The 55,046-nt window shown below is 72.9% G+C and carries 58 protein-coding genes (2 of these 58 only partly in view); 25 read left to right on the forward strand and 33 right to left on the reverse strand.

Features of this window, described 5'->3' with window-relative positions; genetic code table 11:
• Positions 1–1,232, forward strand: partial view of a type VII secretion-associated serine protease mycosin gene (mycP, locus tag TPA0908_RS28830; RefSeq protein ID WP_281943323.1) — the 3' portion only. 7 nt of this gene lie to the left of the window's left edge; the window shows 1,232 of its 1,239 coding nt (coding positions 8–1,239); its start codon lies beyond the left edge, outside the window; the stop codon is at positions 1,230–1,232.
• A 123-nt stretch (positions 1,233–1,355) separates the two neighbouring features.
• Here the strand turns inward: mycP and TPA0908_RS28835 are convergent, their stop codons facing one another.
• The 7 genes from TPA0908_RS28835 to eccCa form a co-directional block, all read right to left on the reverse strand.
• Positions 1,356–1,637, reverse strand: coding sequence for a WXG100 family type VII secretion target (locus tag TPA0908_RS28835; RefSeq protein ID WP_091062555.1), 282 nt, complete (start codon positions 1,635–1,637; stop codon positions 1,356–1,358).
• Positions 1,638–1,665: 28 nt separating this feature from the next.
• Entirely contained in the window at positions 1,666–1,974 is a 309-nt protein-coding gene (locus tag TPA0908_RS28840; RefSeq protein WP_107154813.1) for a WXG100 family type VII secretion target, read from the reverse strand.
• A 175-nt stretch (positions 1,975–2,149) separates the two neighbouring features.
• Complete coding sequence (locus TPA0908_RS28845) at positions 2,150–2,437, reverse strand: hypothetical protein (RefSeq protein WP_281943327.1); 288 nt, start codon at positions 2,435–2,437, stop codon at positions 2,150–2,152.
• Positions 2,434–3,162, reverse strand: a complete 729-nt coding sequence (locus tag TPA0908_RS28850; RefSeq protein WP_281943330.1) for a hypothetical protein — start codon at positions 3,160–3,162, stop codon at positions 2,434–2,436. The genes TPA0908_RS28845 and TPA0908_RS28850 overlap by 4 nt, the downstream gene beginning before the upstream one ends.
• Before the next feature lie 31 nt (positions 3,163–3,193).
• Entirely contained in the window at positions 3,194–3,487 is a 294-nt protein-coding gene (locus tag TPA0908_RS28855) for a hypothetical protein (RefSeq protein WP_281943332.1), read from the reverse strand.
• Positions 3,488–3,500: 13 nt separating this feature from the next.
• Positions 3,501–3,911 carry a YbaB/EbfC family nucleoid-associated protein gene (locus TPA0908_RS28860; protein WP_281943334.1) on the reverse strand — a complete coding sequence of 137 codons (411 nt, stop codon included), beginning with the start codon at positions 3,909–3,911 and terminating at the stop codon, positions 3,501–3,503.
• A gap of 69 nt (positions 3,912–3,980) precedes the next feature.
• Complete coding sequence (gene eccCa / locus TPA0908_RS28865; protein WP_281943336.1) at positions 3,981–7,946, reverse strand: type VII secretion protein EccCa; 3,966 nt, start codon at positions 7,944–7,946, stop codon at positions 3,981–3,983.
• A gap of 155 nt (positions 7,947–8,101) precedes the next feature.
• Here eccCa and eccD point away from each other — a divergent pair, with 155 nt between their 5' ends.
• Complete coding sequence (gene eccD, locus TPA0908_RS28870) at positions 8,102–9,499, forward strand: type VII secretion integral membrane protein EccD (RefSeq protein ID WP_281943338.1); 1,398 nt, start codon at positions 8,102–8,104, stop codon at positions 9,497–9,499.
• Here eccD and TPA0908_RS28875 read toward each other — a convergent pair.
• Positions 9,483–10,652, reverse strand: coding sequence for a type VII secretion protein EccE (locus TPA0908_RS28875; protein ID WP_281943340.1), 1,170 nt, complete (start codon positions 10,650–10,652; stop codon positions 9,483–9,485). The genes eccD and TPA0908_RS28875 overlap by 17 nt on opposite strands.
• Before the next feature lie 160 nt (positions 10,653–10,812).
• Between TPA0908_RS28875 and eccB the strand changes: the two genes are divergently transcribed.
• The 3 genes from eccB (at position 10,813) to TPA0908_RS28890 (ending at position 14,019) form a co-directional block, all read left to right on the forward strand.
• Positions 10,813–12,291 carry a type VII secretion protein EccB gene (gene eccB / locus TPA0908_RS28880; RefSeq protein ID WP_281943342.1) on the forward strand — a complete coding sequence of 493 codons (1,479 nt, stop codon included), beginning with the start codon at positions 10,813–10,815 and terminating at the stop codon, positions 12,289–12,291.
• Between the two features lie 104 nt (positions 12,292–12,395).
• On the forward strand, positions 12,396–12,767 hold the full coding sequence (locus TPA0908_RS28885; protein ID WP_281943344.1) for a hypothetical protein: 372 nt from the start codon (positions 12,396–12,398) through the stop codon (positions 12,765–12,767).
• Positions 12,760–14,019, forward strand: a complete 1,260-nt coding sequence (locus TPA0908_RS28890) for a WXG100 family type VII secretion target (RefSeq protein ID WP_281943346.1) — start codon at positions 12,760–12,762, stop codon at positions 14,017–14,019. Before TPA0908_RS28885 ends, TPA0908_RS28890 begins: the two co-directional genes overlap by 8 nt.
• Positions 14,020–14,107: 88 nt before the next feature.
• Here TPA0908_RS28890 and TPA0908_RS28895 read toward each other — a convergent pair whose 3' ends face one another.
• Positions 14,108–14,710: a lipocalin family protein gene (locus TPA0908_RS28895; RefSeq protein WP_281943348.1), complete on the reverse strand. Its 603-nt coding sequence runs from the start codon at positions 14,708–14,710 to the stop codon at positions 14,108–14,110.
• A gap of 208 nt (positions 14,711–14,918) precedes the next feature.
• Between TPA0908_RS28895 and TPA0908_RS28900 the strand changes: the two genes are divergently transcribed.
• The 3 genes from TPA0908_RS28900 to TPA0908_RS28910 all read left to right on the forward strand — a co-directional run bounded on the left by TPA0908_RS28900 (position 14,919) and on the right by TPA0908_RS28910 (position 16,672).
• The gene (locus TPA0908_RS28900; protein WP_281943349.1) at positions 14,919–15,311 is read left to right on the forward strand and encodes a hypothetical protein; all 393 of its coding nucleotides are present in this window, start codon (positions 14,919–14,921) and stop codon (positions 15,309–15,311) included.
• 144 nt (positions 15,312–15,455) lie between these two features.
• On the forward strand, positions 15,456–16,292 hold the full coding sequence (locus TPA0908_RS28905; RefSeq protein WP_281943350.1) for a hypothetical protein: 837 nt from the start codon (positions 15,456–15,458) through the stop codon (positions 16,290–16,292).
• A 44-nt stretch (positions 16,293–16,336) separates the two neighbouring features.
• Complete coding sequence (locus TPA0908_RS28910; RefSeq protein WP_281943351.1) at positions 16,337–16,672, forward strand: YkvA family protein; 336 nt, start codon at positions 16,337–16,339, stop codon at positions 16,670–16,672.
• A 56-nt stretch (positions 16,673–16,728) separates the two neighbouring features.
• Here the strand turns inward: TPA0908_RS28910 and TPA0908_RS28915 are convergent, their stop codons facing one another.
• Entirely contained in the window at positions 16,729–18,516 is a 1,788-nt protein-coding gene (locus TPA0908_RS28915; protein WP_281943352.1) for a trypsin-like serine protease, read from the reverse strand.
• Between the two features lie 215 nt (positions 18,517–18,731).
• Between TPA0908_RS28915 and TPA0908_RS28920 the strand changes: the two genes are divergently transcribed.
• Positions 18,732–19,145 carry a pyridoxamine 5'-phosphate oxidase family protein gene (locus tag TPA0908_RS28920; RefSeq protein ID WP_281943353.1) on the forward strand — a complete coding sequence of 138 codons (414 nt, stop codon included), beginning with the start codon at positions 18,732–18,734 and terminating at the stop codon, positions 19,143–19,145.
• A 102-nt stretch (positions 19,146–19,247) separates the two neighbouring features.
• Here TPA0908_RS28920 and TPA0908_RS28925 read toward each other — a convergent pair whose 3' ends face one another.
• The gene (locus tag TPA0908_RS28925) at positions 19,248–19,430 is read right to left on the reverse strand and encodes an antitoxin (RefSeq protein ID WP_107154798.1); all 183 of its coding nucleotides are present in this window, start codon (positions 19,428–19,430) and stop codon (positions 19,248–19,250) included.
• 129 nt (positions 19,431–19,559) lie between these two features.
• Between TPA0908_RS28925 and TPA0908_RS28930 the strand changes: the two genes are divergently transcribed.
• A complete protein-coding gene (locus tag TPA0908_RS28930; RefSeq protein WP_281943355.1) occupies positions 19,560–20,783 on the forward strand; it encodes an AI-2E family transporter in 1,224 nt (407 codons plus the stop codon).
• 66 nt (positions 20,784–20,849) lie between these two features.
• Here TPA0908_RS28930 and TPA0908_RS28935 read toward each other — a convergent pair whose 3' ends face one another.
• Positions 20,850–21,527 (reverse strand): dienelactone hydrolase family protein, encoded by a 678-nt coding sequence (locus TPA0908_RS28935; RefSeq protein WP_374709269.1) that lies wholly within the window; start codon positions 21,525–21,527, stop codon positions 20,850–20,852.
• A 186-nt stretch (positions 21,528–21,713) separates the two neighbouring features.
• On the opposite strand from TPA0908_RS28935, the gene TPA0908_RS28940 reads away from it, so the two are divergent.
• The 3 genes from TPA0908_RS28940 (at position 21,714) to TPA0908_RS28950 (ending at position 22,665) form a co-directional block, all read left to right on the forward strand.
• On the forward strand, positions 21,714–22,106 hold the full coding sequence (locus tag TPA0908_RS28940) for a MerR family transcriptional regulator (protein ID WP_281943357.1): 393 nt from the start codon (positions 21,714–21,716) through the stop codon (positions 22,104–22,106).
• A complete protein-coding gene (trxA, locus tag TPA0908_RS28945) occupies positions 22,076–22,423 on the forward strand; it encodes a thioredoxin (protein WP_281943359.1) in 348 nt (115 codons plus the stop codon). The genes TPA0908_RS28940 and trxA overlap by 31 nt, the downstream gene beginning before the upstream one ends.
• Before the next feature lie 62 nt (positions 22,424–22,485).
• Positions 22,486–22,665 carry a hypothetical protein gene (locus tag TPA0908_RS28950; protein ID WP_281943361.1) on the forward strand — a complete coding sequence of 60 codons (180 nt, stop codon included), beginning with the start codon at positions 22,486–22,488 and terminating at the stop codon, positions 22,663–22,665.
• A 49-nt stretch (positions 22,666–22,714) separates the two neighbouring features.
• On the opposite strand, the gene TPA0908_RS28955 is transcribed toward TPA0908_RS28950, so the two are convergent.
• Together TPA0908_RS28955 and TPA0908_RS28960 are read right to left on the reverse strand one after the other, a co-directional pair.
• A complete protein-coding gene (locus TPA0908_RS28955) occupies positions 22,715–25,087 on the reverse strand; it encodes a glycoside hydrolase family 65 protein (protein WP_281943362.1) in 2,373 nt (790 codons plus the stop codon).
• Complete coding sequence (locus TPA0908_RS28960) at positions 25,084–25,836, reverse strand: HAD family hydrolase (protein ID WP_281943364.1); 753 nt, start codon at positions 25,834–25,836, stop codon at positions 25,084–25,086. Before TPA0908_RS28960 ends, TPA0908_RS28955 begins: the two co-directional genes overlap by 4 nt.
• A gap of 230 nt (positions 25,837–26,066) precedes the next feature.
• Between TPA0908_RS28960 and TPA0908_RS28965 the strand changes: the two genes are divergently transcribed.
• Both TPA0908_RS28965 and TPA0908_RS28970 read left to right on the forward strand, forming a co-directional pair.
• Entirely contained in the window at positions 26,067–26,450 is a 384-nt protein-coding gene (locus tag TPA0908_RS28965; RefSeq protein WP_281943366.1) for a hypothetical protein, read from the forward strand.
• Entirely contained in the window at positions 26,443–28,071 is a 1,629-nt protein-coding gene (locus tag TPA0908_RS28970) for a protein kinase domain-containing protein (RefSeq protein WP_281943368.1), read from the forward strand. Before TPA0908_RS28965 ends, TPA0908_RS28970 begins: the two co-directional genes overlap by 8 nt.
• A gap of 117 nt (positions 28,072–28,188) precedes the next feature.
• Here the strand turns inward: TPA0908_RS28970 and TPA0908_RS28975 are convergent, their stop codons facing one another.
• The 4 genes from TPA0908_RS28975 to TPA0908_RS28990 are packed head-to-tail and all read right to left on the reverse strand — an operon-like array spanning position 28,189 to position 31,080.
• Positions 28,189–28,656, reverse strand: coding sequence for a DUF4442 domain-containing protein (locus TPA0908_RS28975; protein WP_281943370.1), 468 nt, complete (start codon positions 28,654–28,656; stop codon positions 28,189–28,191).
• A gap of 53 nt (positions 28,657–28,709) precedes the next feature.
• Positions 28,710–29,774: an ABC transporter permease gene (locus TPA0908_RS28980; RefSeq protein ID WP_281943372.1), complete on the reverse strand. Its 1,065-nt coding sequence runs from the start codon at positions 29,772–29,774 to the stop codon at positions 28,710–28,712.
• Positions 29,771–30,679: an ABC transporter ATP-binding protein gene (locus TPA0908_RS28985; protein WP_281943373.1), complete on the reverse strand. Its 909-nt coding sequence runs from the start codon at positions 30,677–30,679 to the stop codon at positions 29,771–29,773. The genes TPA0908_RS28980 and TPA0908_RS28985 overlap by 4 nt, the downstream gene beginning before the upstream one ends.
• A complete protein-coding gene (locus TPA0908_RS28990; protein WP_281943375.1) occupies positions 30,676–31,080 on the reverse strand; it encodes a GntR family transcriptional regulator in 405 nt (134 codons plus the stop codon). The genes TPA0908_RS28985 and TPA0908_RS28990 overlap by 4 nt, the downstream gene beginning before the upstream one ends.
• A 109-nt stretch (positions 31,081–31,189) precedes the next feature.
• Between TPA0908_RS28990 and TPA0908_RS28995 the strand changes: the two genes are divergently transcribed.
• The 3 genes from TPA0908_RS28995 to TPA0908_RS29005 all read left to right on the forward strand — a co-directional run bounded on the left by TPA0908_RS28995 (position 31,190) and on the right by TPA0908_RS29005 (position 33,530).
• Positions 31,190–31,714 carry a hypothetical protein gene (locus TPA0908_RS28995; protein ID WP_281943376.1) on the forward strand — a complete coding sequence of 175 codons (525 nt, stop codon included), beginning with the start codon at positions 31,190–31,192 and terminating at the stop codon, positions 31,712–31,714.
• Positions 31,715–31,729: 15 nt separating this feature from the next.
• Entirely contained in the window at positions 31,730–32,269 is a 540-nt protein-coding gene (locus tag TPA0908_RS29000) for an AAA family ATPase (RefSeq protein WP_281943377.1), read from the forward strand.
• A gap of 91 nt (positions 32,270–32,360) precedes the next feature.
• Positions 32,361–33,530, forward strand: coding sequence for a Fic family protein (locus TPA0908_RS29005; protein ID WP_281943379.1), 1,170 nt, complete (start codon positions 32,361–32,363; stop codon positions 33,528–33,530).
• A gap of 86 nt (positions 33,531–33,616) precedes the next feature.
• On the opposite strand, the gene TPA0908_RS29010 is transcribed toward TPA0908_RS29005, so the two are convergent.
• Positions 33,617–33,805, reverse strand: coding sequence for a DUF397 domain-containing protein (locus TPA0908_RS29010; RefSeq protein ID WP_281943381.1), 189 nt, complete (start codon positions 33,803–33,805; stop codon positions 33,617–33,619).
• Positions 33,796–34,596 (reverse strand): helix-turn-helix domain-containing protein, encoded by an 801-nt coding sequence (locus TPA0908_RS29015; protein WP_281943383.1) that lies wholly within the window; start codon positions 34,594–34,596, stop codon positions 33,796–33,798. The genes TPA0908_RS29010 and TPA0908_RS29015 overlap by 10 nt, the downstream gene beginning before the upstream one ends.
• 155 nt (positions 34,597–34,751) lie before the next feature.
• Between TPA0908_RS29015 and TPA0908_RS29020 the strand changes: the two genes are divergently transcribed.
• Positions 34,752–35,024, forward strand: coding sequence for a hypothetical protein (locus TPA0908_RS29020; protein ID WP_281943384.1), 273 nt, complete (start codon positions 34,752–34,754; stop codon positions 35,022–35,024).
• Between the two features lie 41 nt (positions 35,025–35,065).
• Positions 35,066–35,536, forward strand: a complete 471-nt coding sequence (locus TPA0908_RS29025) for a MarR family winged helix-turn-helix transcriptional regulator (protein WP_281943386.1) — start codon at positions 35,066–35,068, stop codon at positions 35,534–35,536.
• Between the two features lie 74 nt (positions 35,537–35,610).
• Here TPA0908_RS29025 and TPA0908_RS29030 read toward each other — a convergent pair whose 3' ends face one another.
• The 5 genes from TPA0908_RS29030 to TPA0908_RS29050 form a co-directional block, all read right to left on the reverse strand.
• On the reverse strand, positions 35,611–36,921 hold the full coding sequence (locus tag TPA0908_RS29030; RefSeq protein ID WP_281943387.1) for an ABC transporter ATP-binding protein: 1,311 nt from the start codon (positions 36,919–36,921) through the stop codon (positions 35,611–35,613).
• Positions 36,922–37,025: 104 nt separating this feature from the next.
• Entirely contained in the window at positions 37,026–39,215 is a 2,190-nt protein-coding gene (locus tag TPA0908_RS29035) for a bifunctional glycosyltransferase/CDP-glycerol:glycerophosphate glycerophosphotransferase (protein ID WP_281943389.1), read from the reverse strand.
• Positions 39,216–39,231: 16 nt separating this feature from the next.
• Positions 39,232–41,196, reverse strand: a complete 1,965-nt coding sequence (locus TPA0908_RS29040; protein ID WP_374709270.1) for a DUF5941 domain-containing protein — start codon at positions 41,194–41,196, stop codon at positions 39,232–39,234.
• Positions 41,193–41,936, reverse strand: a complete 744-nt coding sequence (locus tag TPA0908_RS29045; RefSeq protein WP_281943391.1) for an ABC transporter ATP-binding protein — start codon at positions 41,934–41,936, stop codon at positions 41,193–41,195. Before TPA0908_RS29045 ends, TPA0908_RS29040 begins: the two co-directional genes overlap by 4 nt.
• Positions 41,937–42,764, reverse strand: coding sequence for an ABC transporter permease (locus TPA0908_RS29050; protein WP_281943393.1), 828 nt, complete (start codon positions 42,762–42,764; stop codon positions 41,937–41,939).
• Between the two features lie 126 nt (positions 42,765–42,890).
• Here TPA0908_RS29050 and TPA0908_RS29055 point away from each other — a divergent pair, with 126 nt between their 5' ends.
• Entirely contained in the window at positions 42,891–43,469 is a 579-nt protein-coding gene (locus TPA0908_RS29055; RefSeq protein WP_281943395.1) for an IS607 family transposase, read from the forward strand.
• Complete coding sequence (tnpB, locus tag TPA0908_RS29060; protein WP_281943397.1) at positions 43,466–44,845, forward strand: IS607 family element RNA-guided endonuclease TnpB; 1,380 nt, start codon at positions 43,466–43,468, stop codon at positions 44,843–44,845. The genes TPA0908_RS29055 and tnpB overlap by 4 nt, the downstream gene beginning before the upstream one ends.
• 10 nt (positions 44,846–44,855) lie before the next feature.
• On the opposite strand, the gene TPA0908_RS29065 is transcribed toward tnpB, so the two are convergent.
• Positions 44,856–46,226, reverse strand: a complete 1,371-nt coding sequence (locus TPA0908_RS29065; protein WP_281943399.1) for an L-serine ammonia-lyase — start codon at positions 46,224–46,226, stop codon at positions 44,856–44,858.
• Positions 46,227–46,626: 400 nt separating this feature from the next.
• On the opposite strand from TPA0908_RS29065, the gene TPA0908_RS29070 reads away from it, so the two are divergent.
• Positions 46,627–46,830: a PspC domain-containing protein gene (locus tag TPA0908_RS29070; protein ID WP_281943400.1), complete on the forward strand. Its 204-nt coding sequence runs from the start codon at positions 46,627–46,629 to the stop codon at positions 46,828–46,830.
• Between the two features lie 51 nt (positions 46,831–46,881).
• Here TPA0908_RS29070 and TPA0908_RS29075 read toward each other — a convergent pair whose 3' ends face one another.
• The 7 genes from TPA0908_RS29075 to pdxH all read right to left on the reverse strand — a co-directional run bounded on the left by TPA0908_RS29075 (position 46,882) and on the right by pdxH (position 52,736).
• The gene (locus tag TPA0908_RS29075; protein WP_281943401.1) at positions 46,882–47,646 is read right to left on the reverse strand and encodes a DUF4230 domain-containing protein; all 765 of its coding nucleotides are present in this window, start codon (positions 47,644–47,646) and stop codon (positions 46,882–46,884) included.
• Positions 47,647–47,745: 99 nt separating this feature from the next.
• Positions 47,746–48,906 carry an acyl-CoA dehydrogenase family protein gene (locus tag TPA0908_RS29080; RefSeq protein ID WP_281943403.1) on the reverse strand — a complete coding sequence of 387 codons (1,161 nt, stop codon included), beginning with the start codon at positions 48,904–48,906 and terminating at the stop codon, positions 47,746–47,748.
• A 4-nt stretch (positions 48,907–48,910) separates the two neighbouring features.
• Entirely contained in the window at positions 48,911–49,216 is a 306-nt protein-coding gene (locus TPA0908_RS29085; RefSeq protein ID WP_089154454.1) for a type II toxin-antitoxin system VapB family antitoxin, read from the reverse strand.
• A 54-nt stretch (positions 49,217–49,270) separates the two neighbouring features.
• Complete coding sequence (locus TPA0908_RS29090) at positions 49,271–49,873, reverse strand: nitroreductase family protein (RefSeq protein WP_281943405.1); 603 nt, start codon at positions 49,871–49,873, stop codon at positions 49,271–49,273.
• 2 nt (positions 49,874–49,875) lie between these two features.
• On the reverse strand, positions 49,876–50,802 hold the full coding sequence (locus TPA0908_RS29095) for an aldose 1-epimerase family protein (protein ID WP_281943407.1): 927 nt from the start codon (positions 50,800–50,802) through the stop codon (positions 49,876–49,878).
• Positions 50,803–50,817: 15 nt separating this feature from the next.
• Entirely contained in the window at positions 50,818–52,110 is a 1,293-nt protein-coding gene (locus TPA0908_RS29100; protein WP_281943409.1) for an MFS transporter, read from the reverse strand.
• Positions 52,107–52,736: a pyridoxamine 5'-phosphate oxidase gene (gene pdxH, locus TPA0908_RS29105; RefSeq protein ID WP_281943814.1), complete on the reverse strand. Its 630-nt coding sequence runs from the start codon at positions 52,734–52,736 to the stop codon at positions 52,107–52,109. The genes TPA0908_RS29100 and pdxH overlap by 4 nt, the downstream gene beginning before the upstream one ends.
• Before the next feature lie 274 nt (positions 52,737–53,010).
• Here pdxH and TPA0908_RS29110 point away from each other — a divergent pair, with 274 nt between their 5' ends.
• Both TPA0908_RS29110 and serC read left to right on the forward strand, forming a co-directional pair.
• A complete protein-coding gene (locus tag TPA0908_RS29110; protein ID WP_281943411.1) occupies positions 53,011–54,117 on the forward strand; it encodes a citrate synthase 2 in 1,107 nt (368 codons plus the stop codon).
• A 260-nt stretch (positions 54,118–54,377) separates the two neighbouring features.
• Positions 54,378–55,046 carry the 5' portion of a phosphoserine transaminase gene (gene serC, locus TPA0908_RS29115; RefSeq protein ID WP_281943413.1) on the forward strand. 459 nt of this gene lie beyond the right edge of the window, so the window shows 669 of its 1,128 coding nt (coding positions 1–669); the start codon lies at positions 54,378–54,380; its stop codon lies beyond the right edge, outside the window.

The following is a 55,046-nucleotide window of genomic DNA, read 5'->3' on the forward strand; positions in this document are numbered from 1 at the left end:
ACAGCTTGCGGCCGGGCCGGACGACGGGACGCGCCCGGGCCGGCCACCGGGTCAGGTCCGTCCTGTCCGGAGCGGCGGTGGCCGCCCTCGTCGCCGGCGCGGCGGCGGTGCCGGCCCCGGCGGTGGCGGCACCGAAGTGCGGGCCCCCCGGCGGTCCGGCCCCCACCGAGGCGCCCTGGGCGCTGAGCCGGCTCGACCCGGCCGCGGCCTGGCGGGTCGGCAAGGGGCGGGGCGTCACCGTCGCGGTCGTCGACTCCGGCGTCTCACCGACCCACCCGTTGCTGCGCGGCCGGGTGCTGCCCGGCGAGGACTTCAACCGGCTGGTCCACCTGCGCGGGCAGTGCGACCTGGTCGGGCACGGCACCATGGTGGCCGGCATCATCGCCGGCCGGGAGGGCAGCGGTTCGCCCTACACCGGCATCGCACCGGAGGCCAAAATCCTGCCGCTGCGGGTGCTGGCGGAGAACAAGGAGAACTTCGACCCGGACGTGCCGGGTGAGATCGGCCGGGCGATCCGCTGGGCGGTCGACCACGACGCCGACGTGATCAACCTGTCCCTGGTCACGCTGGACGACCCGGCGTTGAGGTCGGCGGTCGCCCACGCGCTCGACAAGGGCGTGGTGGTGGTCGCCTCCGCCGGCAACCGGCAGGAGAACCGGGAGGACCGGCCGGCCTACCCGGCGGCGTACCCGGGGGTCATCGCCGTGGCCGGCATCGACGAGCAGGGCGGGCACGTCGGCAGCTCGGTCAGCGCGGACTACGTGGACATCGCCGGCCCCGGCCTGAACATCGTCGGCCCCGCGCCGCAGGGTGCGGGCTACCGGGCCGAGCCGCAGGGCGGGACGAGTTTCGCCACCGCGTACGTCTCCGGGGCGGCCGCGTTGGTGCGCGCCGCGTACCCGGACATCAGCCCCGACGAGGTGGCCTACCGGCTGACCCGCACCGCGGACAACCCGCCCGACGGGCACAACCCGCAGGTCGGCTACGGGATGGTCAATCCTTACCGGGCGGTGACCAGCCTGCTGGGCACCCGGAGCGACCCGCCGCTGGGCGCGATGCCGCCGCCCGCCCCGCGCACCGACCCGCTGGCCCGGCAGCGCACCGCGGCGATCTGGGCCGCCGTGGTCGGCACGCTGCTGGCCGGCGTGCTGCTGACGGTGCGCCCGATCCTGGTACGCGGCCGGCGACGCGGATGGCGACCCGGCCGGCGCGACGTCCCCCGGGACGCCTGACGCACGACCGGCCGGCGACGCGGACGGCCCCCGAGCCGGGGCGGGCCCGGGCCGCCGGGCCCGGAACACGGCACGGCTCCGCCCGACGCGAGCCGGAGCGGAGCCGTGCCGGACCGGTCGAGGTCAGTTGCCCCAGACCTTGGAGTTGCTCATCTCCGTGGTCATGTAGTTCTCGCGTGCGATGCCCACCGCGCCGCCGATCTCGTTGAGGACCTTGTTGATGTCCCGCACGGCGGCGTCCCACTGGGCCTGGTGCTGCTGGTAGGCGACCCGGTCCTGGCCCTCCCACTCGAGCTTGGTCAGCATGGCCCGCAGCGTGTCCAGCTTCTCGTCGATGGTCCGCGAGATGGCCTGCATCTGCTGGTTGCTGCTCTCGAGGACGGCGTAGTCAACCTTGATGCTCATCGATTCCCCCTCTGCCTGTCTGCGCGGATCACGGGTTGAGCGCAGCGTGGAACTTGTCCAGCATCTGCTGCTGCTCCTCGTCGTTGACCTGGTGCGTCGTGCCGGACTTGTCGAGCAGGTCAGCGATGTTGTCCATCGCGGTGAGCAGCTTGTTCGTGTCCTCGGTCCAGCGGGTCATCAGGCCCTGGAAGCCCGTGGAAGCCTGCCCCTTCCAGGCCATGGCCAGGTCGTCGACCACGTTCCACAGCTTCTTGAGCTCACCGTCGACATCGCTGCGCGTGGACCGCACGTCACTCGCGGCGGTGTGCAGACTCGCTGCACTGACCTCGAACGCCATGCTTCACACCCTTCCGTCATCTTGTGGCGGCGGATCCGCCGCGCCTTCCCCCGCGGCAAGGCGAACCCACCCCACCGACGGCACATCAAGCGAACCGTAGCGGACGAGGTCCAAACCGCGCAGCCCTGCCGACCGATCCGAAGCGGACCGTCCGCAGTGGAGGCACAGGTCGTGGTCAGAGCCGGCCGCGGCGCGTCCTGACCAGCAGCGTCACGCCGAAGACCAGCACCGCGACCAGCAGCGCCGCCGCCAGCCACAGCAACGGCTTGTCGAAGGCGCCCTCGACCACCACCACCAGCAGCGCGGCACAGCCGCTGAGCACCACCACCTCGGCGGCCAGCCGGAGCCGGGGCGAGCGGGTCAGCCCGGCGATCAGGGCCAGCACCAGGAAGCCCGGGATGGTGAGCACGAAGTAGACGAACAACCAGGTGATCAGCGTGTCCACGTGGTCGGCTCCCGTCACTGGTAGAACTTGCTGTCCTTGACCCAGTCGATCTTGATGTCCTTGATCCCCGGGTCGGTGCCGGTGGGCGCCCAACCGGGCCGGGAGTCCGCCGCGAACATCACCCGGCTGTCGGTGTTGAACCCGGCCATCACGGCGTGCAGGAGCGCGCCAATGTCCCCGAAGACCATCACCAGGATGGCGGCGGTCGCCGTCAGGCCGGCGATGCCGATGGCCTGCGCCGACGCGGAGGTGGCCGGGAAGAACTGGAGCGCGATCGAGGCGATCACCGCCACCAGGACCGGCATCATCGCCTGGGCGAAACCGGAGACCGCGTCGTTGTAGGCGTCCCGGGCCGAGGTGAGCGTCTCCTTGTTGGTGTTGAACGCGTCGGCCAGCGAGTCGATCTCCGCGCCGAGCTTGCGGACGAAGAGGTCGAACGCGTCCCGGTCGTCGAAGTCCCACTCCTTCGCGTCCGGCGGGACCGCCGCCATCGCGGCGCCGAACTGATCCGGCCCGAGCAGGCGCGCGGCCTCCTCCCACTTCTTGATCGTCTCGTTGACCTGCTGGTTGTCGAACATCTCCAGGTAGAGGATGGCGCCGATCAGCCCCGCCGAGGCGGCGATCCACATCAGGTTGCCCCGGGCGATCGCCGCCGCCGACCGGACCGGCGCGGTCGTCTCGGCGACCGAGACCGTGCCGGTCACCGAGCCGGAGGCGTTGGCGATGAAGATCTCCGGTGGCATCAGGCGTCCTCCCCCTGGTCGGCCCGGCCGGTCACTTGACCACCCAGGGCTGATCCGACTTCTCCCAGTTCTTCGCGCTCTGTTCGAGCTGCTCCGCGGCCCGCTGCAGGTGCTCGATACCGGCCCGGACATTGTCGAGGTGCCCGTCCACCGAGGCGTTGTGCCGCTCGACCGCACCGTGGCCGAACATGCTCAACGCACCGCCCGGCAGCTTCACGTCCGCCAGCAGCGCCTGCACGTTGCGCAGGTACTGGATCGGACCGTCCGGCGCGTCGAGCATCCGGCCGGCCTTGCGGATCGCGTCGACGTCCACCGTGTTCGCCATCGTCGGCCCCCGCTCAGCGCCGCAGACCGCGGGTCGGGTCCGACAGGTCCACCCCGAACTGGCGGAACCAGTCCTCCGGGGTCAGCGTGCCGTCCTGCGCGCGGCGGACCAGGTCGGAGTCGCCGAGTGTCTCGGCCAGCATCTCCTGCTGCCGCTCCGCGAAGGCCGCGTACGCCGCGTCGACGGCCGCCTGGACCGACTCCGCCAGCGAGAAGCTGTCCAGCCGCATGGCCCGGGCGTTCAGCTCGACGTTCCCGACCTTCATCTCACCGTCGACAGTCACCCGGACCAGACCGTCCGGGCTCTCCCCGGCCACCCGCAGCTCCGCCCGCTGCTGCTGAAGCTCGACCAGCCGGCGCTGCTGCTCCTGGGCCTGCCGCAACAGGCTCTCCACGGCTCCACCGATACCCGACGGGCTGCTCACCACGGGCTCCCCTCCACACTCGCGACGTCGCGCCGACGCTACCCGACCGACGGTCCGCCGTCCGACCCGTCAGGCCGGCTCCGTCCAGGCGGTCTGGATCAACTGCTGGCCGTCGCGGCGGCGGACCAGGGTGCCCCGGCCCGGCGGCTGCGGGCTGGGCCGCAGGTTGCCGAAGACCGCGCCCTCCTCCCGGCTGCCGGACATCAGCAGGCCCGGCGAGTCCAGCTCGCGCAGGCGTTGCAGCACCGGCTCGTAGAGAGCCCGGGCCACGCCGCCCACCCGCCGGGTGACGATCAGGTGCAGGCCGATGTCCCGCGCCTGCGGCAGCAGCTCGTGCAGCGCGCTGAGCGGGTTACTGCCGCCGGAGGCGACCAGGTCGTAGTCGTCCACCAGGATGTACAGCTCCGGTCCCTTCCACCAGCTCCGGTCGCGGAGCTGCGCGGTCGTCACGTCCGGGCCCGGCAGCCGGTTCTGCAGGGCGCTGCGGATCGAGCCGAGCCCCTGACTGAACACCTGGTTGGACGGCGCGTAGTCGAGCAGGTGGTCACCCTCGACCGCGCCCAGCAGGCCACGCCGGTAGTCGGCGATGACCAACCGCGCCTGCGCCGGCGTGTACCGCTCGGCGATCCCCCGGGCGATCAGCCGCAGCAGATTGGTCTTGCCGCACTCGGCGTCGCCGAAGACGGTCAGGTGCGGCTCGCCCGCCAGATCGAGGTGAACCGGGGCCAACGCCGACTCGTTCACCCCGATCGGGATGCCCGGGACGGCCCGGTCGACCACCGTGGCCAGCTCGCCGACCGTGAGCCTGCGGGGCAGCAGCCGGACCTTCGGCGCCGGCCGGCCCGGCCAGTTCGCCGCCACGTGCCCGGCCAACGCGACCGACGCCTCGGTCAGGTCCTCGATGTCGCGCCTGCCGTCGATCCGCGAGACCGCGGTCAGGAAGTGCAGCTTGTCGCGGGTCAGGCCGCGGCCCGGCGCACCGACCGGCACGTTCTGCGCGGCCCGCCGGTCGATCTCCGACTCGGCCGGATCCCCCAGCCGCAGCTCCAGCCTGGTGCCGAGCAGATCCCGCATGCTGATCCGGATCTCCGCCCACCGCACCGCCGTGACCACCACGTGTACGCCGAAGCCCAGCCCCCGGTTGGCCAGGTTGGTGATGGTCTGCTCCAGCTCCTCGTACTCCTGGCGCAGCGTGTTCCAGCCGTCCACGACGAGGAAGACGTCCCCGAACGGGTCGTCCGCGAACTCCCCGGCGGCCCGCCGTCGGCGGTAGCTCACCACCGAGTCGATGCCGTGCTGGGTGAACCGGTTCTCCCGCTCGTCGAGCACGGCCACCACCTCGGCCACCGTCCGGCGGACCGCCTCGACGTCGCGCCGGCCGGCCACGCCCGCGACGTGCGGCAGCGCGTCCAGGCTGCGCAGCGCGCCACCGCCGAAGTCGAGGCAGAAGAACTGCACCTCGCGCGGCGTGTGGGTGAGCGCCAGGGAGGCCAGCAGTGAGCGCAGCATGGTGCTCTTGCCACTGAGCGAGGCGCCGACGATCACCACGTTGCCGCCGGCCCCGGCAAGATCGACCATCATCGGGTCGCGGCGCTGCTCGTACGGCCGGTCCACGACGCCCACCGGCACGGCGAGCCGGCCACGGCCCGGCCACTCCGCGGTGGTCAGGCCGAAGGTCGGGTGCACGCTCAACGGCGGCAGCAGCTCGGCCAACCCGGACGGCTCGGCCAGCGGCGGCAGCCAGACCTGGTGCGCCGGCCGGCCCCGGCCCGCGAGCTGGCCGATCAGCACGTCCAGCGTGGACACGGTCTTGCCGTCGCCGGTCTGCTCGGGCTCCGGCGCGGTCTCCGCGGCGGTCGGCAGCGCCGGCACCGGCACGTGGTCGACGCCGTACGGCACGATCCGGCCCTGCACCTGCGCCCGGGTGGAGCGCTGCACCTGCCCCGGCGCCCGGTACGGGCCGGAGACGTAGGCGGCGCGGAACCTCAGCATGGTGGCCGTGTCGGTCTTGAGATAGCCGTGCCCGGGCGCGCTCGGCAGCTCGTACGCGTCCGGCACGCCCAGCACGATCCGGCTCTCCACCGCCGAGAACGTCCGCAGGCCGATCCGGTACGACAGGTGCGTGTCCAGCCCGCGCAGCTTCCCCTCCTCCAGCCGCTGCGAGGCGAGCAGCAGGTGCACGCCGAGCGACCGGCCGAGCCGGCCGATCATCACGAACAGGTCGATGAAGTCCGGCTTGGCGGCCAGCAGCTCGGAGAACTCGTCGCAGATGATGAGCAGGCTGGGCATCGGCTCCAGCGGCTCGCCGGCCGCCCGCGCCTTCTCGTAGTCGTAGCGGGACACGTAGTTGCCGGCCGCCCGCAGCACCTCCTGCCGCCGGTTCATCTCGCCGGCCAGCGCGTCGCGCATGCGGTCGACCAGCGGCAGCTCGTCCGACAGGTTGGTGATCACGGCGCTGGTGTGCGGCAACGCGTCGAGCGAGGCGAACGTCGCGCCGCCCTTGAAGTCGACCAGGACGAAGTTCAGCTCCGCCGAGGAGTGCGTCACCGCCAACGCGCCGACCACGGTCCGCAGCAGCTCGCTCTTGCCGGAACCGGTCGCGCCGATGACCAGGCCGTGCGGGCCCATGCCCTCGTGCGCGGACTCCTTGAAGTCCAGCTCGACGACGTTGCCGTCCGGCCCCAGGCCGAGCGGGATGCGCAGCCGGTCCCGGTGGTTGCGGGGCCGCCAGGTCTGTCGAACGTCCACCATGGCCGCGTCGCCGACGCCGAGCAGGTCGGGCAGCTCCATGCTGCGGGCCAGCGGCTCGTCGGTGCTGGCGCCCTGCTGCGGGGAGAGCCGGAACGGCGCGAGCTGCCGGGCCAACCCCTCGGCCGCCGGCCGGGTCAGCCGGTCCGGCCGGCCGAGCCGGGGCGCGTTGGCGGCACCGATCAGGCCGAGCCCGGTGCCGTCGCCGACATCCAGGCCGAGCAGCCAGCGGCCGGCGTCCCGGGGCACCGCCCCGGACAGGTCCACCACCGTGGTGCCGAGCAGCCCCGGCCCGGTCAGCGCGCAGGTCGCCGACACCTCGCCGCCGTCGAGCACCACCACCACGTGCGGCGCGGTGGTGAGCGGCTTCGCCTCGGGGGCGAACCGGGGCCGGCCACCCAGCTCGTGGGCGAGGGCCGACTCCGCCTCGGCCAGGCCGGCGAAGACCAGCCGGCGCGCGCCCGCCGCGTCCGTACGCCCCGGGTGCTGGGCGTGCGGCAGCCACTTGACCCAGTCCCAGACCGGCTGCCGGTCCGGCGCGGCCACCACGACCACCAGCAGGTCCTCCGGGGCGTGGAACGTCACCAACTGGCCCAGCACGGCCCGCGTCAGGTCGAGCACCGGCTCCCGGTCGCCGCGCAACGCGATCCGGCCGAACGCCCGCAGCGACAGCGCGGTGGGCAGCTCCGGCACGCTGGAGTGGGCGCGGACGAACCGGCGCAACGCGATCGCGCTCATCGGTTCCAGGTCCTCCACCGGCTTGGTCTCCGGCGGCACGATCTCCACCGCCAGCCGCTGCGGGCCGAGCGCGATGCGCACCTCGCCGAAGTCGTCCTCGGTGGGCCGCCGCTCCCACCGCCGGCGGGAGGCGGCGATCGACCAGAGCGCATCCGGCTCCGGGTGCCGCCAGGTCATCGCGGCGCGCTGCTGCTCGGCCGCCCGCCGGGTGCGCTTGCGCATCTGCGCCAGGTAACGCATGTAGTCGCGGCGCTGGGCGTTCAGCTCGGCCTTGTCGTTGCCGCCGGTGCCGAGCGTGCCGATCGCCATGCCCAACATGGACACCCCGAACAGGCCGCCGGCCACGTACGTCATCATGCCGCCGCCACGGCCGGCGTAGAGGAAGGCCATCGCGCCGACGCCGCAGAGCATCGGCAGGATCATCAGCACCTGCCCCATGCCCTTGGCCTGCGGCTCCGGCAGCTCGGGCGGGGACTCCAGCAGCACCTCACCGCGCGGCATGGCCGGCCCCGGTTGACGCGGTGGCCGGCGGAACACCACCGTACCCACGGCTCTCCCCTCCCCCGCAGGTCCGCCACCGCCGCGAGCGTCGGGTGGGCGACCTGTGCGACCGCCATCGTAGGTAATCTCCCGGAGACGTCGTGGACCCGTGGGGACGACGTCGACGGCCGGGGCGGATCGTAGGCGAGCACGAGGAGGCCACTGTGGCGACGAAGGCGGCGACCGGCGGGCTGAGCCGGATCACCATCGTGGCGCCGCGGACCCGGATGGACCTGGCCCTGCCCTCCGACGTTCCCCTGGCCGACCTGCTGCCGACGCTGCTGCGCTACGCCGGCGAGGAGCTCGCCGACGAGGGCGTGGGGCACGGCGGGTGGAGCCTGTCCCGACTCGGCGGGCAGCCGCTCGACGGCGGGCGTACCGCCGCGCAGCTCGACGTCCGCGACGGCGAGGTGCTCTACTTCAACCCGCGCGCCGCCACCGCGCCCGAGATCGTCTTCGACGACGTGGTGGACGCCGTCGCCACCTCCACCACCCAACGGGCCGGCGCCTGGCAGGTGGGCACCACCCGGGCGTACGCGGTGCTGCTCGCCTCCTCGGCGCTGGCCGCCGGCGCGGTCGCGGCGCTGCTCGCCGGGCCGCCGCAGCTACCCGGCGCGGTGGCCGCCCTGGTGGTCGCGGTGGCCCTGCTGGTCGGTGCCGCGGTGCTGTCCCGGGCGGCCGGCGACAGCCGCACCGGCGCGGTGCTGGCCCTGGTCGGGGTCGGCCATGCGGGCGTCGGCGGCCTGCTGGTGCTCGCCGGGGACCGGCCGCTGCCCGAGCTGGCCAGCCCGCACGTGCTGCTCGCCGGCACCGCCGTGGTGCTCTTCGGCGCGCTCGCCGCGCTCGCCGTCGGGGACCGGACGCCGTGGTTCCTCGGCACGGTGGGCGTGGGCGCGGCGGTCGGCTTCGGCGCGGTGCTCAGCCTGGCCTTCGACATCGACGCCGCCGCCTCGGCGGCGGTGGTGTCGGCCGTGGCGTTCGGCGCGCTGCCGGCGCTGCCGATGCTCGCCTACCGGCTCGCCCGGCTGCCGGTGCCGTCCATTCCGACCGGCCCGGAGGACCTGAAGACCGACACCGAGTCGGTGGACGGGCCGTCCGTGCTGCGCGACAGCGAGCGGGCCGACGGGTTCCTCACCGGTCTGCTGTGGACCGTCGCGCTGCTGGTGCTCGGCGGTGAGCTGGTGCTGGCCGCCGACGGTCGACTCCCGGCGGTCCTGCTCTGCCTGGTGCTCGCGCTGCTGTCGCTGCTGCGGGCCCGCCCGTTCCTCGGCCGCGACCAACGCACCCCGGTGCTGCTCGCCGGCACGGTCGGCCTCGGGCTGGTCGCCGCGGCGGTCTTCGACGCAGGCTCGCTGCCGGTGCGGCTCGGCCTGATCCTCGGCGGGCTGACCGTGGTGGCCGTGATCAGCCTGGTCTACGGGCTCACCGTGGCCGGCAAGCGGATCTCCCCGGTCTGGGGGCGGGTCCTGGACATCGTCGAGATCCTGCTGATCGTCGCGCTGGTGCCGCTGGCCGTCTGGGTCTGCGGCGCGTACGGCTGGATCGTCAACCTTCGACCGTGACGGTGCCCATCGCGGTGCCCACCGGCGCGGTGGCGTAGACGCCGGGACCGTGCTGGCCGTCCAGCGGGCGGGCCGGCACCCCGGCCCGTCGGGCCATCTCCCGGACGGCCTTCACCAGCGCCTCGGCGTGCCCGTCCATGGCCGCCACCCGCAGCAGCGGGGGGAGCCGCCGGCCACCGGGGAGCACCACCGCCGCGACCGTGTGCGAGGGCGCGGAGGTGGCGGTGACCGCGTCCACAAGCGCGCCCAGCGAGCCGTGGGGACGGACCCGCAGCGCCAGGCAGCGTTGCGTCCAGCCGCCCCCGCGCAGGCCGGTCCAGGTCTCGGCCGGGGAGTCCGGCGCCAGGTCCAGCCCGGCCCCGGAGACCACCGCCGCGTGCAGCTCGTCGCGACCCAGCACACGGTGCCCGAGCCCGGCGGCGTGCAACGCCTTGCCGAGCCGGCCCACGCCGGCCGCCACCGTCCGGTGCACGCCGCGCAGGCCACCGCCGCGGCTCACCGTCTCGGCCCGGGCGTCACCCACGGCCAGCCGCAGCGCCACCCACACGGTGCGGTGCGCGGCGGGGGCCGCCCCCGGCGCGGGGTACCAGACCAGGGTGTGCGAGACGACCTGGGTCTGGCTGACCGGGCCGGCGAAGTCGGCGAGCACCGCGAGGGCACGGTCCACGGTCGCCGCCTCGATCGACCCGGCGGGCGCACCGGGCCGACCGGTAAGCGCCACCGCCGCGAACCAGCCCCGGTCGTCCTGACCGATGCCGAGCCGGGTGCCGCGCTCGGTCAGCTCCACCACGGTCAGCTCGGGCGCGAGCGCGGCCAACCGGGGGTCACCGGCCGGCAGCGCGCCCCGGGCCCGGTCCCGACGACGGCGCAGCCGACGGCGGAGCATCAGGTCCTCGTACCACCATCGGCCGCCCCGCCGGGCGAACGCGGCCACCACGGACAGCAGCGCGAGCAGCGCCACGGTGGCGAGCAGCCAGGCCGGGCCGGCGGTGGCGAACCAGACGGCGAGCGCGGCGCACTCGGCCACCACGAGCTGACCGACGACGACCGGGCCCAGGCGGCCCCGGCGTCGCCTGTCCGCCGGCGTGACCGGCCGGTCCGCCGGGGCGGGGGCGGTCGCCGTACGACCGGGTGGCGCCTGGAGCTGCGTCATCGGTGAGCGTCCCTTCTGGACATGTGGGCACCTGCCGGCGGATGCGTTCACCGGGCGGCGGACGGGGTCCGGCGCGCGCCCGACGGCCCCTTATCGTAGGGAAGCCCGCGGCGCTGTTCGGCCCTGATCGTCGCGGGCCCACCCGGCCCGGAGGTTAGTCATGCGGACCCGCCGCGATCAGGTGCAGGCGTACCGCTTCGTCACCCGCCGCATCGTCTCGGCGCTGCTCTCCGGTGACCCGGAGACCAACGACCTGCCGATGCGCCGGCTCGGCATGGCGGTGTTCGGCAGTGTCATCGCCGCGGCGGTGGTCCTCGGCGGCGTGGGCGCGTACGGGCAACTGACCAGCAACTCCGCCCCGCTCGAACCGAACACCGTGGTGATCGAGCGGGAGACCGGCGCCACCTACTGGTTCGGTGACGACCGGGTGCTGCACCCGACGCTCAACTACGCCTCGGCCCGGCTCGTCGTCGACGACGCGTCGGCGACGGTGCGCACCGTGTCACAGGCGTCGATCCGGGACCGGCCGCGCGGCCGGATGGTGGGCATCGTCGGTGCGCCGGACGACCTGCCCGACCGTGGGTCGCTGGTCGGGCTCCCCTGGTCGGTCTGCGACGTGCCGGACCCGAACGACAGGCGCCGCTCGACCACCCGGCTGGTGATCGACCGGCCGTTGTCCGGCGGCACCCCGCTCACCGACCGGGCCGTCCTGGTCCGCACCGGCGACGCCCGCTGGCTGCTGACCGGCGGCGCCCGGCTGCGCGTGGTCGGCGACGAGCAGGCGCTGGTGGCGTTGCGGATGGCCGGCGCGGCCAACCTCACCGTCGGCCCGCAACTGCTCAACGCGGTGCCGGTGGGCCCGGCGCTGCGCAGGCCCACGATCGGCGGGGACGGCGGCCCGAGCGGGCTGACGGTGGCCGACCGGCCGGCCCGGGTCGGTCAGGTCTACCAGGCCGCCGGCCAGTTCTACGTCCTCACCCGGCAGGGCCTGGCGGCGGTCGGCGAGGTCACCGCCCGGCTGCTGCTCGGTGGCGGCGGCGGGATCACCGACATCACCCCGGACGAGGCCGGCCGGCTCTACACCGACCAGCGGCTGGAGGCGGACGGGCTGCCGGCCCGGATGCCCACGCTGCACGAGGTGCGCCCCGGCCGTACCGTGCTCTGCGCCACCTACCGGCCCGGTCCGGCCGGCCAGCCGCCGGCCACCACGCTGGAGGTCTTCGACGCCCCGCCGCCGGAGCTGACCGCGGCGACCGCGCTGCCGGCGCGGCAGGGTGCCCGGGACGCGGTCCGCACCGCCGAAAGCGTGCTGCTGCCCGGCGGCAAGGGCGCGTTGGTGCAGGCCACCGCCGGGGAGAGCGGCAAGCCGGCGGCCGGCGCCACGGTCTACCTGATCACCGCGCAGGGGATCCGCTACCCGCTCGGCACCGCCGCCGGGGACGCGCGGAGCGCCCTCGGCTACGGCGACGTGAGCCCGGTGGCGGTGCCCGCCTCGCTGCTGGCGCTGGTGCCGACCGGGCCGACCCTGGCCCGCGCGGACGCCATGGCGTACTTCGATGCGACGGCGCTGCCGGAGCGCGCCGCGACGCCCGTGCCGGCCCCGCCGGACGGTGCGGCGGCCCAGGTCGGAGGCGGCTGACCGACCGACGTGGAGCGGCGCGTCCGGGGGCCACCCGGGTGGACGCGGTTCGACTAATCTGAGCACGGCCACCGGCTCTCGACGAGGACAACGGGGATTCCGCCATGACCGGGCGCACCACAGTCGACGTTCTCTCCCTGGAGGATTTCCACAAGCGGCTCGAACGGCGTCTGCACGAGGCCGAGTCGGTGTTGCGCACGCTCAACACCGAGATGCAGTGCCGGCCCCCCGCGCTGGGCACGTTCGTCGACGCGACCGACAACTCACGCCGGTACGCCGAGACGCACCAGAGCTACGTCGACCACGTCGACCGGCTGCGCCGGGCGATCCTGGCCGCCCGCGAGGCCACCGCGACGATCATGAAGAACTACCGGACCGCCGAGGCCCGCAACGCCGCTGCCGCGGCCGACATCGCGGCCGCCCTCGCCGGCCTGAACGAGGCGATGACGCAACCGAAGGAGGATCCCCGTGTCTGAATACACCCGGCGTTACGAGCACGTCAGCCACGAGGAGCTCTACCAGGGCGTCAACGCCGGCGACCCGGCGCAGATCGACGCGCTGAGCGCCCGCTGGACCTCCCTCGAGGGCACGCTCGACGACCTGTCCCGTGACCTCACCGCCGACCTGGACGCGCTGGCGAAGACCTGGACCGGGGGCGCGAGTCGCGAGTTCCAGCGCCGGCTCACCATGGTCGCCGGCTACTCCGGCGACCTGGCCGAGGGCATGACCGGCATCCGGCAGGCGCTGGACATGATGGCCGGCGACCTGCGCGCCGCCCAGGCCGAGGCGGAGAGCCCGGAGAAGACCGACGACCACGACAAGCTGCTCTCCGGCGCCGGTAAGGGTTTCCTGCTCGGCGGCGGCCCGGGCGCGGTGATCGGTGGCATCATCGGCCACCAGCAGGACGAGGCCGAGCAGGAGAAGGCGCACCGACGGATGGTGCGGGTGGTGGCGAAGCTGGCCGAGGGTTACGACTTCTCGGCGTACGGCCGGGTCGTCGCGCCGGAGCCGCCCGGGAGCGAGCTGCCCGGCCACCACGCTCCGCAGGATCCGACGCTGCGCGACGGCCCGTCGGTCCGGACTCCGTCGTCCGGCCCGAGCCTGGGCAGCTTCGGCCCGGGGGCGCACGGCACCGCGACCACCTCGGGCGTGCACCACACGGCCCCGACCAGCGGCACGCCGGGCGACGGCACACCCGGCGGCCACCCGGGCGGCCACCCCGGCGCGGGCGCCCCGGGCTCGGTCCCGACCGGCGGCACGGTCGACCCGAGCGGCACGTCGCTGGCCGGCGCCGGCCCGTTGACCACCGTTCCCGGCGGCCCGGCGATCGGCGGCGGCCCGGGTTTCGGCCCCGGCGGCGCCCACCCGACCGTGCCGGCGGGCGGGGGCGGGCTCTTCGGCGGTCCCGGCGTGCTGAGCACCGGCTCGCTCGCCGGCAGCGCCAACGCGGCCGCCACGGGACGGTTCGGCGGCGTGCCCGGCGCGGAGAGCCGCTCGGCGGCCGGCACCGGCCGGCTCACCTCCGGCCGGAGCCTGGCCGTCGACACGGAGGGCAGATCGACCGGTCGCACCGGACGGCCCGCTACGGCCGGCCGCAACGGGGTGCTGGGCGCACGCGGCAACTCCGACGACGACGAGTCCGACGGCCGGCTGACCTGGCTCACCGAGGACGACATGGTCTGGGGGGACGGCAGGGCCGCCCCGCCGCCGGTCATCGACGGCCACTGACCTCGCACGGCTGAACGGCGCGGCACCCGGCGGGTGCCGCGCCGTTCGGCGTCGGGGCGGCGTGCGTCCCCCAAATTGGGCCGGGCCGTCAGCAGAACGCGCCGGCCCGGGCGCCGCCGTCCTGCCGGGTGGTGCGGAAGTCGCAGAGGTCGTAGCCGTTGTCGGTGAGCGTGGCCCGCACGTCGGCGAGCTGCGCCGCGTCCAGCGCGGGCTGGCGGGACAGCACGAAACCGCTGCTGCGGTCGGGGTCGCCGACGACCGCCCAGCGGTACTCCGGGTCCAGCCCGATCACCACGTAGTTGGGGCCACCCAGGTAGATCCACCGGTCGCCGAGCCGGAGGAAGGAGACGGTGAGCGCCGAGTCGGCGGGCGGGTTCTCGCTCCGGGCCCGGCCGGTGACCGTGCTCGTGGTGCCGAGGATCGTCCGGCAGGTGTTGCGGACGCCGACGGTCCCGTCGGGCTGAACGTCGTACCGGGCCTTGACGTTCTTGAAGCACTGGATCTCGAACCACTGCGGGATGGCGGCGACCTGGTACCAGTCGCCCGCGTACCGGTTGACGTCGACGGCGGCCACCGGTCGCAGCGGACCGGTGTCGACCGAGGTGGTCGCGGCGTGGGCCGGGGTGGCGCTCAGGAGGGTGGCGGCGGTCAGCGCGGCGACCAGCGCGGTGGTGGTGCGGCGTACACCCATGGTTTCTCCTCGCGGTGGGGGGTCGTCCGCGCCAGTGTGCCCCGCCCGACCGGCCGAAAACTGTCGACAATCTCATCGTCGTCGATGCATCCGTCGACCTGCTCCGAAGCGAAGAAGAAGGTCCGTCCACACCGATCCGTGGGCCGGCTCACGTAACCGGGAAGATCGTCGAGCTGCGTGGGCCGGCATCAACCGATAGGTTGAGGGGGTGCTGCCCGTAGCGTTCGCCTCGTCCGCCTGGACGGCGATGCTGCGCCGGATCGCCCGCACGGCCGTGACCACTCTGGCGCTGATCGCCGGCCTCCAGGGCATCGCCACGACCTCCGCCGACGCCGCCACGGTGACGCGTCCCGCCGTCGTCACGGTGACCGACACCCGCGTGTCGTCGACCGTCGACGCCGGTCGCGAGGCCACGTCGACCACGTCGGTCGCCGAGCCGGGCACCGCTGCGGCGTGGGCGGTCACCCACTCGGCCACCGGCCCGTCCGTCGCCGACCGGTTCGACGACGCGTCCGTCGCGCCGATCCCGGCCGTCGAGGTTCCGGTCACCGACGACGCGGGCCGGGCGACCATCGCCCGCCGCGGGCCGCCGCGCGCCTGACGGGCCACCTTTCCGGTCGCCCCGGCGCGGCCCACCCACCGCAGGTCGCCCCACCCGCGCACCCCGTCGCGCGCCGACGCGCACTCCGCCCGATGCCCGGGCCCCACCCGTTGATCGTGAACAGTTCCACCGCGAGGTGCTGGTATGCAGACCGTCTTCTCCACCGTCCTGCCGGACGTCCCCGCCGCCGCCGTGATCTGGCTGGCCCTGCTCGCCCTGGCGGCGGTCGTGGTCGCCGCGCTCGTCGTCCGCCCCACCCGGTTCCGTGCGGTGTTCGGCGAACGGATCAGCGACGCCGCCCGGCCGAGCAGCATCGACCGGGCCGAGCAGGACCGTGAGCGGGCCCGCGAACGGGCCCGGTACGCGGACGAGGTGTCGGTGGCCGCGTCCCGCGCGACGGTGACCGCCGAACGGCGTCGGGCCGAGTGGCTGGCCGCCCAGGACGAGGCCGAAGCGGCGTGGCTCGCCTGCCAGGCGGCGGAGGAGGACGTCCGCCGGCTGGCCGCCGCCGCGGCCCTGCCGCTGCCCCGGACCGCCCGCACCCCGGCCGAGTACGCGGACCGGGAGCGCTGGCTGCACCGGGCGGCGCTGGACGCCCAGTGGCGCAAGGAGATCAGCGTGCAGCAGCTCAGCGACATCCTCGGCGGGCGCGGCTGGGACCCGAGCCGGCACCCGGTGGAGCAGGAGCTGCTGCTGCGCCGGCTGGTACGGGACAATCTGCTCGCCCGGCAGCGTGCCGCCTCGGAGCGGGAACAGGCCGCCTGGCGGGCCGCCGAGACGGCCGCCGCGGCGGCGCGGAGCCTGCGCGAGGAGGCGTTCACGGCGCTGCACCCGGTCGTCGAGCCGCAGGCGGCACTCTCCATCGTGGGCTTCGCCGGCCCGGAGAGCACGCGGGAGTTGCCGACCGCGACGCAGGTCGCGGAGACCACCCGGGAGCTGACGCCGGTGGCCCGGGGCCGGGCGGCCGTGCCGGCGTACTGAGCATCCGGGCGGCGGCGGCGGCCCGGCTCCGCTAGCGTGGTGTCGTGTCCCGTGAAGCGTGGGTGCTCGTTGTCGTCGCCGCAGTCGTCGCGGCCGCGACGCTGGTCGGCGCGGTGCTGCTCGCGATCCGGGTGGTTCGCACCCGTCGCATGCTGGGCGCGCTCGGCGCCGGCGGCAAGGTCGCCTTCTACGGCGCGCTGATCTACACGATCCTGCCGGTGGACCTGCTCCCCGACCCGATCTACCTGGACGACATGGGCGTGCTGGCCGGCGCGCTGTTCTATCTGGGCCGGCTGGCGGCCAAGCACCGGGCGGCGCAACGCGCGACACGCGACGCCCCGGCCACCTCGTTGCCCGCCGCCCCGCCGCGCCGCCCCTGACCGGCGCCGCTCCACAAGAGCGGAGGGACGCCGGTCCGGGCCTCGTCCGGTCGGTCCTACTCGCCGTCCATCCGCATGCTCGGCCACCAGCCGTAGACGCCCGAGCCGACCCGCCAGGAGGCGAGCGGCACGTTGAACCCGCCGGTCGGCGTCGAGGTGAACGTGTGCAGGCCGAGCCCGTTGTCCGGGTACTTGTAGAGGACGGCCAGGTCGTCCCGCCGGTCGCCGTTGTAGTCGCCGCCGACCAGCTTGATGCTGGCGAACTGCCCGAAGATCGACGACGACCACGACTCGACCGGGTCGGTGAAGTTGCCGTCGGGCTTGCCGGTCCAGGTCAGCAGGCGCAGCTTGTTGTCCTTGGTCTGGAGGGCGGCCACGTCGGCCCGCCCGTCACCGGTGAAGTCGCCGTCGACGATCTTCAGGGTGGAGAGGGCACCGGGCGCCTTGTCCGCCGCGACGGACCACGAGGTGTAGCCGGCGCCGAACTTCCCGTCCGCCTGCCCCGGCCAGGTGATGGCCGCCATCGAGCCGTTGGCGTACGCGTAGAAGAGGCTGGCGTCGGCCCGCCCGTCGCCCGTCACGTCACCGGCGAAGACGCTGGTGCTGGCCCAGTTACCGAAGTTCGACGCCCGCCACGCCTCGATCGGCGCGTCGAACCCGCCGTCGGGCCGGGCGAGCCAGTTGATCCACGCCTCGTCGCCGCTGGCGTAGCCGTAGAAGGCGGTGAGGTCGGCGCGACCGTCGCCGTTGATGTCGCCCGACGCCATCTTCATGCTGGTCAGGTGCCCGAAGTTGGGCGAGGTCCAGGAGCGGACCGGTGCGCCGTGGGTGCCGTCCGGGCGGGTGACGAACGTGTCCAACGCGAACGCGTTGGCGGTGGTGGTGGACATGACCGCGAGGTCGTCGACGCCGTCACCGTCGAAGTCGTCGTTGAACACCTTGACCCGGTCCGTGGCGTACGCGCCGGCGCCGCCCCGCCAGACACCGAGCGGACTGCCGAACCCGCCGGTCGACGTGGCCGGGAACGTCTGCGGCGCGATGTCGCCGTTGGCGTAGACGTAGAGGAAGTTGATGTCGCCGTACTGGTCGGTGGCCGGCCCCTGCGGCATGGTGGCGGTGAGCCACGGGCCGAGGTCGTCGACCCGGGTGTCCACCGCGTCCCGGCGGGTCTCCGTCTCGGCGAGGCAGCCGCCCTGCCAGGAGGAGTGGTGCAGGCCGACCAGCCGGGGCGTGCCGCCGGTCGTGCGGACGGTCGGGCCGCCCAGGTCACCCCGGCAGATGCCGGCCGTGCCGGTGCCGAGAATGCCGGTCGTGCCGGCGCCGACGCTCTGCACCTCGAACGGCCCGGTGTGCAGTTGGTCCGGCACCCAGGTGCTGGCCGTGCGGCCGAAGCCGGCGGCGGTGAGCTGCTCGCCCACGACCGGCGCGGTGCCGAGCGCCACCGGCGCGACGTCCACCCGGCGGGTCAGCCGCACCAGCGCGACGTCGCGGTCGGGGTGCGGCACGACCCGGAAGGCCGCCGACGTGGCACCCGTCGAGGTGGTCAGGTCGGAGCGCCCCACGGTGACCGTGGTGGGCCGCGCCGGCTTGCCGTCGACGACGGGCTGGCCGTCGAAGCTGAAGCAGCTCTTGGCGGTGAGCACCCACCACGGGTCGACGAGCGCGCCGCTGCACGAGCGGTCGGCCGGACCGATCGAGATCTTGGCGGCGAAGGCGTAGGAGCCGTCGGTCACGGCGGCACCGCCGGTGACGGCCTGTACGGGTGTGGCGGCGGCCCCGGCCAGCAGGACCATGGCTAGCAGGCCGGCGCCGCGAACGGCGACACGGCGGTACGACAGTGACACGACGGTTCCCCCGATTCGAACGGCGCCCACCGCGACGGTGGGCACACGGGGGTCACCTTATGAAGCGTTCGGTACACCCACTGTCCACCTAGGCGTGAAGAAGAGCACACCTGGCAGCCTTGCTCCGGACATCGGGCATGGCGTATGTCTCGTCGTCCGGCGCGCCGCCGGTTCGGCATGTGATGATCGGGCTCGGGGACGAGTGAGGAGACGGCATGGCTGGGCGGCACGGGTTGGATCCGCACGACGGGCGGGTCGCGCGCTTCTTCGCCGACCGGCACCTCGCCACGTTGACCACGTTGCGCGCCGACGGCACGCCGCACGTCGTACCGGTCGGGGTGACCTTCGACCCGGACGCCGGCCTGGCCCGCGTGATCACCTCGGGCGGTTCGGCGAAGGCCCGGCACGTGGCGGGCGCGGGCCCGGCGGGCACGCCGGTCGCGGTGTGCCAGGTCGACGGCCGCTGGTGGTTGACCGTGGAGGGCCGGGCGGTGGTGCGTCGTGACCCGGCGTCGGTGGCCGAGGCCGAGCGCCGGTACGCCGAGCGCTACCGCACCCCGCGCCCGAACCCGGAACGGGTGGTGCTGGAGATCGCGGTGACCCGCCTGCTGGGCAGCCTGCCCGACTGAGCGGCCCGCCCGACTCCCGCCGCCGACGGGTCCCGCACGCACCGGACACACCGGATCCCGGGCACCCGTTTCGCGGTGGCCCGGGATCCGTCGTCCGGATGCTCAGCGTCCGGTGTCGCCCTCGCCGGTGCGCTGCTGCGCCATGTCGACGCCCTTGTCGATCTGCTGGTCGTACTTGCCGCCGGTGCGCTTGTCGGCCATGTCGCCGGCCTTCTCGATGCCCTGGTCGACCTGCTTGTCGTGCTTGTCGGCGAAGTCTCGGGCCTTGTCCATGAAGTCACTCATGTCGCATCTCCCTTCGGTACCTTGAAGGCCTTCCCTGGGGCCGGGGTGGCAAACGCCGGGCGGGCGATGACGGGCCGGGTGTCGGATTCCGCCGGGTCGGGTACCAACGGCCTCGATCGAGGAGGCGACGTGGACGACGACGCTGGTACGCCCGACCCGGCACGCCCCGCCGGGGCCCGGTTCGACCCGACCCGCTCCGGGCCGGCCCATCCCGACGCGGGTCGGGTCGAGCCGGCCCATGCCGAGCCGGCCCATGCCGAGCCGGCACGGGTCGGGCCCCGGCAGACGTGGGCGGGGCTGCCCTGGCCGGTGCGCACAGCGGTCACCTGGAGCCTCTGCCTCCTGGTGGTGGCCGCCGGGCTGTGGCTGCTCGGGCAGATCGCGGTGCTGCTGGCGCCGCTTGCCGTGGCGTTGGCCGGCACGCTGTTCCTCACCGCGCTGCTCGACCCGGTGCTGGTGCGGCTGCGCCGGCTCCGGGTGCCGGCCGCGCCGGCCGCGCTGCTCACCGTCCTGCTGCTGCTCGGGGTGCTGGCCGGTGCCGGCGTCCTGGTCTGGAACCTCACCGCCAGTCAGTTCGGGGAGCTGAGCCAGCAACTCGACGAGGGCCTGCAACGCAGCCGAGACTTCGTCACGTCCACGCTGCCGGTCAGCGACCAGCAGCTCGACAAGCTGGTCGAGCAGATCCGGCAGGGTGTCAGCGCCGGCGCCCCCGACCCGGTCGCCGGCGCGCAGAAGGTCGCCGAGGTGGCCGGCGCGCTGCTGCTCGGCCTGGTCCTCCTCTTCTTCCTGCTCAAGGACGGCCGGTCGATGTGGCACTGGGTGCTGCGCCGGCTGACCGGGCCGCGTCGCGACGTGACCGCCGAGGCCGGCCGGGCCGGCTGGCGGACGCTCGGCGCGTACAGCCGGGGCACGATGATCATCGCGGCGATCGACGCCATCGGCATCGGGCTGGCGCTGGTCGTGCTGCGCGTTCCGCTCGCGCTGCCGCTCGCCCTGATCACGTTCCTCGGCGGGTTCGTGCCGATCATCGGCGCCACCGTGGCCGGCGCGGTGGCCGTGCTCGTCGCGCTGGCCGCGAACGGCCCGACCACCGCCCTGCTGACGCTGGCGGCGGTGATCGCGGTGCAGCAGATCGAGGGCAACCTGCTGGAGCCGCTCGTGATGCGTCGGCAGGTGCAACTGCACCCGGCGGTCATCCTGGTGGTGGTCACCGCCGGCACGCTCGTCGCCGGCGTCGCCGGCGCGTTCGTCTCGGTGCCGATCGCCGCGGTGCTCTGGCGGGTGCTCGACACCGTGCAGCGGCACCGGTCCGGCGGGACCGCGCGAGCGGCCGGCGTGGACGTCACCGGCTGACCCGGCCGGCCCGGCCCACGCCACCGGCTGACCCGACGACGCCGGCAGCCCCGGGCGTCGCTCGGCTCAGGCCGGATGCGGCTGGCGCAGGTGGGCGACGAACCAGGCGCCGGCCTGGTCGGCCACCTGCTCCAACGTGCCGGGCTCCTCGAAGAGGTGGGTGGCGCCCGGCACGATCCGCAGCTCCGCCACCTCGCCCAGCTCGTCCCGCGCCTGCTCGTTGAGCGTGATCACCTGCTCGTCCAGGCCGCCGACGAGCAGCAGCGTGGGTGCGCGTACCGCGGTCAGTGAGCTGCCGGCCAGGTCCGGCCGGCCGCCCCGGGAGACCACCGCGCCCACCCGGTCCGGGCGGGCCGCGGCGGCGACCAGGGCGGCGGCCGCGCCGGTGCTGGCGCCGAACAGCCCGAACGGCAGGCGTCCCAGCTCCGGGTCGGCGCCCATCCAGTCGACGATGCCGGCCAGCCGTTCGGCGAGCATCCCGATGTCGAAGCGCAGCTCGGCGGTGACCTCGTCCCGGGCCTCCTCGTCGACCGTCAACAGGTCGACGAGCACGGTGGCCAGTCCGCGCGCGTTGAGCGCCCGGCCCACCGCCACGTTGCGCGGGCTGTGCCGGGAACTGCCGCTCCCGTGGGCGAACAGCACCACCCCGCCGGCCCCGGACGGGACGGAGACGTCCCCCGTGAGCCCACCCTCCACCACCGGCACCGAAACCTCACGCACACCCCTCACCCCCGTCCCCGGCATACCCCGCCTCCCGGCGATCATGAAGGTGGCGGCCGGGAGAGCGCTCCGCCACCCCGCCAACTTCATGATCGCCGAGAAGAGCGGGGGAACCGGGAGGGGAGGAGGAGCGGCGCGTGGGTTGCCTTGACGTCGGCGGCAAGGTTTAGCGTCGGCGGGGCGAGGGACGGACGGCGGGCGGGGGCACGGATGCGGATCGGGGAGCTGGCGGAACGGGCCGGTACGAGCGCCCGCACGCTGCGCTACTACGAGAGCCAGGGGCTGGTCCGGCCACGCCGGTCCGCCAACGGCTACCGGGTGTACGACGAGGCGGAGCTGCGTGTCGTGCACGAGATCCGGTCCCTGCTGGCGATCGGCTTCGGGTTGGACGACATCCGCCCGTTCGTCGCCTGCCTGCGCGCCGGGCACGACTCCGGCGACGTCTGCCCGGACTCGGTGGCGGTGCTGCGACGCAAGCTCGCCGAGGTGGACGACTACCTCGACCGGCTCGGCGCGGTCCGCCGCCGCCTGCACGACCAACTCGCCCACGCGATCGCCCACCGGGAGGAAACATGCCTCAGGACACGCAGACCGGCCGACTGACCGCGGTCACCGACGCCACGTTCGCGGCGACGGTGCTGGCCGCCGACCGACCGGTGGTGGTCGACTTCTGGGCCGAGTGGTGCCCGCCCTGCCGGGTGGTCTCGACGCACCTGGCCGAGTTGGCCGAGGAGTTCGGCGACGCGCTGCGCTTCGTCACCCTGAACATCGACGAGAACCCGGCCGCCGCGCGGGCCCACCGGGTGATGTCCGCGCCGACCATGCTGGTCTTCCGCGACGGCGTGGTGGTCGGCTCGATCGTCGGTTCCCGGCCGAAGAACCACCTCCGCCAGAGCTTCGCCCGCCACCTGGACGGTTGAGCCCCGCCCGGGCGGGAACGCGCGGCGTGACCACGGACCCCGACCGATCGCGAGGATCTCCGATGGCGAAACAGGACCGGGAGCGAGACCAGGAACTCACCGACCAGAAGCGTCGCGAACAGGAGCTGGAGGGCTCGCCGGAGTGGGCCGACCAGGCCGCGTCGGCGCGTACCCCCGAGGACCCGCGGGCGGTCGCGCCGCGCGACGCCGGCGGGCGTCCGTCGAACGGCCGCCAGTTCTGAGGTACGCGGACAGCGCGGTCCCGCCCTCCGGGGGCGGGACCGCGCGGCCTCAGCCGGCGTGCTCCGGCAGGTGCATCAGCGGCGCCCGACCCGGCGGCTGCTCCGGCTGCGGTCCGGCCGGGTGCGCCGCCGGCACCGGCACGGTGACCGGCCGGGCGGAGGTGACCCGCAGCGGCTCGCCGTGGTGCAGCAGGTCCAGCACCGTGTCCGGGCCGCCGTTGCGCAGCGAGTACGTGGTCTGGTGCGGCCGGACGTCGACCCGCAGCCGCATCGACCGCCACTGCAACGAGAACTCCAGGCGGCTCAGCCGGCTGGAGAGCCGGGGCGCGAAGGACAGCGTCCCGTCGTGGTCGCGCAGCCCGCCGAAGCCGGCGACCAGCGCGATCCAGGCGCCGGCCAGCGACGCCATGTGCACCCCGTCGCGGGTGTTCTCGTTCAGGTCGTGCAGGTCCATCAGCGCGGCCTCGCGCAGGTAGCGGTGGGCCAGCTCGGGGAAGCCCACCTCGGCCGCCAGCACCGCCTGCGTGCAGGCGCTGAGCGACGAGTCCCGGACCGTGCGGCGCTCGTAGTAGGTGAAGTTGCGCCGCTTCTCGGCGGCGCTGAACGCGTCGCCCCGCCAGTGCATGGCCAGCACCAGGTCGGCCTGCTTCACCACCTGCTTGCGGTACAGGTCGAAGTACGGATAGTGCAGCAGCAGCGGGTACTTCTCCGGCGGCGTGTGCTCGAAGTCCCACTCCTGCAGCCGGGTGAAGCCCTCCACCTGCTGGTGTACTGCGGTCTCCGCGTCGTACGGGACGTGCATGTCGTTCGCGGCGTCCCGCCAGGCGGCCGCCTCCTCCTCGGTGACGCCGAGGTCGAGCGCCTGGTCGCGGTGGCGCATCGCGCAGTCGGCGGCGGTGAGCAGGTTCCGCTGCGCCATCAGGTTGGTGTAGACGTTGTCGTTCTTCACCGCGGTGTACTCGTCCGGGCCGGTCACCCCGTCGATGTGGAACCGGCCGGCGCGGTCGTGGTGGCCGAGCGAGCGCCACAACCGGGCGGTCTCGACCAGCAGTTCCAGCCCGATCTCCCGCTCCAGCGCCTCGTCGCCGGTGACCAGCACGTAGCGGCGCAGCGCGTCGGCGACGTCGGCGGCGATGTGGAACGCGGCGGTCCCGGCCGGCCAGTACGCCGACGACTCCGGCCCCTCGATGGTGCGCCACGGGAACGCCGCGCCTTCGAGGTTCAACGTGCGGGCCCGCTCCTGCGCCTGGGCCATCGTGTCGTAGCGCCACTGCAACGCGTCCCGCACCGCGCCCGGCTGGGTGTAGGTGAGCACCGGCAGCACGAACATCTCGGTGTCCCAGAACGCGTGGCCGTCGTACCCGGGGCCGGTGAGGCCCTTGGCCGAGATGGGTCGCCGTTCCGCGCGGGCACCGGCCTGGAGCACGTGGAAGAGACCGAAGCGGACCGCCTGCTGGACCTCCGGGTCGCCCTCGACGCGCACGTCGGCGGCGTCCCAGAACGCGTCGAGGTATTCGCGTTGCGCGCGGCGCAGCCCGTCCCAGCCGTCGAGGCGGGCGGAGGACAGCGCGGCGCCGACCTGGTCGCGCAGCGCCGGCAGGGACCGGCGACTCGACCAGCCGTACGTGAGGTACTTGACCACCCGCAGCTTCTCGCCGGGCTTGAGCACGCAGCCGATGGTGGTGCGGACCCAGTCCTCGTACCCCTCGGACTCGATGGTGGTGCGTTCCGGGCCGTGCACGTCGTGGCCCATGGCGGCGGCGACCCGCAGGCCGCTGACCTTGGTGCGGTGGATGAGCAGGCCGCCGTCGTCGGTGGTCAGCTCCTCCTCCGCCTGCAACGGCGACTCCAGCACGGCGGCCACCCGGGGGTCGCGGCTCTGCGGCGGCAGTGACTCGTTCGCCACCAGTTCGGACTGGAGGATCAGCCGCAGCGGCCCGTCGACCGCCTCCACCTCATAGTTGATCATCGCGACCGAGCGGTGGGTGAACGACACCAGCCGGGTGCTGCGGACCTTGACCTCGCGACCGGCCGGGGACCGCCAGTGCACCTCCCGCTGGAGCGTGCCGGCGCGCAGGTCGAGCACCCGCTCGTGGTCGATCAGCTCGCCGTAGCGGACGTCGAGCGGTTCGTCGTCGACGAGCAGCCGGATCAGCTTGCCGTTGGTGACGTTGACGATGGTCTGCCCCGACTCGGGGAAGCCGAAGCCGGCCTCCGCGTACGGCAGCGGACGCAACTCGTAGAACGAGTTCAGGTACGTGCCGGGCAGGCCGTGCGGTTCGCCCTCGTCGAGGTTGCCGCGCAGCCCGATGTGGCCGTTGGAGAGCGCGAGCACGGACTCGGACTGGGCCAGCACGTCCATGTCGAGGCGGACCTCGCGGACGTGCCAGGGCTCGACCGGGTACGACCGTTCCCGGATCACCGGGCCGACTCCGTGGTCAGCAGCTCGGCGAGGTCGGTGACGACCACGTCGGCGCCGTGCGCGCGCAGCTCGTCGGCCTGGCCGACCCGGTCCACGCCGATCACGTACCCGAAGCCGCCGGCCCGTCCGGCGGCCACCCCGGCGAGCGCGTCCTCGAAGACGGCGGCCTGCGCCGGCTCGACGCCGAGCAGCCGCGCGCCTTCCAGGAACGTGTCCGGGTGCGGTTTGCCCTGCAACCCGCGCTGCCGGGCGACCACGCCGTCGACCCGTGCCTCCAGCCACCGGTCCAGCCCGGCGGCGTGCACCACGGCCTCGCAGTTGGCGCTGGCCGAGACGACCGCCCGGCGCAGCCCGGCCGCGGTGGCGGCCTCCAGGTAGCGCACCGAGCCGTCGTAGACCTCGACGCCGTCGTGCGCGATGCGCTGGAGCAGGACGACGTTCTTGCGGTTGCCGACGCCGTTGACGGTGTCCGCGTCCGGCGGGTCGTCGGGGGTGCCGTCGGGCAGCGTGATGCCACGGGAGGCCAGGAATGATCGCACCCCGTCGGCGCGCGGTTTTCCGTCCACGTACCGGTTGTAGTCCGGTCCGGGGTCGAACGGGCGGAACGGCTCGCCGGTCTCGGCGGACCGGCGTCGCAGGAGCGCGTCGAACGTCTCGGCCCAGGCGGCGTTGTGCACCTTGGCGGTCTGCGTCAGCACCCCGTCCAGATCGAAGAGACACGCGGTCACGTGCGCGGGTAGGCCCAGCATTGCCTGAATCTATCCAGGCGGCTCACCGGGCAAACCCGCTTCGCGTCTCAGCGGTTCGGGCGCAGGCCCGAGCGCTGCTCGTCGGCAACCCGTGCCGCGTGATCAACAGCCTCATGGACCCCCGCCCTTGAATATCTGTCGCGTTGGCGACATTCAAACGGTGAGCCAAGGGTCGTGAAGATTGACTTCTGACGCCAGCACCGAGTAGCACGGGAGCAGGGAGTGGCGGGATGAATCCACTCAGCCTAGTGGCTGCGATTGTCGGCATCGCCTCCGCCGCATTCGGCGTGTGGCAATACATCGAGCAGCGGCGGAAAGCGGCGAACGAGAAAGTCCGGATCGCCGCCCAACAAGAACGCCTGCGGATGGTGCTCGCCACGGCGGTCTCCGGCGTCGGCGCCGCCGACCTGATCGTCCAGCGCGCCAAGGAGGGGGACGTCAGCGTGGCCGAACTCCAGAGCGTTGCCCGGGTGTTACGGGGAAGCCTGCTGAATCTCGCTCGTCAGATCGAGTCCGAAGACCGTGCCCTGGCACGCTGGCAATACGGCGAATCCTTCCAGAGCGCTCCCAGTCGGTCCGTGGCGGCCGAGGCGGACGGCAGCGGTGATGACTGAACTGCCGCCGCCCGAGTCACCGGAGGAACGACCGGACCGGAACCCACGGGTAAGGCTGACCGGCCTCACTCCGGTGCGCGTCGTCGCCGGTGGGATGTCCTTGGTATATCTCTGCCGGAGCGAGTTCCACGCCGCCGGTGTCGTCGCTGTCAAACGGCTCCGCCCCGAACTCAGCAACACGGAGGAAGGCGCCAGCCACTTCCTCCGTGAGTGCTTCCTGTGGCTGCAACTGGGAAAGCATCCCAACATAGTGACTGCGATCTCGGCGCATCAGGCACAGCACGAGCCGCCCATGCTGGTGATGGAATACGTGCCCGGGTCGTTGCGCCAGACGTTGCGCACGAGCCGGCTCAGCGTCGAGCGGACGCTACGCCTGGCCTGGGACGTGACTCAGGCGCTGCACTATGCCCGGAACCAGCTACCCGCCTTCGTCCACGCGGACCTGAAACCGGAGAACATCCTGATCGACGCGGACTCCACGGCCAAGGTGACCGACCTCGGGCTGGCCCGGGCGATCCTTCGCGAAAGCGGTTCCGGCAGGCCCGCCGCCGACGAGGGCGCCGGTGCCGGCACCCCGCTCTACATGGCGCCGGAGCAGTTCACCGGGCCGGCCGTGCCCGCCAGCGACGTCTACGCCCTTGCCTGCGTCCTCTTCGAGGTGTTGGCCGGGGTGCCACCCTACGGTGTGCCGGACAGGCGCACGAGCTACCGGCTCCAGCATCTCCACGGCACGCCGCTTCCCCTCGCGACACTTCGTCCGGACGTTCCCCCTGCGCTGGTCGACATGATCCACGCCGGCCTGGCGAAGCGCCCGCAGGACCGCCCGGATCTCACCGACATCAGCGACACCATCCGATCTCAGGCCGCCTCGCTGTCGCTGTCGCTGCCCGAAGCCGAACCGGCCGAGCCGGATCTCGGCATCATCCTGGAGGCGATGCGCGGAATGGTCAACATAGGGCTCGCCGACGACGCCATCGCAGCGTACGAGCGAGCACTCGTGCGGCTGCCCGCGATCGAGAACCACGAGCTGGTCCGATACCTGCTGGTGCGGGCGCTGAACGATCTGAAACGCTCAGAAGAGGCGGAGCAGCACCTGGCGTGGCTGGCCGGGCAGGAGAAAGACGATGATGTGTGGAGAGCCTCGATCATCGGAGAAAAGGGGCGTGCCGCATACAATGCGGGTCGCCTGAAGGAGGCGCTGCGGCTATTCGCCGAAAGCGTGGGTATTCATCCGAGGGCAAGCGCGTCATGGGCCAACCTGGCAGCTGCAGCCAAGTCCGCAGGCAACCCGGAACTAGCCGTCCTCGCGTTGCAGAATGCGGTCCTACGATCGCTCAACCTGGCTTATCTGACCGACATCGTGTTTTTGCTGATCGAACTCGGCCGGCCGCGTGAAGCGCTGCGGTACGCGCACGTGGCGGCCAAGGTCCACTCGACTCATCTTGCCGCACGCGGCACTGTCTACCTGGCGGAACAGGCTGTGGCGGAGCAACCCGACGGTGACGTGCCGGCTGCTCCGGAGGATGACCTGCCGGATGACCTGCTGGACGACCTGTCCGGCTTCCGGGAGAACATGAGACAAGCCGTCGACTTCCTGCTGTCGGACAAGTTCAACGAGTGAGGGACGGCGTGCTCGAAGAACGGTTCAGATCGTAGAGACACGCGGACACGTGCGCGGGTAGGCCCAGCATTGCCTGAATCTATCCAGGCGGCTCCCCGGGCAAACCCGCTTCGCGGGTCAGCGGTTCGGGCGCAGCGTCCAGGTCACGGTGAGCGCCGAGGTGACGGTGCCGTCCTCGGTGCCGATCTCGACCTCGACGTCGAACTCGGGCCGCTGCCCGGCGGCCAGCTCGGCCAGCACGTCGGCGGGCGGGCGGGCGAGCCGCGCCGTCGCCAGCACCGGGCCCATCGCCACCTTGCGGTAGCCGATGGTGGCGGTCACGGCCAGCGGTACGGCCCGGTCGAGCACCTGCCCGAACGCGGCGAGCACCACCGCGCCGGAGGCGGTCTCGCCGAGCGTGAACATGGCGCCGGCGTGCGGGCCGCCCACGTGGTTGTGGTGCGCCGGGTCGTCGGGGAGCCGGACCACGGCGCGGACCCCGCCGTCGGCCTCGGGCGCCACCTCGACGATCTCGATGCCGAGCGTACGGGCGAACGGCACCGCTGCGAGGAGACCGGCCGCCACCTGGCGAGAGTCGATGGTCATGCCCGAACGCTACTCGCCGGTAACTTTCCGGGCAAGCAGCAACCCGGCCCGGTTCAGCCCGCGCTGAGATCGGTACGGCGCACGATCCACCAGACGGTCAGCAGCGCCGCCACGGCGAGCCCCAGGTAGCCGCCCGCGACGATCAGGTGGAAGTCGGGGATCCGGCTGCCCGGCTGGTAGAGCAGGTGCTGCTCCAGACCGTGCTCGGTGAAGCAGGTGAGCGTCCGGCCGCTGCCGTTGTCCGGCGGGCAGATGCGTTGCAGCTCGACGCCGGTCAGCTCGCGTCCGGAGGCCTCGTACGCGCCGGACGGCCCGTCGATCCCGTAGTCGATCATGCCGCCGTCGACGACCAGGGCGTTGCCGCGCAGCACGTCGAGGTTCGGCCCGCCGATGGGACGGTGCGCGGACAACGGCGTCATCAGCGTGGGATAGCGCCACTGGACGAGGTAGGTCAGGCCGACGAAGCCCACGATCGCGCCGAACACGGCGGGGAGCGTGCGCCTGAGCGCGGCGCCGAGCGCGACACCGAGCACGAACCAGCAGAGGCTGATCACGACCGGCATCATCGCGGTGTTCAGGAACGGCCCGTACTCGAACAGGCTCACCGGCGCGATCCGGGCCTGGGCCCGCTCCAGATGGTCACTGACGCCGCCGACGGCCGAGGTCACGGCGGCCACGAACAGGCCGAGCATCGCCAGCGTGCTCCACAGCCACCGCTGCGGAGAGACGTCCTGGCTCCAGGCCAGCAGCAGGGTGCGCTGCTCGTGCTCCCGGGTCAGCACCGGAACGCCGACGAACACGCCGATCAACAGCGGCATCCACTGCACCAGCCGGGACAGGGCCGCCATGGTCAGGACCAGGGGCGAGGACCCGGCGAGCCGCTGCCCCTGCGGGGAGCCCTCCGGGCAGAACGTCTCGTGGCACTGGTGCCACAGGCTCGTCAGCTCCACGGAGAGGTAGGTCATCCCACCCACCAGGGCCGCGGCCAGGACCAGCGCGCCGATCAGGGTCCACCGGTGCTGACGCCAGGTCAGCCAGAGCAGACCGCGTACGCCCCCGGCGTACCCGAGGTCGTCCCGGCGGTTCGGGTGGGCGGACACGTCGGTGACCAGGCTCATGCGGCTGCCTTCCGCTCGTGCGACGCCCTGGACGACGCCTTGAGATGGGTCAGGATCAACTCGTCGAGGGTGATGGGCTGGGCGGTCCAGCCGGGGGCTACGACGGCGTGCGCCGTCGGTGGCTCCGCCTGCCGGACGACGAAGGTGGACTGGCGTTCGGTGTGCTGGGCCTGGACGATCGCGCCCGGGCCGGGCGGCTGGTCCGCCCGGGGGCCGGTCAGCCGGACGTGGCTGTCGAGCAACTCCTCGACGTCGCCGGCGAGGACCGGCCGGCCTTCGTCGAGCAGCAGCAGGTGGTCACCGACGCCACTCAGTTCGGCGATGATGTGGGTCGACAGCACGACCGTCATGTCGGCGTCGGCGGCCTCCGCCATGAGTTCGCCTGTCACCTCCGTACGGGCCACCGGGTCCAGGTTGGCGAGCGGTTCGTCAAGCAGCAGCACGGCCGGGCGGGAGCCCAGCGCGACCGCCAGCGCGACCTGGGCCCGCTGCCCGCCGGAGAGCCTGCCGCAGCGACGGTCCAGCGGGATGTCGAAGCGCCGCAGCCAGGACAGCGCGCGCTGCTGGTCCCACACTCGGTTCGTCGACCGGCCGAAGCGGAGCATCTCCGACACCGTGAAGTCGCGGTAGAGCGGCTTGTCCTGGGCCAGGATCGCGACCCGGCTCCCGCCGTCGGTGGCACCGCCCCGGGTCACCGGCCGGCCGTGCACCAGCAGCGTGCCGCTGGTGGCCGCCAGCGTGCCGGCGATGATGCTCAGCAGCGTCGACTTGCCCGCGCCGTTCGCGCCGACCAGCGCGACGATGCGATTCGCCGGCAACTGGAAGGCGCACTCGCGCAGCGCCCACACGCTGCCGTAGCGCCGGCTCAGGCCATGTGCCTCGACGGCGACGGGTTGCCCGCTCACGCGGCACCCTCCCGCTTCTGGCGCGTGGAGTTCTCCACGATCACCGAGGCGAGCAGCGCCTGGACGTCCTCGTCCTCCAGGCCGGCCTCCCGGGCCTGGCCGAGCCACCGGGCGAGGCTGCTCCGCAGGCGGGCCATCACATGGGGGTCGGTGGAGCCGAGCGTCCCGCTGACGAAGGTGCCCGCCCCCTGCCGCGCCTCCACCAGACCGGACAGCTCCAGCTCCCGGTAGGCCTTGAGCACGGTGGTCGGGTTGACCGTGCACGCGGTCACCACGCTGCGCACGGTGGGGAGCTGGTCCCCGGGTTGCAGCGTCCCGATCCGCAGCCCTTCGCGGACCTGCCGCACCAGTTGGGCGTAGGCGGGGACGCTGCTGGACCGGTCGACATGAAAGTTGATCACCTGGTGAGCCCCTTCACGATTGTTATGGTTCAGTAGAACACCAGTCAATCAGCATGGCAAGACGCCTCCGGCGTTTCACCGGCTGCCGGCTCCGGGTAGCCAGTGGCGCATGAACCGCGATCTCGCCCGAGGGCTGACGGTGGCCTGGGGGCTGCCGGAGTTCCGCGACGGGCTGCGTCACCTCGTCGACCTCGACGAGGTGACAGTGCTGCTGGCCGCGCTGTCCGGCCCGGACCGGGACGGCGAGGTCGAGCGGAGCCTGCTGCGTCTGCTGCGGTCCGGCCTGGCGACGACCGAGGTCCGGGAGGCGGTGTTGCTGCTGCTGGAGCGCGACACGGTCCGCCGGCCACTGGTCGCCGCGGCGGTGCAACCGCTCGCGGACCGACCGGCCCGCGCCACCGCCATCACGTCGGCGACCGAGGACCCCGCGGTACGTCGCGAGGTGCGCACGATGCTGGACAGCGCCGACGTGCGGGAGCTGATCTGGCAGGCGATCGACCGCCAGGTGAGCGACGACCGGTTCGGCCTGATCCGCCGGGCGGCCGTGCTGTTCGTACGACATCCGAGCGCCCGGCGCCTCGCGTGGGCGCTCCGCCGGCACGGCGTGCTCCGCGAACTACGCCGCCAGGCGTGATCATTGAGTGTGGCGATGACGAGGCGACCGACGCTGTATCTGACCGTGGGGCTCCCCTGCACCGGCAAGACCACCGCCGCTCGGCGCATCGAACGGGAGCGGCAGGCGCTTCGTCTCACCAAGGACGAGTGGGTGAAGGCGCTCTACGGGCCCGAGAACCCGTCATCGGCCCAGGAGGTGATCGAGGGACGCCTCATCCAGATCGGCCTGCGCGCGCTCGAACTCGGCACCAACGTCGTGCTCGACTTCGGCCTCTGGAGTCGGGACGAGCGCTCCGCGCTGCGGCAGGCCGCGGCGGACCTCGGCGCGACGGTGGAGCTGCGCTACTTCGCACTCACTACTGCCGAGCAGCGCCGGCGACGCGATCAGCGGCAGGCCGAGGCGCCGCACACGACGTGGCCCATGACCGACGAGGAACTCGCCGGGTGGGCCGCCACCATCGAGATCCCCACACCCGGCGAACTCGACGGCAGCGAACCTGTCGACGCCCCACCGGCCGGATTCGCGAGCTGGGACGAGTGGCGCAACCACCGCTGGCCGCAGTCGATCTCCTGACACGACGCGACGGCTCATTGTCTCTTAATAAGAGACAATGAGCCCCCCTGGAGGTAGCCTTGTCTCTTATTAAGAGACAATGGGACATGAGATGATCTACGCCACGCCGGAACTCGACGACTACGACCGGGTCGTCCTGGCCGAAATCCACGACATGCGACACACGCTCGCGGACGTCCTACGCACCCCTCGCCGCTGGACCGGTGGGCTGCGGCGCACCATGCTGGCCCGGGCGATTCTGGGCTCCAACAGCATCGAAGGCTACGTCGTCGCCGAGGACGACGCCGCCGCCGCACTCGACGGCGAGGAGCCACTGAGCGCCGACGATCGCACCTTCGCAGAGATCCGAGGATATCGGCAGGCCTTGGGCTACGTGCTACAAACCGCCGGGGATCCGTACTTCCGCTTCGAGACGTCGACGATCCGCAGTATGCATTACATGATGCTCTCGCACGACCTGGCGAAGAGCCCCGGGCAATACCGCAAAGGGCCGATCTACGTCCACGACGAGCGAACCGACCGGCGGGTGTACGAAGGCGCGGACTTCGACGACGTACCGCACCTCATGGAGGAGCTGGCCGAGGATCTGCGGTCGGATGCCACCACCTCTCCGCTCGTCAAGGCGGCGATGGCACACCTGAACCTCGTGATGATCCATCCTTTCCGCGATGGCAACGGGCGGATGGCGCGCGCGCTCCAGACACTGGTGCTGTCGCGGCGGGCCATCGTGGAGCCTGCGTTCTCCAGCATTGAGGAGTGGTTGGGGAGCAACACCGAGGACTACTACCGGGTGCTGGCCGCCACCGGCCGGGGGCGCTGGAATCCCGAGGGGTCGGCACACCTCTGGGTGGCGTTCAACCTGCGTGCTCATCACATGCAGGCACAAACCGTGGCTCGCCGGTTTCGGGAGGCGTCCGGAATCTGGTCGGAGTTGGATTCGATCGTGGCCGAGCGACGGCTCCCCGAGCGAGTCACCGACCTGCTCTACGAGGCGGTTCTGGGATACCGCGTCCGCCGTTCCGGATACGTCAAGCTCGCCGACGTCGAGGAGCGGACGGCGACACGCGACCTGACCAGCCTTGCCGAACAGGGTCTGTTGGAAGCGCGCGGCGAACGGCGAGGAAGGCACTACGTCGCCGGTCCCCCGCTGGCGGAGGTGCGAGAGAGGGCCCGCGTCGGCCGCGCGCCGATCAGGGATCCTTACCCAGACATGCCGGTCGTGCTCGCGACCGAGACCGCCACACCGACTGAGCCTATGTAGCGCGAGCGGCCGGGCCGATGTCGGAGCCGGCGTCAACGGTCACGGCCCTCCCTCCGTCACAGGCAAGCGCCGGTGGCGGGGGCTGGTCAGGCGCGCTTGGCGTACGCCACGAACGTCGCCCAGCTCGCCGGCGTGAACGTCAGCGCCGGCCCCTGCCGGTCCTTGCTGTCGCGGACCCCGACCACGCCGGGCAGATTGTCCGCCACCTCGACGCAGTTGCCGCCGTTGCCGCTGCTGCGGGTGCTCGTGCGCCAGGTCGCGCCGGTCAGCTCCATCGGTTCGCCGCCTCCGAGATCGCCGCCAGGGTCGCCCCGTGCGGCATCGCCTCCGCCCGGACGGACTCCCAGGTCTGCCGCAGGGAGTTCACGTCCGCCGTCCGTTCCACGATTGTGCCGTGCATCTGGTTGTCGAGGTAGCCCACGTCGTCGCCGTCGGCCGGGGTGGCGAGCACGAACGCGCCGTTGAGCCCCGGATGGGCGCCGACCGTCTCCGGCACCACGTGCAGGTGCACCCGGGTCCGGCGGCCCATCTCGACCAGGTGCGCCAACTGCTCCCGCATCACCTTCGGGCCGCCGACCGGGCGGGTCAGCACCGAGTGGTCGAACACGGCCACGAACTGCGGCGGCGCGGGCTGATCCAGCACCGCCTGCCGGGCCAGCCGCGCGGCCACCTGCTGCTCCAGCGCCTCGCCGACGAACTGCGCGGCCCCCTCGTAGAGCGCGCGGGCGTACTCCTCGGTCTGCAACAGGCCCGGGATGACCAGCGGCTCGTAATTGCGCAGCGCGGTCGCCTCCTGCTCGATGCCCACCCACTCGCGGAACCACGGCAACAGCGACTCCTGCACCAGCGCGGCCCGGATGCGGACCAGCAGGCCACCGGCGTCGAGCACCTCGTCGCAGCGCTCGGTGAACTCGGCACGCGGCGCGCGGCGGCACTGCTCGACGGCCGCCACCAGCGACGCCGAATAGCTCACCCGCTCGCCCAACGCCTCCTGCGTCAGCCCGGCCTCGGAACGGAGCCGGCGCAGCTCACCGGCGAACAGCTCCCACAACGCCATACGGATCATCTGCACACCTCTGCACACGGTTGCACACGGAAGACGGCCGGTCGGACGGCCCGGAAGGTGGGGGTGGAACGCCTTCCGACCCTAGCGACGCGGTGACGACACTGTCACGCAGCGGAGCCGAACTCGTCCGTTACCCGCTACCGACAGGAGCGCCCGTGACCAACCAACGCCCGTACCCCCGGCATGCCGCGCCGCACACACCGCTGCGTCCGGTGTGGTGCTGCCGGGCGTGCGGCCAGCAGTGGCCCTGCCCGACCGCCCGCCTGCTGCTCAAGAGCGAGTACGCGGACAACAACGTCAGCCTGTCGCTCTACCTGTGCGGGCTGTTCTACGAGGCGACCCGCGACCTCTACCGGCTGAACCCGGCCGGCGCCCCGGACCCCGCCGACATGTTCGCCCGCTTCGTCGCCTGGGGACGTCAGGCGTGAGCCCTTGAGCTGAAGCCGGGTTGACGTTCTACGTTCGGCCCATGACGACGCCGCAGTCGATCGACGCCGAACTGGCGGGCCAGCCCGCCGCCTACTGGACCGGCGTGGCCTACGAGTCACTCATCGCCTTCACCCGCGCCCGGCACACCGAACTCGGCTTCACGCAGCCTCAGTTCTGGCTGCTGCGCAACCTCTCCCCGAACGACCTGCTGCCGCCGGGTGGCGGACTGACCGTCGCCGAGCTACGGCAGGCGATGCGCTCCTACCTGCGGGCCGAGGACGACCTGGACGCCGAGTCGCGGGTGCTGCTGGAGCGCGGCTGGCTGGCCCGCGACGAGGACGGACGGCTGTCGATCACCGAGGCCGGCGAGGCCGCCCGCCTCGACCTCAAGCGGCACGCGCCGGCGATCCGGGCCCGCATCCACGAGGGCATCGACGACGCGGACTACGTCACCACCCTGAAGGTGCTCCACCGAATGATCAGGAACACCGGCGGCTCGATCACGCTCTGAGGCGCGCGCCGAGCAGTGGCGCGTTAAGCGGGGCCCCCTGTTATGCAGAATGCGTTAACAGGGTGCCCCTCCTTTCAGCGCCAGCCGATGTCGATGCGGTCGCCGCGCTCGTCGAAGAAGTGCAGCGCGTCCATCCGCACCTGCACCGCCAGCGAATGCCCGGCCGACACCTGCGGGTACGGGGCCAGCCGTACCGCCAGTTCCGCCGGGCGGCGGTGGTGCCGGCCCGGGTCGGGCAGCACGCTGGTGCGGTTGCCGCCGCCGTTCGGCGCCGACACCGGCGGGGCGGTCTCCGCGGACCGGCCGGTGAGCCGCTGCACCACCTGACCGAACCGGCGCAGGCCACGCTGGCCGGGAGCGGTCCGCTCGACCGGGGTGCCCATCTCGTCGACCACGATCGCGGTCGCGCCGATGTCGAGGAAGGCCAGCGACTCGTGGCCGTGGTGCTCCAGGTAGCGGATCCGGCCGTGCAGCACGTCGCCGGGGGTGTCCGGGGCGACCGGGGTGAGCGCCTCGGCGCGCAGCCCGACCACGATCCGCTCGCCGTGGTAGTGCGCCACCGCGCGGCTGCGGATGTCGTCCCAGGGCAGGTAGAGCGCCTGGTCGCCGAGGCTCAGCGTGACGTACCGGTCGAGGTGGACGTAGACGGACGCCTCCAGCAGGTTCATCCGCGGGCTGCCCAGGAACGCGGCGACGTAGAGCGTGGCCGGTCGCCCGTACACCTGGGTGGGGGTGCCGACGTCCTGGAGCACGCCCTTGCGCATGATGGCCACCCGGTCGGCCATGGTGAGCGCCTCGGCCTGGTCGTGGGTGACGTAGATGGTGGTGACGCCCAGTTCCCGGGTCAGCGCGGAGATCTCGGCCCGCAGCTCGGCGCGCAACCCGCTGTCCAGGTTGGACAGTGGCTCGTCCATCAGGAACAGGCCGGGCCGCCGGACGATCGCCCGGCCCATCGCCACCCGCTGCCGCTGGCCGCCGGAGAGCTGGCTGGGCTTGCGCGCGAGCACGTCGCCGATGCCGAGCGCGCCCGCCACGTCCTGGATCCGCTCGCCGCGCGACCCGGGCTCGACGCCGGAGAGCCGCAGCGGGAAGCCGATGTTGTCACCGACGGTCATGTGCGGATAGAGCGCGAAGTCCTGGAAGACCATGGCGATCTTCCGGTCCCGGGGCGGCAGGTCGTTGGCCAGCTCGCCACCGAGCATGACCGCGCCCGAGGTCGGATCCTCCAGGCCGGCCACCATCCGCAGCACTGTCGACTTGCCGCAGCCCGACGGGCCCAGCAGCACCATGAACTCGCCGTCGTTGACGTCCAGATTTATGTTGTCGACCGCGATGGTTCCGTCCTGGAACACCTTGGTGACATCCTTGAGCGCGACGGTGGTCACCGTCACCTCCCCAGTCGCTCGCCCGAACCCGGGAATGACTGTGACCAGGATCATCGAGTTCGCACATCGGGTAAACGTGCCATGTTCGGCTCGTGACAGTCCTATTACGTGGATCTGCCGAGGAACACGCGCCGGACCACCCGATCCGCGGCGTGCCCGTCCTCCAGCGAGCAGAACCGGGCCCGGAACGCCGCCCGCGCCCGCTCGGCCGCCCCGCCGTTCACCGCGCCGGAGCGGAAGACGTCCAGCAGCCCGGGGAAGTCCGTCGCGACCGCGCCCGGCGGCTCGGCCAGCAGGTCGAAGTAGACGCCCCGGGCCACCCGGTACGCGTCCCAGTCCGGCGCGTAGACCACGATCGGCCGGTCCAGCACGGCGTAGTCGAACATCGCCGACGAATAGTCGGTGACCAGCACGTCGGCGGCCAGGTAGAGATCCTCCACCCGCTCGTGTTCGCTGACGTCCAGCACCCCGCCGGCGGCCGGCCCACGCGGCCGTCGCTCCCGGTCGTGGAAGTAGTGGCTGCGCATCAGCAACCGCCCGGCCGGGCCGAGCACGTCCCGCATCCGGTCCGGGTCGAAGGGCGGACGCCAGCCGGGCAGGTGCTCGCGGTGCGTCGGCGCGTAGAGCACCACGTACTCGTCCGCACCGATGCCCAGCGCGGCGCGGACCTGACGGCACTCGTCGGCGGTGGCCCGGGCCAGCCGGTCGTTGCGCGGGTAGCCGACCTCCAGCGTGGTGTGGTCGGCCGGGTACGCCCGCTCCCACATCTGGGTGGAGAAGGCGTTCGCGGTGACGCTGTAGTCCCAGCGGTCCACCCGACGCAGCAGGCCGGCGAAGTCCATGCCCATCGCACCCACCGGGTAGCGCTGCTGGTCCAGACCCATCACCTTCACCGGCGTGCCGTGATGGGTCTGCACGTGCACGGAGCCGGGACGCTTACGGACGAAGTCCGGGAAGTTGACGTTGTTGACCAGCCAGTGGGCGCGGGCCAGCACCCGGTGGTACTCCGGGGTGCCGGCGACCACGTACTCCACGCCCGGCGGCAGCGTGGCCACCCGGTCCCGCCGGACGATCCAGACGCCGCGTACCTGCGGGGCGAGCCGGCGGGCGGCCTCGTAGACGGCGGCCGGGTTGCACGCGTACCCCCGGTACCAGTAGGCCGCGTAGACGGCAAGCGTCGGGTCGATCGGGCGGCGCAGCTCGGCCCGGTAGTACTCGTGCAGCGCGGTGTCGCGGGCCCGCCGGGCGGTCCGCCGCACCACCGGCGTCACCCGCCGCCGGGCCCGGTCGGCCGTCCGCCGGGCGGTCTCCCCGGCCTGGTGGGCCCCGCGCAGCGCGCTGAACGTCCGCCACCGGCCGGCCGCCACCAGCCGGTGTTTCAGCCCCTCCACGCCGGGCGGCACCGGGTAGCCCTCCGGCGGCCGGAAGCGCCTGTAGTCCTCGTGCATCTGGGCGAAGAACGGCGCCCGCAGCTCCGGCGCGATCCGCTCCCCGTGCCCGAGCACGGTCAGGTAGTGCCAGATCATCCGCTCGAAGACCGCCGGCCGCAGCTCGTCCACCGCCGGCGCCCACCGGTCCATCAGCCGGAACACGCGGTGCCACTGGGCGAACACCTCGAAGTGCCGGTCACCCCGGGTCCGGGTGATCGCGCCGGTGCGGCGCTGCCGGTAGTTGAGGCAGACCCGGTCCAGTACGCCGATCCGGTCGGCGGCCATCAGCGCGGGATAGCTGAACGAGACGTCCTCGTACCAGCCGGGCGCGAAGCGCAGCCCGCGCTCGACCAGGAACTCGCGGCGGACCAGCCGGTTCCAGGCGGTGTGCAGCAGCCGCAGCGTCTCCGGCCGGTCCCGCAGCGTGAACGTGGCCGGGCCCGGCGACTCGGGGAAGACGTCCCGCATGGCGCTGCGCGTGCCGACGAAGTTCCAGTGCGCCCGGACGTGGTCCACGACCAGCACGTCCGGGCGGGTGTCGCGGAGCCGGTCGGCGACGTGCGGCAGGCAGCCGGCCACCAGCCAGTCGTCCCCGTCGACGAACCACACGTACTCGCCGGCGGCCCGGTCCAGCCCGGTGTTGCGGGCCGGACCGAGCCCGACGTTGTCGGCGAGCCGCACCGGGTGGACCCGAGGGTCGCGGGCCGCGTACTCGGCCAGGATCTCGCCGCTGGCGTCCGGGGAGGCGTCGTCCACCCCGATCACCTCAAGGTCACCGAACGGCTGGTCGAGGATCGAGTCGAGGCACTCCCGCAGGTAGCCCTGCACCCGGTAGGCCGGCACGACGAAACTGATCAGGGTCATGCCGGCCCGCCCTCCGTCAGCCCGGCGAGCGCACACCCCCACGGGCGCGGGCCGGCAGGACCACCCAGGCGAGGACCACGCTCACGACGAAAATCACCAAAAGGTACGCACCGAGTGTAGCTAGAGCGATACTCGCAATTCCGGCGATCAGCGCGATTGCCAGCACCGCCGAGCGCCCCTCCCAGCCCAGCGTGGCGACGTGCAGCGGCGGGGCCGACTGCCGCTTCTCCAGCCGGGCGGTCAGGTCGTAGTGGTGCAGCGTGAGCACCAGGACGTACCCGAAGATCAACCAGGCCGGTGCGCGCCCGGCCACGCCGACCGCGATGGCGAACAGGTACTCGGCGGCCCGCAACGCGGCCGGCACCAGCCAGTCCAGCGCCCCGGCGTGCGGCGTCCGCGCGCCCTGCGCCGCGCCCAGCAGCAGCACCAGCGCGAGGACCGGCGCCCAGATCGGCAGGTCTCCCCCGCCGTGCACCGTGCGCAACGCCCACACCAGCATCCCGGCCGCGCCGAGCGCGCCGAGCACCGCCAGCAGCAGCGGCCCCCGCGCCGGAGGCAGCGTCCGCACCAGCGGGCCGTCGTCGCGGTGCAGGCCGGTGTCGACAGTGGTCAGCACCGGCACCCGCATCCACCGCGCCCGCAGCGTCCGCAACGCCCCGGTGTACGCGAACGCCAACGTGCCCCAGACCAGCACCGCGCAGAGCGCCACCAGCGGCCCGAACAGCGCGGCGGCCAGCGCGATCAGCGCCCACCGCTCCCCGATCGGGAACACCACGGTCCGCTTCAGCCAGTACGACACCGAGCCGGTGTCCGCCTGCACCCTCGTCGACGCGGCGTTCAGCTTCCCGCCGATGCCGCCCGCCTCCCCGGTCACCACCTTCGGCCGCCGGGCCGCCTCGTCGTGCAGCGCGCCGTACCAGGTGTCGGTCATGTGCCGCACGGTCTGCAACGTCATCGCGGCCAGGGCCAGCGCCCAGCCGTAGCGGAACCCGGCGTGCGTGGCGCCGAAACCGAGACCGGCGTAGACCACGTACTCCTTGAACCGGTCGGCCATCGTGTCCAGCCAGCCGCCCCAGGCGCTGAAGTGCCGGGTGTAGCGGGCCAACTGCCCGTCCACGCAGTCCAGCACGAACCCCAGGTAGAGCAGGACCGCGCCGGCCACCAGCGCGGGCCGGCCACCGACGCCGAACAGCACCGCCGCGGCCACCGCGAACGCCACCGAGACCATGGTGACGCCGGTCGGGCCGATCCCGATCCGGGCCGCCGCCTTCGTCACGTACGGCGACCAGGTGCTGACGAAGAACGTGGTGAAGAAGTCGTCCCGCTCCTTCACCGACAGCTTCAGCTCGGCCCGGTCCTCGTCGACGGCCGCCACCTCCGCCTCGGCCGCCGCCCGTCCGGCCGCGTCGCCGACCCGGTGCGCCACGAGCAGGCGTACCCGGTGGGCGAAGATCAGGGTGCCCCGGGCGGCGAGCCCGGCCACCAGCCGGTCCACCGCGGCGAGCGGCCCGCCCGGCTCGACGCCGGACGCCGCGGGCGCGGCCGGATCGGTCGCGGACGCCGCGCGGGCCGCGTCGACGAGCGCCGGCAGGTCGGCCGCGCCGACCCGCAGCGCGCCGCCGAACACGCCCGTCGCGTCCGCCGCGTCACCGACCGCGACCACCTGGCCGCGCTCCTCGCGCACCACCGCCTGCCCGGCGGCCGGCGGGTCGGTGAGCACCAACGCCACCGTCGGCCCGACCGGGCTGGTCGCGAGATGCCGGAGTACGGCCGTGTGCGCCACCAGATCGACGCCGCTGACCAGCACCGGGCCGGTCGCGCCGGTCACCAGGTCGGCCAACTCGCCCAGGTCGGCGGCCACCCGCACCTGCTCCGCCCCGGCCCGCCGCCACTGCGCGGCCAGCCGGTCGGCCGGCGGCTCCGCGCCCTCGGTGGCTCCGCCCGCCGCCGGCCCGGCGGCGAGCACGATCGCGAGCGTCACCGCTGCGCCGCGTCGGCGTAGGCCGCCAGCGCCTCGTCGATCGTCCCGTCGACGACCAGCCGTCCGGCGTCGAGGTAGAGCCCCCGACGGCAGAACCGGGTGAGGTCCTTGTCGTTGTGTGACACCAGCACCAACGTGCGTCCTTCCGCGAGAAGTCGCTCGATGGTCGCATAGCACTTCGCGCGGAACTCCGCGTCCCCGACCGCGGTCACCTCGTCCACCAACAACACCGGGTGCGGCAGGTGCGCGATCACCGCGAAGCCCAACCGCACCTTCATCCCCGACGAGTAGTGCCGCACCGACGTGTCGATGGCGCGTTCCACCTGCTCACCCGCGAACGAGACGATCTCGTCGAAGTGCCGCCGCAGGTACGCCGGGGAGAGTCCGTGCAGCCCGCCCACCAGGTACAGGTTCTCCCGGCCGGTCAGGTCGCCGGAGAACCCGGCGGACAACTCCAGCAGCGGCGCCACCCGGCCGTGCACCGAGATCGTGCCCTCGTCCGGGATGAGCACCCCGGCGATCAACCGCAGCAGCGTGCTCTTGCCGGTGCCGTTGCGCCCCACCACCCCGACCGTCTCGCCCGGCTCGATCCGGAACGACAGGTCCCGCAGCGGCCAGAACCGGCCGGCGTCCGGGTCCCGCGCGCCCCGGTGCACGATCAGCTCGCGCAGCCGCAACTGCCGGCGCCGGTTCCGCACGAACCGGATGCCCAGCCCGTCCGCCTCGATGATCGGCGGCACTCAGAGTTCCTTCAGCACGGCCGGTTCCAGGCGGCGGAACGCCCACCAGCCGAACACCAGCACCAGCACGCTGCCCGCCACCGTCACGGTGAGCAGCCGGGCGTCCGGGAACTCGTCCGGGTACCAGACCGCGTGGTGCAACTGGAAGATCCCGACCAGCGGGTTCACCTCGTACGCGAGCTTCAGCCAGCCCGGCATGCCGGAGTCCCGGACCAGGTTGAACGGATAGATGATCGGGGTGGCGTAGAACAGCAGCCGGATGACCAGCCGCATGGTCCGCTCGATGTCGCGCATCAGCACGTTGCCCGCCGACAGCAGCAGCGCCAGGCCCACCAGCAGCACGAACTGCACGGCCACCGCCAGCGGCAGGGCGAGCAGGCTCCACCCGGGGTGGATCTTCCCGTGGGCGGCGTAGAGCGCCGCGATGGCGACCAGGATCGGCAGGCCGGCCAGGTACTCGGCGAAGCGACCGGCGACCCGGCCGATCGGGAAGATCGGCCGGGGCAGGTTCATCGTGGTGATCAGCCGGGCCTGCCCGGTCAGCGCGCCGGCCGCCTCGGTCAGCGCCGAACTGGCCCACATCCAGGCGAAGATCCCGGTGATCAGGAACAGCGGGTACGAGCCGGCCGCCTCGCCCAGGTGCCGCCGGGTCGCGCCGGAATAGAGCACGCCGAAGACGAACCAGTAGATCAGCCCCATGCCGAGCGGCTCGATGAGCGACCAGAGGTAGCCGAGCACCGACTGCTGGTACTTCACCGCGAGATCCCGCCGGACCAGGATGCGCAGCGAGGTGCGGGCGGACCAGAGCGCCGCGACGCCGGACGTCACCGCACCATCGTCGCCCTCTTCCCGCTGGTATGGCGGCCGTCCCCGCCGGATCACCCCAACGGGGGGGGGATTGCCGATGGCAGGGCAATCGTCAATAGTGCTCATTAGCACGCTAAGGTGTTCACCGTGAACTTGAAGGAATGGGCAGCGGCCACCGGTATCTCGTATGCGACCGCACGGCGGCGGTACGAGTCTGGGACGCTGCCCGTTCCTACGTACCGACTCGGCCGGCTTATCATGGTCGGTGAACCCCTGACCCCGACCACGGTGACTAGCGGGCAGGTCGTGGTGTATGCGTGTGTGTCATCCGCAGATCAGAAACCCGACCTCGACCGGCAGATCGCCCGGGTCGCCACATGGGCCACCTCCCAGCGTCTGCCCGTGGACAGGGTGGTAACCGAGGTGGGGTCCGCGCTCAACGGGCACCGCAAGAAGTTCCTCGCCCTGCTGCGCGACCCGGAGGTGGCGACCATCGTGGTCGAGCACCGCGACCGGTTCGTCCGCTTCGGCGCAGAGTACGTCGAAGCGGCGCTTGCCGCTCAGGGGCGCCGGTTGCTGGTGGTCGACCCGGCCGAGGTGGACGACGACCTCGTCCGCGATGTCACCGAGACCCTGACGTCGTTGTGCGCCCGTCTGTACGGCCGCCGTGCCGCAGCGGACCGCGCCCGCCGCGCCGTTGAGGCGGCGACGGAAGAGCCGACGTGAAGACGATCCAGGCGTACCGCTTCGCCCTTGACCTCACCCCTATGCAGGAGCGGGCCGTGCTCGCCCACACCGGAGCCGCAAGGGTCGCCCACAACTGGGCACTCGCCCGCGTCAAGGCCGTCATCGAGCAGCGCGCAGCAGAGCGCACCTACGGCGTCTCCGGCGAGATGCTGACTCCGGCAATGTCGTGGACGCTGCCGGCGCTGCGCCGGGCGTGGAACGCGGCGAAGCAGGATGTGGCGCCGTGGTGGGCGGAATGCTCCAAAGAGGCGTACAACACTGGCCTCGACGCCCTCTCCCGCGCGTTGAAGAACTGGAGCGACTCCCGCTCGGGGAAGCGGGCCGGACGGCCGGTCGGGTTTCCCCGGTTCAAGTCCCGCCGCCGCACCGTCCCGTCGGTGCGGTTCACCACCGGGACGATCCGCGTCGAGCCTGACCGCATGCATGTGGCACTGCCCCGGCTGGGCCGGTTGAAGCTGCACGAGTCCGCCCGGAAACTCGCCCGCCGCCTCGACAACGGCACCGCCCGGATCATGTCCGCCGCCGTGCGGCGTGACGGCGGCCGATGGCACGTCTCCTTCTGCGTCGAGGTGGAACGCGCCGACCGCCGACCGCGCAGGGCGGGCTCGGTCGTCGGCGTGGACATCGGCGTGAAGCACCTCGCGGTGCTCTCGACTGGCGAGCTGGTCCCGAACCCGCGTCACCTCGGCAACGCGCAACGCCGCCTCCGGCAGCTCGGCCGGGCGGCGGCGCGTAAGACCGGACCGGACCGGCGCACCGGACAGCGCCCGTCGAGCCGGTGGCAGCGGGCCGCGGCTCGGCTCGGCCGCGCTCACGTCCAGGTGGCGAACCTGCGCCGCGACGGGCTACACAAGCTCACCACCCGACTCGCCTCGACGTACGGCACGGTGGTGGTGGAAGACCTCAACGTCACCGGGATGCTCCGCAACCGCCGGTTGGCTCAGCACATCGCCGACGCCGGGTTCGCCGAGATCCGCCGGCAACTGGCCTACAAAACCAGTTGGAACGGCGGCCGGCTACTCGTCGCCGACCGCTGGTACCCGTCATCCAAGACCTGCTCGGGTTGCGGCGCGGTGAAAACCAAGCTGGCCCTATCCGAGCGTGAATACCAATGCGAGGCGTGCGGCCTGGTCCTCGACCGCGACCACAACGCCTCGCTCAACCTGGCCGCGCTCGCGACTGAGTACGACACCGCCGGGAGTGGCCCGGTGGCTGGACGTGGAGCCGACCGTAAGACCCCGCTCGCGGGGCGGGTGGCTGCGAAGCGTCAACCCGGCACCGCCAAAGCGGGCAAGACCGGGACCGTCCCACCGCAAGGCGGGACTACCAAACGCGCGCTCACCAAAGCGCACTGAGAGGTAACGGTCAGCACTCGATCACGTTCACCGCGAGCCCGCCCCGCGCCGTCTCCTTGTACTTGACCTTCATGTCCGCGCCGGTCTCCCGCATGGTCTTGATGACCTTGTCCAGGGACACGTGGTGCACGCCGTCGCCGCGCAGCGCCAGCCGGGCCGCGGTGATCGCCTTGATGCTGGCCACCGCGTTGCGCTCGATGCACGGGATCTGCACCAGCCCGCCCACCGGGTCGCAGGTCAACCCCAGGTTGTGCTCCATGCCGATCTCGGCGGCGTTCTCCACCTGCTCCGGCGTGCCGCCCAGCGCCTCGGCCAGCCCGGCCGCCGCCATCGAGCACGCCGACCCGACCTCGCCCTGGCAGCCCACCTCCGCGCCGGAGATCGAGGCGTTCTCCTTGAACAGCACGCCGATCGCGCCGGCCGCCAGCAGGAACCGGACCACGCCCTCGTCGGAGGCGCCCGGCACGAAGCGGGTGTAGTAGTGCAGCACGGCCGGGATGATCCCGGCGGCGCCGTTCGTCGGCGCGGTCACCACCCGCCCGCCGGCTGCGTTCTCCTCGTTGACCGCCAGCGCGAACAACGTCACCCAGTCCATCGCGCGCAGCGGGTCGTCCGCGCCGGTCTCCGCCTCCAGGCCGCGCCGCAGCTCGGCGGCGCGGCGACGGACCTTCAACCCACCCGGGAGTACGCCGTCGCGGGTGCAGCCGCTCTCCACGCACTCCCGCATCACCCGCCAGATGTCCAGCAGCCCGGCGCGGACGTCCGCCTCGCTGCGCCAGGACAGCTCGTTGGCGAGCATCACCTCGCTGATCGACAGGCCGGTCCGGGTGGTGACGTCGAGCAGTTCCGCCCCGGTGAGGAACGGGTGACGCACCCGGGTGGTGTCCGGCTTGATCCGGTCCGCCCCGGCCGCCGCCTCGTCCACCACGAACCCGCCGCCCACCGAGTAGTAGGTGCGCGTCCGCACCTCGCGCCCGGCCGCGTCGTACGCCGCGAACGTCATTCCGTTCGGGTGGTACGGCAGCGAGCGCCGGCGGTGCAGCACCAGGTCCCGGTCCGGGTCGAAGTCGACCTCCTGGCTGCCCAGCAGGCGCAGCCGCCGCGCGTCCCGGATCCGCGTGATCCGCTCGCCCACGGTGTCGGTGTCGACCGACTCCGGGGCCTCGCCCTCCAGCCCGAGCAGCACCGCCCGGTCGCTGCCGTGGCCGTGGCCGGTGGCGCCGAGCGAGCCGAACAGCTCCGCCTGCACCCGGGCCACGTCGGCGAGCAGCCCGTCGGCCTTCAGGCCGCCCACGAACGTCCGGGCGGCCCGCATCGGCCCGACGGTGTGCGAGCTGGACGGCCCGATACCGACGCTGAAGAGGTCGAAAACACTGATCATGGCTGCGCTTTCCTCGCCGTCGTCCCCGTTGTGCGGTTCCGAACCGGTGCGATGCCGCGCCCCCCGTCCCGGGGTGAGCGACCGGCGCCAAGGGTGGAGGCGCCCGACCGACGACCCTACCCGCCCCACCCCAATACCCGCCCCCACCCGCCCCCACGCCCCCGACCCCCTCGTTGATCTTGCAGTTGTCGCCCCGGCGAAACCGGCATACGGGGCACGAGGCGGGCCGCAACTGCAAGATCGCGGAGGACGAGGCGGTGCGCGCGTCGGGAGGGGGCGGCGGGGGTAAGTACCTACGGGTGCCCGGGTCGCCGATCCTCCTCGGGGCCGAGGGCCGACGCGCACCGGAGACCTAGCGTGGAATCAGCGCGGCGGATCGCCGCAGAAGTGGGAGACGACGATGAGTCGCAAACTGGTCCGGCCCCGCGAGGGGCGCATGATCGCCGGTGTCTGCGCCGGCCTTGGGCGGCGGTTCGGCATGTCGGCCGGCATGGTCCGGCTGCTGTTCCTGCTGTCCCTGCTGCTGCCCGGCACCCAGGTGATCGTCTATCTGATCCTGTGGGTGCTGATGCCGAACGAGGATCGCTACCTCGCCACCCGCTGACCCGCACACGACGACGCGCCCGCCCCGGGAGGGCGGGCGCGTCGTGCGAGGTCAGGGGGCCGTGTAGGTGACGGTCACCTTCTCGTAGCCGAGGGAGCGCAGCAGCCCCTCCAGCATCTTGCGGGTGTTCTCCTGCGCCCGGGCGGCGAGCCCGCTGTCCCGGGCCGCCGCGGTGATCCGGTCCTCGGCCAGCTTGTAAACCTGCTGCTGCCGGTTGGGGTCACCGGCCACCAGGTCGTTGAGCCGGTTGATCAGGCCGCGCTCCTCGGCGAAGACGTAGCTCTTGTCCATGTCCAGGTCGGTCTCGCCGAGCTGCGGCGCGGGCAGCTTGATCTCGACGGACTTGCCGTCGTCGGAGGCCACCACCGCCCCGTCGGCGATCTTCGCGAAGTCGACGTACGCCTCGACCCGGCCCGCCCCGACGAAGAGCGTGCGCTCGTTGAGCAGGAAGTCCGGCACGTTGCGCCGGTCCTTCTGCACGTCGACCACCACCTGGAAGTTGCCTTCCGCCGCGACGTAACGGCTCAGGTCACGGATCGACTTGAGCAACGGCGGCTGGCTGCGGTCGGTCTGCTCCTTGGCGAACGGGTTGCGGAAGTCCGGCAGTAGGCCGGTCGCCTGCACGCCGAGCAGCACCACCACCGCCAGCGCCGCCGCACCGAGCACCCAGAGCAGCCCGCGCGCGGCCCCGCCGACCGGGGACCGGGCGCCCGGCCCGGGCTCGGGCGGGGCGTCCGCCCGGTCGTGCAGGGACTCACTGGTCGGGTATTCCGGGAACTCCCTGGTGGGCTGCTGGGTGTCACCGTCGCGGGCCATCGCCCTCACCGTCCTCGTCCGACACATCGACTGACAATGACGGTACGGGGACTGTGCGACACTCGCTCGTCGAGTGCCCCGATCGGGTGAAACAGCAGGTCAGGCGAAGGCGGAGAGCCCGGTCAGCCGCTGGCCGATGACGAGCTGGTGGATCTCCGAGGTGCCCTCGTAGGTGAGCACGCTCTCCAGGTTGGCGGCGTGCCGCATGATCGGGTACTCCCCGGAGACGCCGTTCGCGCCGAGGATGGTGCGGCACTGCCGGGCGATGGCCAGCGCCTCCCGGACGTTGTTCAGCTTGCCCACGCTCACCTGGTCGGGCCGCAGCGACCCGGCGTCGGCGAGCCGGCCCAGGTGCAGCGCCAGCAGCAGCCCCTTGTTCCACTCCACCGCCATGTCGGCGAGCTTGGCCTGGGTGAGCTGGAAACCGGCCAGCGGCCGGCCGAACTGGATGCGGGTGGTCGCGTACGCCAGGGTGGTCTCCAGGCAGTCGCGGGCCGCGCCGAGCGCGCCCCAGACGATGCCGTGCCGGGCCTCGGTCAGGCAGCTCAGCGGCGCCTTCAGCCCGGTCGCCTCGGGCAGTCGCGCGTCCGCCGGCAGCCGCACGTCGTCGAGCGTGATCTCGCCGGTCAGCGAGGCACGCAGGGACATCTTCCGGCGGATCTCCCGCGCGCCCACCCCGGGGGTGTCCATGGGCACGAGAAAACCCCGCACACCGTCGTCGGTGCGGGCCCAGATCACCGCGACGTCGGCGATCGGCGCGTTGGTGATCCACATCTTGCCGCCGGTGAGGATCCAGTCGTCGCCGTCGCGACGGGCCCGGGTGGCCATCGAGGCCGGGTCGGAGCCGTGGTCCGGCTCGGTCAGCCCGAAGCAGCCGATCGCGTCGCCGGTCGCCATCGACGGCAGCCAGCGTTGCTTCTGCTCCTCGCTGCCGAAGCGCCAGATCGCGTACATGGCCAGCGAGCCCTGCACCGAGACCAGCGAGCGGACGCCCGAGTCGCCGGCCTCCAGCTCCAGGCAGGCCAGCCCGTACGCGACCGCCGACGCACCGGCGCAGCCGTACCCGGTCAGGTGCATGCCGAGCAGGCCCAGCTTGCCGAACTCGCGGGCCAGCTCGCGGGCCGGCACGTCGCCCTCCTCGTACCAGCCGGCGACGTGCGGGCGGACCCGGTCGGTCACGAGCTGGCGGACGACGGCCCGGATCTGCCGCTCCTCCTCGCTCAGCGAGGCGTCGACGTCGAGCAGGTCGAGCGTGGTCACGTCGTCACTCCCCCTGGTCGCCGAGGACCAGCACCCGGGCATGGATCTGGTTGCGCTGCTGCAACGCCGCGCGCAACGCCCGGTGCAGGCCGTCCTCCAGGTAGAGGCCGCCGTTCCACTGCACCACGTGCGGGAAGAGGTCGCCGTAGAAGGTGGAGTCCTCGGCGAGCAGCTTGTCCAGCGCCAACTCCCGCTTGGTGGTGATGAGCTGATCCAGCCGCAGTGGACGCGGTGGGATCTCGGCCCACTGCTTCAGCGTGAAGTTGTGCTCCGGGTAGGGACGCCCGTCCCGGACCGCCCTGAAGATCACCGCGTGCTCTCCTCCCCCAGGCCGGGCTGACGATGTGGCTGCCAGCCTAACCGCTCAGCTCCACCGCCCCCGCCGGACCACATCATCCACCGGGCGCCGCCCCCGGCGCAGCGACGGTGACCGATGGTCGACGGCTCGGTAGCCAACAGTGACAGCGCCGATCGGATGCAGCTCCGGAGGCACCCCGAACGCCTCCCGGTACGCCCCGACGCGCTGCGGCGGGATGCCGAAGAAGCAGGCGCCCAGCCCCTCGTCCACGGCGGTGAGCAGCATCAGCAGCGCCGCGAAGCCGGCGTCCACGTACCAGTAGGGCACCGGCCAGCGGTCCTCGGCGCGGTCCGTCCAGCCCTTGTCCGGCTCGGCGTACCGGTCCAGGTAGGCGTCCCGGTTGGCGTGCGGCACCACGATCAGCGGGGCCCGGCGCATCCCGGCCAGCCAGCGTTCCCGACCGCCGCCGTCCGGCGTGGTGGCCGCCCAGAACCGGGCCCGGTCCGCCGGCTCCTCCAGCACCAGGAACCCCCAGCCCTGCGCGAACCCGGCCGACGGGGCCCGGACCGCGTGCGCGAGCAGCCGGTCCACCACCTCGGGCGGGACCGGCCGGTCGGGGTCGTAGTTGCGGACCATCCGGCGACGCCGGACGACCTCGGCGAACTCCATGCTCAGCGCCCCGGCCGGACGCCCCAGGCGCCGCGCCACGTCTGCCCGGCGTCCAGCGTGATCACGTCCCGGCCGGACCGGAACGCGTCCGGCGGGCACGTCATCGGCTCCACCGCCACCGAGCGGCGGTGCCGCTCACCACCGAGCGTGTCCCCGGTGAACACCTGCCACCAGCCGAACTCGCGGTCCGCCCAGACCGCCAGCCCGGACGAGCCGTCCGGCGCGCCGAGCGTCACCGCCGAACCGCCGTCGGCGTCCCGCTCCACGTCCCCGAAGGCCAGGTCGAGCACCATGTCGCCGATCGGCCGGGGCGCGGTGAAGTCGTACTCGGTGCCGGCCACCGGGCTGGCGCCCACCGGCAGCAGCCGGCCGTCCACCAGCACCCGGTTCCGCCCCGGCACCCGCAGCACCAGCTCGTCCACGCCCACCTTGGGGAGCTGGAAATAGGGGTGCACGGAGAAGCCGAACGGCGCCGGCTCGGCGGAGAGGTTCGTCACCTCGTGCTCGGCGCGCAGGCCGTCCGGGCCGACGCTCCACCGGCTGCGCAGCCGCAGCGCCCACGGGTAGCCCGGGGTGGGCGGCAGGTCGTAGCCGAGCGTCACGCTCGCCGGCGACTGCTCGACCAGCTCCCACCGGACCCAGTTGACCAGGCCGTGCAGCGCGTTGTGCCGCTCCGGCTCGGTCAGGTCGAGCTGGAGCGAGCGGTCCCCGAACGTGTACGCGCCGTCCCGGATCCGGTTCGGCCAGGGCGCCAGCACGTGCCCGGCCGAGCCGGGGCTGAGCTCGTCCTCGGCGTACCCGTCGAGGTAGTCCACCCCGTCGTGCCGATAGGCCCGCAGCCCGCCACCGACCTCCACCACGACGGCCTCGTGGCCGTCGGCGGAGATGGTCCACTGTGTTCCGGACGGTGCCCGCTCGTCGATCCCCATTCGGCGACCCTATCGTCACCGACGGTCCTCGGTGGGAGCGGTGGCGCGATAGCGCAGCAACGCGGGGAACGCCGTCACCAGCAGCACCGCCAGCACGGCGGCGGCGATACCACCACCGACCATGGCGACGCCGGTGCCGAACCCGGCGGCGGTCACGCCGGCCCGCAGGTCACCCAGGCGCGGGCCCCCGGCCACCACCACCGTGTTCACGCCCTGGAGCCGGCCGCGCATCCGGTCCGGCGCGTACACCAGCAGCATCGACTGCCGCAGGGTGGCGCTGACCAGGTCGGCGGCGCCGGCCACACCGAGCAGCAGCACCGCCAGCCAGAGCCGGCCGGCCAGCCCGGCCAGCGCGATGGCCACGCCCCAGCCGACCACCGCCACGGTGAGCGCCAGCCCCTGCCGGCGCACCCGGCCGATCCAGCCGGAGGTGAGGCCGCCGAGCATCGCGCCGATGGCGATGGCGCTGTAGAGCCAGCCGACCGCCGCGCCGCCGCCGAAGCGGTCCTGCGCCAGCTCCGGGAAGAGGGCCCGTGGCATGGCCAGGATCATCGCGATCAGGTCGATGGCGAAGGAGAGCAGCAGCACCGGCGTGGTGGCCAGGTAGCGGAAGCCGTCGACGACGCTGCTCAGCCCGGCCCGGCGGACGCCGCCGCCCGGCTCCGGCTCCGGCGGCATCGCCGGCAGCCGCAGGGTGGCCCAGAGCGACACGGTGAACAGCAGCGCGTCCAACCCGTACGCGATGGGCAGCGCCGCGTCGACCCGCCAGGTGGCGAAGATCAGCCCGGCGGCCAGCGGCCCGGCGACCGCGGCGGCGGTGAACGTGGTGTAGTTCAGCGTGGTCGCGGCCGGGACCAGTTCGGCCGGCACCAACCGGGGCAGGATCGCGCTGCGGGCCGGGGAGGTGATCGCGAACGCCACCGACTGCACGCCCACCAGCAGCAGGAGCAGCACCGGGCTGCGCGCGCCGACAAGCGACTGCACCAGCAGCCCGAGCGTCGCCGCCCAGAGCAGCGCGCCGCCCGCGAGCAGCACCCGCCGCCGGTCCCGGGCGTCGGCGACCGCGCCGCCCCAGAGCCCGAAGACCAGCAGCGGCACGAAGCCGGCGACGCCGAGCAGCCCGACCCAGAACGAGCCGCCGGTCAGGTCGAACATCTCCACCGGCACCGCCACGGCGGTGAACTGGAAGCCGAACATCGCCACCGCGTTGCCGAGCCACACCCGCCGGTAGGCGGGCACGCGCAGCGGGCGCAGGTCGATCGCCCAGCGGCGGGGTCCGCGCGACCGGGCCTCGGTGACCTCCGTCACGGTGCGAGCCGCTCGACGACCCACACCCCGTCGGCGGTACGCCGGAACCGCAGCCGGTCGTGCAGCCGGCTGGCCCGGCCCTGCCAGAACTCCACCGTCTCCGGGCGGACCCGGAACCCGCCCCAGTGCGGCGGGGCGGGGATCGACCCGACGCCGGCGAACCGCTCCGACGCCGCCTGGTACGCCGCGTCCAGCGCGGCCCGGTCCGGCACCACCGCCGACTGGGTGCTGGCCCACGCGCCGAGCTGCGAGCCGCGCGGCCGACTGGCGAAGTACGCCTCGGTCTCCGCCCGGTCGACGTGCGCCACCCGGCCGGTGACGGTCACCTGCCGCTGCATCGGGAACCACGGGAAGACCAGGCTGGCCCACGGGTTGGCGGTCACCTCGGCGCCCTTGCGCGAGCGGTGGTTGGTGTAGAAGACGAAGCCCTCCGCGTCGTAGCCCTTGAGCAACACGGTGCGTCCACTGGGCCGGCCCTGGTCGTCGGCGGTGCCGACCACCATCGCGTTCGGCTCGGGCAGCGGATGCGCCACCGCGTCGGCGAACCAGCGGGCGAACTGGGTGTGCCAGTCCGGCGCCAGGTCCGGTTCGGTTAGGCCCAGGTCGGCGGCGTACTCGTTACGCATGCCGGCCGGGGCGGGTGTGTCGCCTGTCACTTTGGCCGTCCCTCTCCCGGGCGTACCGGCGTCCCCCGACGCTGGCCAGGCCCCGACGCCTAGTCTTCTCCTGTCCGCATGCGCGTCCACCGGCGGGGATGTCGCGTGGCGCACAGTCGCTGCGGGTCGCGCAGCCGGTTACCCACCGGGCAAGATGTTTCGAACCACATCCCTGAGGGGTCGCCTGAGCTGCGGGGCTGGATCAGCCCGCCCGGGCGCACCGAGCCGGAAGCCAGGAGACGACATGTCCGATTTCAAGCCGGGTCTGGAGGGCGTCGTAGCCTTCGAGACCCAGATCGCCGAACCCGACCGCGCGGGTGGATCGCTGCGCTACCGGGGCGTGGACATCGAGGATCTGATCGGCCAGGTCTCCTTCGGCAACGTCTGGGCGCTGCTGGTGGACGGTCGGTTCGGCCCCGGCCTGCCGCCGGCCGAGCCGTTCCCGGTGCCGGTGCACTCCGGCGACATCCGCGTCGACGTGCAGTCCGCGGTCGCCATGCTGGCCCCGTACTGGGGGCTCAGTCAGCTTCTCGACATCTCCGACGCCCAGGCCCGCGAGGACCTGGCCCGGGTGTCGGTCACCGCGCTGTCCTTCGTCGCCCAGTCGGCGCGCGGGCTGGGCCTGCCGGCGGTGCCACAGAAGGAGATCGACAAGGCGGAGACGATCGTCGAGCGCTTCATGAAGCGGTGGCGCGGCGAACCCGACCCCCGGCACGTCAAGGCCGTCGACGCGTACTTCATCTCGGCCGCCGAGCACGGCCTGAACGCCTCCACCTTCACCGCGCGGATCGTGGCCTCCACCGGCGCGGACGCCGCGGCCTGCATCTCCTCCGGCATCGGCGCCCTCTCCGGCCCGCTGCACGGCGGCGCGCCGTCCCGGGTGCTCAGCATGCTGGAGTCGGTCGAGCGCAGCGGCGACGCCGAGGGGTACGTCAAGGGCGTGCTCGACCGCGGCGAGCGGCTGATGGGTTTCGGGCACCGGGTCTACCGGGCCGAGGACCCGCGCGCCCGCGTGCTGCGGCGGACCGCCAAGGAGCTGGGCGCGCCCCGCTTCGAGGTCGCCGAGGCGCTGGAGAAGGCCGCCCTGGCCGAGTTGCAGGCCCGCCGCCCGGACCGTGTCCTCGCCACCAACGTCGAGTTCTGGTCGGCCGTGGTGCTGGACTTCGCCGAGGTGCCGGCGCACATGTTCACCTCGATGTTCACCTGCGCCCGGATGGGCGGTTGGTCCGCGCACATCCTGGAGCAGAAGAAGCTGAACCGGCTGGTCCGCCCGTCCGCCACCTACGTCGGCCCGGGCACCCGCAAGCCGCAGCAGGTCGAGGGCTGGGACGCCATCCCGCACGGCGTCTGAGCCGTAAGGAGGGGCCCCCTCTTAACGCTTTTCGGCATAGGCGGGGCCCCTTCTTGACGCTGCCGCTGTGGCGTACGACTCAGCACTCACGGTGGGACCAGCGGGTGGTGCCGGCCGGGCGGGTGCGAGGATGAAGGCCGGCAGCGCTGCCGGCCGGGTTCGGATCCCGGCCGCCCCGTGCGTCCGGCGCACGAGCCGGTCGTCGATCCGCGCCCGCAGGAAGGGCCCGCCCTCGCCCATGCGGAAGGATCGAGACAACCGTGGCTGACGCACCGACCATCCGGATTCCCGACGACCTCAAGCCCGCCGACGGCCGTTTCGGCTGCGGCCCGTCCAAGGTTCGTCCGGCGGCGGTCTCCGCGCTCGCCGACGTCGCCACCAGCTACCTGGGCACGTCGCACCGGCAGAAGACGGTCCGCGACGAGGTCGCCCGGCTGCGCCGGGGCATCGCCGAGTTCTTCTCCCTCCCCGAGGGCTACGAGGTGATCATCGGCAACGGCGGCACCACTGCGTTCTGGGAGGTCGCCACGTTCGGCCTGGTCCGCGACCGGGCCCAGTTCGCCAGCTTCGGCGAATTCGGCGCCAAGTTCGCCAAGTCGGTCGCCGACGCCCCGTTCCTGGGCGAGCCGACCGTGCGCAAGTCGGCGGCGGGCAGCGCGCCGACCCTGGTCGCCGAGGCGGGCGTGGACGTCTACGCCACCCCGCACAACGAGACCTCCACCGGTGTGGCGGTGCCGATCAGCCGGGTGCCGGGCGCCGACGAGGGCTCGCTGCTGCTTGTCGACGCCACGTCCGGCGCGGGCGGGCTGGACGTCGACGTCGCCGAGACCGACGTCTACTACTTCGCCCCGCAGAAGTGCTTCGGCTCCGACGGCGGCCTCTGGCTGGCGCTGATGTCGCCGGCCGCGCTCGCCCGGGCCACCGAGATC

The organism is Micromonospora sp. AKA38 (assembly GCF_027925725.1).
Classification (GTDB): domain Bacteria; phylum Actinomycetota; class Actinomycetes; order Mycobacteriales; family Micromonosporaceae; genus Micromonospora.

Excerpts from the sequence above, each read along its gene's own strand:
- TPA0908_RS28835 (WP_091062555.1), bottom strand. The coding sequence starts at position 1,637 with ATGAGCATCAAGGTTGACTACGCCGTCCTCGAGAGCAGCAACCAGCAG.
- TPA0908_RS28840 (WP_107154813.1), bottom strand. The coding sequence starts at position 1,974 with ATGGCGTTCGAGGTCAGTGCAGCGAGTCTGCACACCGCCGCGAGTGAC.
- TPA0908_RS28850 (WP_281943330.1), bottom strand. The coding sequence starts at position 3,162 with ATGCCACCGGAGATCTTCATCGCCAACGCCTCCGGCTCGGTGACCGGC.
- TPA0908_RS28855 (WP_281943332.1), bottom strand. The coding sequence starts at position 3,487 with ATGGCGAACACGGTGGACGTCGACGCGATCCGCAAGGCCGGCCGGATG.
- TPA0908_RS28875 (WP_281943340.1), bottom strand. The coding sequence starts at position 10,652 with ATGACGCAGCTCCAGGCGCCACCCGGTCGTACGGCGACCGCCCCCGCC.
- eccB (WP_281943342.1), top strand. The coding sequence starts at position 10,813 with ATGCGGACCCGCCGCGATCAGGTGCAGGCGTACCGCTTCGTCACCCGC.
- TPA0908_RS28885 (WP_281943344.1), top strand. The coding sequence starts at position 12,396 with ATGACCGGGCGCACCACAGTCGACGTTCTCTCCCTGGAGGATTTCCAC.
- TPA0908_RS28895 (WP_281943348.1), bottom strand. The coding sequence starts at position 14,710 with ATGGGTGTACGCCGCACCACCACCGCGCTGGTCGCCGCGCTGACCGCC.
- TPA0908_RS28905 (WP_281943350.1), top strand. The coding sequence starts at position 15,456 with ATGCAGACCGTCTTCTCCACCGTCCTGCCGGACGTCCCCGCCGCCGCC.
- TPA0908_RS28920 (WP_281943353.1), top strand. The coding sequence starts at position 18,732 with ATGGCTGGGCGGCACGGGTTGGATCCGCACGACGGGCGGGTCGCGCGC.
- TPA0908_RS28925 (WP_107154798.1), bottom strand. The coding sequence starts at position 19,430 with ATGAGTGACTTCATGGACAAGGCCCGAGACTTCGCCGACAAGCACGAC.
- TPA0908_RS28935 (WP_374709269.1), bottom strand. The coding sequence starts at position 21,527 with ATGCCGGGGACGGGGGTGAGGGGTGTGCGTGAGGTTTCGGTGCCGGTG.
- TPA0908_RS28940 (WP_281943357.1), top strand. The coding sequence starts at position 21,714 with ATGCGGATCGGGGAGCTGGCGGAACGGGCCGGTACGAGCGCCCGCACG.
- trxA (WP_281943359.1), top strand. The coding sequence starts at position 22,076 with ATGCCTCAGGACACGCAGACCGGCCGACTGACCGCGGTCACCGACGCC.
- TPA0908_RS28950 (WP_281943361.1), top strand. The coding sequence starts at position 22,486 with ATGGCGAAACAGGACCGGGAGCGAGACCAGGAACTCACCGACCAGAAG.
- TPA0908_RS28960 (WP_281943364.1), bottom strand. The coding sequence starts at position 25,836 with ATGCTGGGCCTACCCGCGCACGTGACCGCGTGTCTCTTCGATCTGGAC.
- TPA0908_RS28965 (WP_281943366.1), top strand. The coding sequence starts at position 26,067 with ATGAATCCACTCAGCCTAGTGGCTGCGATTGTCGGCATCGCCTCCGCC.
- TPA0908_RS28970 (WP_281943368.1), top strand. The coding sequence starts at position 26,443 with ATGACTGAACTGCCGCCGCCCGAGTCACCGGAGGAACGACCGGACCGG.
- TPA0908_RS28975 (WP_281943370.1), bottom strand. The coding sequence starts at position 28,656 with ATGACCATCGACTCTCGCCAGGTGGCGGCCGGTCTCCTCGCAGCGGTG.
- TPA0908_RS28980 (WP_281943372.1), bottom strand. The coding sequence starts at position 29,774 with ATGAGCCTGGTCACCGACGTGTCCGCCCACCCGAACCGCCGGGACGAC.
- TPA0908_RS28995 (WP_281943376.1), top strand. The coding sequence starts at position 31,190 with ATGAACCGCGATCTCGCCCGAGGGCTGACGGTGGCCTGGGGGCTGCCG.
- TPA0908_RS29000 (WP_281943377.1), top strand. The coding sequence starts at position 31,730 with ATGACGAGGCGACCGACGCTGTATCTGACCGTGGGGCTCCCCTGCACC.
- TPA0908_RS29005 (WP_281943379.1), top strand. The coding sequence starts at position 32,361 with ATGATCTACGCCACGCCGGAACTCGACGACTACGACCGGGTCGTCCTG.
- TPA0908_RS29010 (WP_281943381.1), bottom strand. The coding sequence starts at position 33,805 with ATGGAGCTGACCGGCGCGACCTGGCGCACGAGCACCCGCAGCAGCGGC.
- TPA0908_RS29015 (WP_281943383.1), bottom strand. The coding sequence starts at position 34,596 with ATGATCCGTATGGCGTTGTGGGAGCTGTTCGCCGGTGAGCTGCGCCGG.
- TPA0908_RS29025 (WP_281943386.1), top strand. The coding sequence starts at position 35,066 with ATGACGACGCCGCAGTCGATCGACGCCGAACTGGCGGGCCAGCCCGCC.
- TPA0908_RS29035 (WP_281943389.1), bottom strand. The coding sequence starts at position 39,215 with ATGACCCTGATCAGTTTCGTCGTGCCGGCCTACCGGGTGCAGGGCTAC.
- TPA0908_RS29065 (WP_281943399.1), bottom strand. The coding sequence starts at position 46,226 with ATGATCAGTGTTTTCGACCTCTTCAGCGTCGGTATCGGGCCGTCCAGC.
- TPA0908_RS29070 (WP_281943400.1), top strand. The coding sequence starts at position 46,627 with ATGAGTCGCAAACTGGTCCGGCCCCGCGAGGGGCGCATGATCGCCGGT.
- TPA0908_RS29075 (WP_281943401.1), bottom strand. The coding sequence starts at position 47,646 with ATGGCCCGCGACGGTGACACCCAGCAGCCCACCAGGGAGTTCCCGGAA.
- TPA0908_RS29090 (WP_281943405.1), bottom strand. The coding sequence starts at position 49,873 with ATGGAGTTCGCCGAGGTCGTCCGGCGTCGCCGGATGGTCCGCAACTAC.
- TPA0908_RS29095 (WP_281943407.1), bottom strand. The coding sequence starts at position 50,802 with ATGGGGATCGACGAGCGGGCACCGTCCGGAACACAGTGGACCATCTCC.
- pdxH (WP_281943814.1), bottom strand. The coding sequence starts at position 52,736 with ATGCGTAACGAGTACGCCGCCGACCTGGGCCTAACCGAACCGGACCTG.
- TPA0908_RS29110 (WP_281943411.1), top strand. The coding sequence starts at position 53,011 with ATGTCCGATTTCAAGCCGGGTCTGGAGGGCGTCGTAGCCTTCGAGACC.